Source organism: Mesorhizobium sp. YC-39 (assembly GCF_025753795.1).
In the GTDB taxonomy this organism is placed as follows: domain Bacteria; phylum Pseudomonadota; class Alphaproteobacteria; order Rhizobiales; family Rhizobiaceae; genus Mesorhizobium.
The window spans coordinates 1-57,671 of sequence record NZ_JAOWPS010000010.1 but is presented as its reverse complement, the minus strand read 5'-3'; the positions used below and the strand labels follow the sequence as shown (position 1 = coordinate 57,671).

Below are 57,671 nucleotides of genomic sequence, written 5' to 3'. Positions count from 1 at the left end.
GGCATCGTTTTGCGTCTCGGCGCATGGTCCTCGGCGAGGGCGAAACGCGAGATCAAGGCGCCGAAGCTTCACTTCATGGACACTGGACTGGCCACCGCGCTTCGAGGAGGGTCTGACAGTTTCGGCATCGAACTAGAAAAGTCATTGCCGTTCCAGTCCAATCGTTGTCGCTATGGCATTGGCGCTCCGGCATCCGCGAGATTGACATACTCGCTGAAGCCCCTGGACGGCTAATCGCCCTCTTCGAGATGAAGGCATCGTCGAAAATCGGCCGCGATGACTTCGGCACATTGATTGGTTTCTGTCGGATGGACCAGGCAAGGGTTACCGCGGGGTCGGCTTCGTCGTTTATCTCGGAGAGCACGTGTTATCTTTCGGATCCCGAAAGATAGCGCTGCCGACCTCAATGCTGTGGTCATTCCCGGGTAGAGCAGAATCCGGTACTTCGAACGGCCCCTAAGGCAGCAACTAAATTGGTCCTTCTTCAGGTTTACCTTTCGAACGGCGTTCCAGGGATCTAGTGGCGTTTGCTACCTAACCCGAAAAATTCAAGGTGGTTGGCGGGTGTGGCCTCCGAGAAATGGTTCGGATCGGCTTTAGCAACCAAATCTTACGTCATTTCAACGGCTTGCGCCACATCCGCCAACCACCCTGAATTTTTCGGGCTAGTAGGCTTTTCCAAGAGCGATTCCGCCAAACTCTACGAGGTGTTCCAGTCCTACGTCACTGCCCCGGAAAATACCGTGCGGTGGCGCTGGCAAGTAGGCGACGTCGCTATCTGGGACAACCGTGCTACCCAGCATCATGCGGTTAACGACTATGGCGACCAGCACCGGGTCGTGCGTCGCGCCACGGTTGACGGTGACGTTCCGGTCGGCGTCGAGGTCGCCGCAGTATAACCCATGTCAAGGCAGCCAAGCCGGCGGCGAAGGCAGCCTGACCGTCTGAACAGGGGAAAAGATCATGAAGCTTCGTGATCGCTGCGGCCATATCGCGCTGCTTATCCGCCCACAACGCCTTATGCTTTCCGAGAAGCAAGGCGAGTTGCTGACTTGAGGCTTGGTCCGAAATCGAGTTCCTGTAGCGTGGCGCATGGCTCGGGTCGCTGCTCATGGCCACGCTGCTGCGGTACAGGTCCCTCGCCGCCCCACCATGTCGCCCGCCTGCAACTCGGCGCCTGAAACATGGGAATATTTATGTATTTGAGCGACGCGAACGACCGTCTTGTGCCGCGCTGCCCATTTCCCCTGCGACAGCGATCATTTCACCTGTGGATCGCTAATGCAAAGGAGCCGAAGTATACAACTCCAGCTTTTCCAGCTTTCAACACCCCAGCTTTGGTCGGAGTAGTGCTTGCCAGCGTCTTGGGTGACGGCTGGAGCTGGAGCGGTCATTACAATGGCCAACGCCGTGGCAGCAAGTATCGTTCGTGGCCAGCGAGACCGCAATTTCTGGAGCCTCGAGCGCCCCACAGCGTCTTTTTCTGAGGTAGGCATGTTTCGTTTTCCTTTTGGATCATCACGGATTTGAAGAGGATCTGGTGTTATGTCCTGTTGGGACAGCCAGCGAAGCGGCCGATATTCATGTGGTCGAGTCATAAGTTCTCCTGAATGTTTGTTTTACGAGAATCCTTATGGCAGCCCTAGCTGACAACAGGCTGAAAGCGGTCTTCGGGATGGCAATCCTGTATGCCGATCGCAGCGAGATCCAACCGAGTTGGGGCGTCCCATGGGATGCGCAGCCTGTATTGCGTTCGGGCGAATGTCATGTGAACTCCTGGGCTAAAGACTGCGCGACGGGCCATGTCGGAACACGTATCATGGCTATGAATATGCAATTGGCGTGCCACCAAACGGGTTGTGAGCAGCGACCACAAATCGGAGGAGTCGCCCTCTGGCCGGCTTGATCCTAACCCCTAGGATGTCTGGATCTGAACACAGATTGTCGTCAATCGGACTCGGACAAAATGCTGTGACCAGCTTCGGCACCGGCTGACGCCAGAGTCCTCGGTTGAGAATTGCGCGTCTGAGGGCGGATTGGGCAACAGGCGATCGCCGGGGCCGATCGAGTTGCGCAGCCGTGTGTTGCGGTTAGCGTGGCGGCATAGGGCCGCACGTGCGAGCCCGCCTCGTAGCAGAGGTGGATCCGATCGAACTTGGCGGCGATCCGTTGGATAACGCGGCGCATGCTTGTGTCCGATGCATCGACCTCACCGAAGTAGCGAACCTCTCCTTCCCGGCCGGCTTCCGCAATCGCCACGGCATTCCTCTGCTTCGCAACATCGATTCCGACGAGTGCTTCGTAAGCGGTCAGCCGATTACGTCAGGCCTAAAGTTCCAAGGCATGAGCATTTCGATCTCGGATGCCGGCCAGCCTTGAGCGATGCGGGTCAAGAGCGGATCGACGCTGTTCATTTTGCAGGTTTGCAGCAAGGTGGCTACCGTCGCCCAGGTTCGTCCACCGCCTTGGCTGCCGGCGAATAGACTATTCTTTCGCGTGATTGTCTGGGGCCTGATTGCACGCTCGACGATATTGGAGTCGATTTCGATGCGACCCTCCATCGGAAAGCGTTCCAGCGCCTCCCGCCGGGTGAGCGCGTAGCGGATCGCCTCGGCGGTCTTGGATTTTCCGGAGACCTTGCCCAGTTCCGCTTCGCCTTGCGGCGCCAAGCATAGAGCTGCGAGGGGTCCAGTCCCTCGGAACGTGCAACCGCCGACACATTGCCCCCTGGAGAGAACGCTTCGGCGACAAGCCGTGCCTTCTCTTTGTCCGACCGATGGCGCGGCTTGCGTCGGGACGCACAGGCTCCGCCGTCAAAATCTCGAATGTTCGATGATGGCTCATACTGTCGCTCATAGGATTCTCCGCATGATTCATGCTGAAAATGAGCGATCAACCGCTTTCACGAAATGAGCGATCAACCGCCTTCACGCTACGTGGGGACGCGGGGCGGTGTCTTTGGGAAGGTGATGGTGCGCTTGTTGCTGACGGCGAGGTGCTCATACCATCACCATCCAGCCAAAACATTGCTGCGAAATACAGGTTTTGTGAAGACGGAACGGACTGACATAGCGCAAAGACACAGGCGAGCGCGGTGGTAGGGATGACAGTCATCAGCATAGGAACGGTACCTGTTGCAAACCTCACTGACAAAATATCGCGAGGCCCGCCTGCCTTGGTACACCATCTATCCGACTGTGTCGGAGTTCTCTGGGGCGGTTGGAGCCGAGGCTTATGAGGAATGGCTCAGGAACCTGCCGGCTGACGATCCGGTGTCACTCTATTTCCATGTTCCGTTCTGCCGATCAACGTGCTGGTATTGCGGCTTCCCCACCACCATCACCCGCCATAATGCGCCGATCCACAACTATCTGGCGGTGCTGCTTGACGAGATCCGTTTGGTCTCAGAACGAGCGCCGCAGGCGCTGCCTGTGAGCGACGTTCATTTCGGCGGCGGAACGCCGACTCTCATCGGGCCAGCTGATTTCCTCGCTCTGATGGGATTCCTGCGCCACCGCTTTGCGCTCACGAAAACAGCTACGGTCGCCGTCGAGATTGACCCACGCACGCTCACGGCCGAGATGGCCGATGCCTTAGGAGCAGCCGGCGTGAGCCGCGCGAGCCTCGGCGTGCAGTGCTTCGACCCCATTGTTCAAAAAGCGATCAACCGGGTCCAGAGTGAAGCACAAACGGTGGCCGCCGTCGAAATGCTGCGTCGCAACGGAATAAGCCGCATCAACTTCGACCTCATGTTCGGTCTCCCGCATCAAACGGTGCAGTCTTGCGTCGAGACCGCGAGGACGGCGGTCGCCATGCGCCCCAGCCGGCTCGCGGTGTTCGGTTACTCGCACATTCCGTCCTTCATAAAGAATCAGCGCCTCATCGAGGACGCATCTCTTCCGGGCAGCGCTGCCCGCGCCGAACAGGAGGCGGCCGTGGCCGTGACGCTGATTGCCGCCGGCTACCGAGAGATCGGGCTTGACCATTTCGCCTTGCCGGATGACGAGCTCGCGCTGGCCCAGAAAACCGGTCGCCTGCGGCGCAACTCGCTGGGCTACTCGGGCGACACCTGCAAAACCCTGATCGGTTTCGGCGCCTCGGCTATCGGCCGTGTCGGCGAGGGGTACGTCCAGAACGAGGTTACACGGGAGTCCTATATCGGACACGTCGCAGCTGGCCGTCTGGCGACGTCAAAGGGCTGCCGCCTTAGCGACGACGACCGCGTGCGAGCTGCAATCATCGAGCGACTAATGTGCGATCTTGAGGCCGATGTGCCTGCAATCTGTGCTGCCCACGGATCTGATACGATCCGTTTGCTCGATTCAGCTAAAGGCTTGGCTATGCTGGCCGAGGACGGGATAGTGGACATCGAAAAGGGTTTTATCCGCGTGCGGCCGGAGCATCGATTTGTGATTCGCTCTGTTGCTGCTGCATTCGATTCTTTTCTCGACCGGATTGTCCCGTAACGGCGCGCCCTATGGGCGGACAGGTCTCCGGGCCGTTCTGCAGGGCGACGATACCTCGGCGTTGGCCGTTGCAGAAGGTAAGACCAGGGCGACTTCAACTAAACGGGGCGTTCCGCCTCCCGCCGATCTCGCGCGCGCGAATCTGGAAATCGAGCCCATACAGCCGGGGGCAGACATTCAGTCGGACCGTGAGGGCGAGCGCACCCTGTGCGACCGCGATAGGCCGAGACCGCTGCTCCGCCCACGCCCCGAACAGTTCCATCTGCGCAGGGAATGGCAGCCGCTTCGGGACCGCGTGCTAGACCTCCTCCGTCCAACTACGGTGATTGCGCTTTAAGGGCGTACGCCTCGTGTGCGAGCTGCCACAGCTGCCGTCCCCATTCGGGAGCCTCAGCCGTCTTGGTGCAGTTGAGGAGAGTGTGAGCATGCGGCTTCTCACAACACTGTGGATTGTCCAACGGCAACTTGGTGCTGGCGGTGCTTTCTCAGTTGAACTTGAGGCTTGCCTGCACGAACACGCCATACCGCTCAGCCTCCCAATGCAGTTCCTTCGGCCTCCCCCCCGAGCGGCGTCTCCTCGAAATGCGCGGTGCCAGTAGATGCCGCGCATTAGCAGCGGCCGATCTTGAACAAATTGGTGACCTTGTAGTTCAACACCGCCTCGAGCTGGACGCCATGCCCGTCGCCGTCGTCGGGAAGCGGGTTGATCCGGGGCGCAGATGGTGGCGATCCTTGCCGTCAAGCCGCGTGAACCGAAACGCCACGTCGCCAGAGAGGCTGAGTCGTTCGGTGAGTTGCGTCTGCCCGGCCAGGCCGAGTCGCAGCGATGCCAATCGTTGTCCTGGCTGATGATACCGACGTTGGTTGGGATGGCTGGTACGCAAATCCGCTGCGCGCAACCGACGGCGTCGTAGCTCTTGCTCCAGAAGTTGTAGCCGACAAGAGCACCGATGCGGTAGCGCGGCGTGTTCCAGAAATTGTAGCCGAGCCGCGAGACCAGCACCGTGCCGGTAGTGTAGAAAAGTCCTTCGATGCTTCGCCGCTACCCCTCGACGTCCGGTCGGGCGAATGCCTGGTCATCACGGCGCCGGCGGCTCGGGCAAGACCATGCTGTCGCGCATTCTTGTCGGACTGGAGACCGCCGACAGCGGCCGTGGCGCCATCGACGGCAAACCGGTGCATGGGGTCTGCCGAACGCGCAGTGATCTTCCAGGAACCCCGCCTGCTGCTCTGGCTGACAGTGCTCCGCAACGTCGCCTTCGCCGCGGTCGAGGCGGCGCGGCACGGTTGATGCTCCATCGCGTCTTGGGGCCAAATTGCTGCCAGAGCGTGTCCGCTTTGCCTCCTAATTGCGACGTGGAACGCTCTCCGACACACGAAGGCGGACAGCACCAATTTGGCACCGCTGCGGCGAGCAATTCGAAGTGCCATTCAATCGAAACCAAAGAGGAGGAGGCAGTGGCGAAGGCGAAAGGTTCGATGAAGACGGCCAAGACGGAGGGAAGCAATTCGGTTTCCGTATGGGAGGACGATCCTGGAACGGGGGTACTGGTTAGCCGACCCATTCCAGACCTTTCCAGGAAGCCTCTTGCCTTTGGGTTTCCCAAGCCTGCTCCAAAGCCAAGCGTATATCCTCCCGGAGCGGCCGATTTCAGGTATTGGACTGCAGCCGAAGCGTTGCGACGGGGCGCAGACTTCTGGTCGGCGCGCGTTCCGCTGACGAAGTGGCAGGTCGGTGCGACGCTGAAGGTCATCCTCGACGAAGGAGTCGATCTCAACGCCTATTATGATCGCACGGCGCTTAACTTCTTCCACGGCCACTCTCCAACGGGCACCGTCTATTCGGGAGAGAGCCCCGATGTGGTTTGCCACGAGATGGGACACGCGGTGTTGGACTCCTTTAAGCCGGAGTTGTGGGACGTAGGCAGCCAGGAAGTCGCGGCATTCCATGAATCTTTCGCGGACATCAGCGCCATCTTGTCGGCCATCCAGCTACCGTCGCTCCGCACCAGCATACTGGAGGATACAGGCGGCCGCCTGTACAGGAACTCACGGCTTTCTCGCCTCGCTGAGCAGCTCGGAGCGGCCATCCGCGCGCGGCATCCGGACACTGTAGATGCGGACTGCCTGCGCAACGCAGTGAATTCCTTTGCGTACCAAGATCCGAGCACGCTCCCCAATTCCGCTCCGGCAGCACACCTTTCCTCCGAGCCGCACTCGTTCTCGCGAGTTTTTACAGGCGCGTTCTTCGAGTCGCTCGGTACGGCTCTTTCCGCCAAGGCGCAAAATCCGGCGATGCCGACGGAGGCTGAATTGCTATCAGTTGCAAGCGATCTGGCTGGCATTCTCATAACTGCGATCAAAGCTTCGCCGGTGGTGTCCAACTGGTACGCCCAAGTGGCCGCGAATATGGTGATCGCAGCTGGCTCGGTGGATGCCAGATACCCGCCGATCATCAAGGCAATCTACGTGCGTCGTTTGATCCTCTCTCTGCACTCCGCAGCGAGTATTGCCTATGTGCCGCCGGCGCGAGCTGCCGTGGCTGCCCCCACTGCCGCACAGGAAGACCTGGCCGAGACAGCGTTGCCCGCAGACGACTACGGCATCAGCGGGGTGCTCTTCGTCAAGACGCCATCTCAGAGTTGCCATTTCGTCGCATTAAGCGCGGCCGGCGACTTGTCTTCGGTACAGCCTCTGGGCGCAGCGACCGCGGCTCAGATGTTCGTCGACGATCTGTTTTGCCGAGGTCGCGTGGACTATGGCAAGGTGGTCTTGCCTGAGGCTCGGCTGGATCACGGACATAACCTAAAGTCACATCGGCTGGTGATGGCCCCCGGCGGCGCGCGCTTGGATAGGCTGCTTTTCGATTGCGGCTGTAGATGCCAATGATAAGTTGGGCAATATGATAGTGGAACTTGATTGAGAGAGCGAAGGTGCCATCTAAAAGGGAGGCCGATCTAGTCGTCCCGGACGACGCCGAGAAAGCCGCGTTCGTACGAGGTTTGATCGAACGGGGCGAAGCCGTAGAGGCCAATCCCGACGGCTCTTTGCCTCCTGGGGCCACGCATCTAATTGTCGGCAAGACAGAGAATGGGCTGCCGATCGTAATGCGTGCCAGGTTCAGCGCATTCTAGACCCACCCACCACATCGTCCTGGAAGACTATGTCAAAGATCGGCAAAGCTGACCTCAACGACCGACTGCTGCGCAGAGCAGCTATTAGGTGAGAGCCTCAGGAAGTTCACCTATGAATCAGAGGCCGACAATCGGCTGGTGGGCCGCTGGTACGGCGCGCGCTAAGTTGCCGAAACTTCCGTTTGTCGCTTGAAGCCAACCTTGGCGAATTAACAAATGGCGTGCCCTACGAAGCGGATGCGGCGACCTTGGAAGGCACACCGCGTCCGAACTCGACGTCCCAGCTTCGCTCCACGGGTGCGGCTTCGCCACTCAACCCGAGTTTGGGGAAAAGCAGTTCGGCGACGTTGAACGCCTCTTCCAGGTGCGGGTAGCCGGACGCGATGATCGTTTCGATGCCGATGTCCTGATACTCACGTATGCGCGCTGCAACATTGTCGGGATTGCCGACCAGCGCCGTTCCCGCGCCACCACGCACCAGCCCAGGTCCAGCCCACAGATTCGGACCGACAACCAGCCGGTCGCGCCGGCCCTGATGAAGTGCCGACATTCGCTTCTGCCCAACGGATTCCGAGATGTGGACAAATCCGTTCTGGGCTTCGGCGATCAGGTCGTCGGTGACGTGGCTGATCAGCCGGTCAGCGGCAGCCCAGGCCTCATCCTCCGTTTCGCGTACGATCAGATGAATGCGAAGGCCGAAACGGATCGTGCGGCCTTGTGCAGCCGTTGCTTTCCTCACGCGATCGATCTTCTCAGCAAGCTGGTCCACCGGTTCGCCCCAGCTCAGATAGGCGTCCACATGCTTGGCGGCGATCGCAATACCGGCGTCGGAAGAGCCTCCGAACCAGAGTGGCGGATGGGGTTGCTGAACCGGCGGGAAGGAAATGTCGGTGCCGTGGGCAGAAAGGTACTTGCCCTCGAAATCCGCTGGCTCACCCGAAAGGATGCGCCGCCAGATGGTCAGGAACTCGTCGGTTTGCGCATAGCGCTCGTCATGACCGAGCTTGTTGCCGTCGCCGGCGAGGTCGGCTGGATCCGCGCCGGTGACGACGTTGAGCAGGACACGGCCGCCGGAGATGCGGTCCAGGGTGGCGGCATGACGCGCAAACAGCGCCGGTGTTCCGCTGCCCGGCCGCAGCGCCACGAGGAATTTCAGCCGTTCGGTCAGCGGGATCAGCCCGGCCGCGACGATCCAGGCGTCCTCGCACCGCGTGCCGGTGGGCAGCAGCACACCCTTGAAGCCCAGCCGGTCGGCGGCCTGGGCGATCTCCTTGAGATAGCCGAAGGTTGCCGGGCGGTGGCGCTCGTCGGTGCCGAGATACGGTCCATCGCCATGCGTCGGCAGGTACCAGTAGAGGTCGAGCGGCTTGCTGGGCATCGGATTGTTCCTTCAGCGATGTGGAATGGGTGGGCAGGTAAGCCTCAGAGCTTGCCCTTCCAGGGGATGAGGCGGTGCTCCAGCCAGCGCATGCCGCTGGTGAAGGCAAAGGCAAGGATGGCGATGACGATGAGGCCGACGAAGACGACGTCGGTGGCGAGGAAATTGGCCGCCGACATGATCATGTAGCCAAGGCCCGACTGGGCCGCGATCAGCTCGGCCGCGACCAGCGTCGACAATCCGGCACCGATGGCAATCTTCAGGCCGGTCATGATTTCCGGCAATGCGGACGGCAGGATGATGCTGGTGAACAGTTGCAGCCGGCTGGCGCCGAGCGACAGCGCGGCATTGATGCGTTCAGCCGGCACTGACCGGACACCGGCCTGTGCGGCAAAGCAGATTGGGGCAAAGGTTGACAGCGACAGGAGCACGATCTTGGAAGTCTCGCCGATGCCCAGCCAGATGATCAGCAGCGGCAGGTAGGCCAGCGGCGGCAAGCCCCAGTAGAGATCGATCGGCACGCTGAAGATGCCTTTGACCCAGCGATTGAGGCCCATCAGCAGGCCGAGCGGAATGCCAAGGAAAATGCCGACGCCGAGCGCCGCAGCGATACGGCCCAGGCTTGCCAGTGTGTGGTCGAGCAGCGTGCCGTTGGCATAACCGTCGGCCCAGACGGCACTGAACTGGGTCAACACCTCGGCTGGCGACGGCAGGAACAGCGGCGACGCCCAGCCAAAGCGCGCGGCGATGAACCACAACGCGATCAGTGCAGCCAGCGTGACCAGGCTTATGCCGAGCGTGCTTGTCGACGCGGATCGGCGTGGCCGGAGGGAAGGCCTGCGCTGGGTCGTCGAAGGTGGGAACGAAGTCGGGGAATTGGCGGCAAGCGTCATTGCAAGGTTCCTGTGCGGGCGCCTTCCGGCTGGTGGATCAGCGAGCGGATTTCCTGACGCAGTTCAATGAAACGAGGGTGGGACTGGATCGGCCCGATGTCGCCGCTCCTGGCAAACTCGCGGACGAAATCGGCCTCGAACCGGGCAACGATACGGCCAGGTCGGGGCGACATCACAACGATGGTCGTGCCGAGCGTGAGGGCTTCCTCGATGGAATGGGTGATGAACAGGATCTGCTTGCCGGTCTTGGCCCAGACCGAGGCCAGAAGCTGCTGCATTGTCTCGCGCGTCAGGCTGTCGAGGGCGCCGAACGGCTCATCCATCAGCAGGATCTTCGGATCGGTGGCCAGGGCTCGCGCGATGCCGACGCGCTGGCGCATGCCGCCGGACAGTTCATAGGGCGGCTTTTCGGCAAAATCGGCGAGCCCGACCAGTTCCAGCAGACGCCTTGACCGCTCATGGCGTTCGCCGCGCGGCACGCCCCGGTATTTCAGGCCGAGAGCAACGTTGTCCAGCACATTGGCCCAGGGCAGCAACGTATCCTTCTGGAAAACCACGCCACGATCGCCGCCCGGCGCCACGATCTCCTTTCCGTCCAGCGTGATCGAACCTTCGCTGAGCGGCAGGAAGCCGGCGATCGCGTTGAGCAATGTCGACTTGCCGCATCCCGAAGCTCCGACGGCGACGACGATGGAATCAGGTGCAATGTCGAGCGAGACGTGATCGAGCGCGTGAACGTCCTGGCCGTCGGAAGCTGGAAAGGTGACGCTGGCGTCGCGAATTCGAAGCATGGTGGCCTCCAGGCAGTCTGGCTGGCGAGATTGCCGCCAGCCAGAACCGAATGTCGTTCATGGATGTCTAGTTGGAGGCCTTGGCAGCCTGCACATATTGCGGGTCGGCGGCTGCGGCGTAGCTGTCCTTGATGGCGGTGATCTTCTTCTGGTCCTTCAGGAAGCCCGCAGTGTCCTTGAGGATTTTCGCGACGGCGCTCTTGTCACCACCGCCCAGCCATCTATCGGAAACCTGCTCATCGAGTGGCGGAACAACCGTCGTCTTCAGCTGCTCCGAATTCTCGGCCGCCGTGCCGCCCTGCAATTTGGCGATCGCCTTGGCGCTCTCGGAGTCCGGTCCCCAGGAAGCTGGGTTGGTCAGGTATGACGTTGTGTAGCCATCGATCAGCCGGACATACTGGCCGAGGAAGTCGGGATTGGCCTTGGCGAATTCACCGGTCACGACAAGTGCGCTGAAGGTCGGAGCGCCACGATCGGCGACCTGGCCGGCAGTGAGCAGGACCTTTCCGTTCTTCTTGAGTTCGGAGAGTGCCGGATCCCAGACGAAGGCGCCATCGATGTCACCGCGCTTCCAGGCAGCGACGATTTCGGGCTGCGGAATGGCGATGACCTGGGTTTCCTTCTCCGTGATACCTTCCTGCTTGAGTACGGCGAGAAGCTGGTAATGGTCAGTCGAGACGGGTGCTGCGGCGAGCTTCTTGCCCCGCAAGTCGGCCGGCGACTTGATCTCGGGCCGCACCACCAGGGCTTCGCCGTCACGAGAGACTGACGAGATGTAGAACGCCTTCACGTCGATGCCCCTGCTGACGGCAGCGGCGAACGGGCTCGATCCGACATCGCCGATCTGGACGTCGCCGGATGCAATGGCGGCGAAAATGTCGGCGCCTGAATTGAAGCGGCGGAATTCGATGTTCCAGCCGGTCTTCTTGGCAAGATCGCCATTGGCAATGCCGAGATTGTACGGATTGGCACCCGTCTGGTAGGCGATGACGACTTTCTTGTCGGCTCCAAGCGCTGCAGCGGAGCTGGCCGCCAGGGCAAGCCCGACAAGGGCAGCGGAAATCAGTTTTCGCATGGGCGTAATCCTTTGAAGGAGGTCATGGCCTCGATTGCCAGCCCCATCGTGGGGACCACGGATTATAGTCCACTAATTTTATAGACTTAACAGAAATGAAATCCTGAAAACGCGTCTTGGGTTGAAAAATTGACCAACTTAAAGGCCACGAAGCCGTTCTAGAAATGATGCCCGCCCCAAAACGCGGCGTTCTCAATTCCTCGGGTTTATGGGCTCAGTCGCGTGCGCGCTGGTTGTTAAGACCAATAGCGTTCGCAGCATCATAGCAATTTATCGTCCGGGACTAACACGAGGCGACCTACTGCGTGGTTCTCGGTTATGTCCCGCTATAAGGAATTGACAAAGCTAACTTCTATCCGGTTTCGCCACCAGTCTCGAACGCTGGCTCGCCTCCTACAATGGTAATCGTGAGAAATTCGCTGCGTTGCGCCGGAGTTCAGGAGATTGTCGAGGTGGCCCGCCCAGGCGGCGCCCAATCGCCTGCCTGGAATGGTCGTGCCTAGGATCCCGGAAATTCTGCGATAACCCCCACCTGAACCCGTCAACTGGATCCGGTTTGCGCCCGCCACAGGCGAGCGTAAGCGCCTTCAGCTGTCAGCAGATCAGCATGCCTTCCCTCCGCAACAACCCGCCCCTTTTCCAAGACCACGATCTTGTCGGCCCCACGAATGGTGCTGAGTCGATGAGCGATGACCACGATGGTCTTACCAGCCCGACGCAGATCTTCAACGACCCCCAGGACAAACGCTTCGGCGATCGAGTCAAGAGAGGAGGTCGCCTCGTCGAGGATCAGGATCTCTGGATCCCGGTAGAGAGCCCGAGCCAATGCAAGGCGTTGCTTCTCGCCGCCGGAGAGGCGTAGGCCGTTCTCGCCAAGATAGGCCTGGAAGCCACCGGGCCAGCGCTCAGCTAACTCCCGTAGCCCTATTTGATCGCAGATTTGCAGGATCTTCTCCATGTCCGGCTCGAACTCGCCAAGGGCGATGTTCTCGATCACCGAGCCCGAGAACACGTCGATCGATTGCGGTACCGCTGCGACAACCTTGAGCAGCGATTCGGTCGAGAGGTCCTGGAGGGCATAGGGGCCGATCCGGATGCGTCCACCCTCAAGCGGGTAGACATTCTGCAGCAGCGCCGCAAGGGTACTCTTGCCGGAGCCACTTTCCCCTACCACGGCCGTCATCTCGCCCCGACGGAAGGTGACGCTGAGATCCTCGAAAAGATGCGGCTGCGCGCCATGGCGGAACGTCACGTTTTCCAAACAGACATTGCCAAGGTCGGACTTGGTGGCATCGATGCCCCCGCCGCTTGCCGACTCCAGGTCCAAGATCTCGAACAGGCGATCCGCCGCGATAAAGGCATCCTGAACGATCCGGTTGGTTTGGATCAGGCTGGCAACCGGTCGGGTGACATAGCCAAGCAACGTATAGCAGGACAGCAATTCGCCGGGCGTTACGGTCTGATCGAGGACAAGCCTCGTTCCGAACCACATCAGCACGATGGTGAATATGGTCGAGACGAAAGTCGAGGCATTATCTCCGAAGATCGAGATGAGGCCGGAGCTGTAGACGGAGTGCAGCATCTTGACGAAGCGGGTCTCCATCTTGAAGTTGGCGAAGCTCTCCATGCCGGAGGTCTTGATCGTGGAGACAGCTCCAAGTGATTCCACCAGTTGCGCCTCCAGATCGGCGGCATTCTCCATAATGGCGCGCTGGCGCTTCCTATTCAGCCGGTTGATGGTCCAATAGACGAAGAGGTACAACGGGATGGAGATCGCCACGACCAAGGCGATCTTCCACGAGTAGATGCACATCAGCCCGAACGAAAACAGTATCACCAGCACGTCGACGAACATGTTGATCGACACGTCGTTCAGGAAGCTCCTGATCTTCACCGCGTCGTTCATGCGGGAGACGATTTCGCCCATGCGCATGCTGTCGAAGAATTTCTGGGGCAGGCTTAGGATGTGATTGTAGTAGCCGAGGATCAAGTAGACATCGATCTTCTGCCCCGTTTGCAGGACGAGCCGGTTTCTGAGGAGATTGATCAGGATCTGCGCCACCAGGATCAGCACCATAGCGACGCTCATCAGGTTGAGGAGGTTGCGGTTGCCCGCTGTGATCACATGATCGACGACCTTCTGGACGTAGATAGCCGTCGAGAGGCCGAGGATTGTCGTCACCAGTGCCCCGACGAGAGCCTGCGCCATCACCGCCCTGTGTGGCGCAAGCACACTGGCGAGGCGGGCGAGGGGCGAGGTGGTCTCTTCGCCGCGCTTGAAGGTGTCTGCCGGAACCAAGAGCACCAGGACGCCAGTCCATTGCGTCTTGAATTCCTCGTGTGGCATCTTGCGGATTTCGCCATAGGCTGGGTCCATGACGGTGATCCACCTCGCGTCGATCGACTGGATGACGACGAAGTGGTGAAGGACCTCCTTGACGACGACGTGCGCGATAGCGGGTTTGGGGATTTTGTATAGGCTGTCGAAGCCGCCCTTCACCCCCTTGGCAACGAACCCCAGCTTCCGGGCCGCTTCCGTGAGGCCCAGCACGGTGGTCCCGGAGCGGTCGGTCGAGGCATACTGGCGGATGCGCGACAATGGCTGCTTGTGGCCATAGAAGGCCGCGACAGAGGCAAGGCTGGCGGCCCCGCAATCGGTGATGTCGCGCTGCTTGAACTTGATGACCTTGCTCGACATGGCGGCTCGCTGGCGTTTGGAAAAATGAAGGATCAGCGGCCCGCCAGAAGCGGATCGAGCCAATCGTCGATCTCATTGTAGAGGAGTTGCAGGAGGGTGCGGTCGGCCACGAGGAAGCGGGCCCGCACGGTCATGCCTTTCTTCAGGTGACCGGTGACGCCGTTCTTGAGAACGAGATAGTTGCGAGAGAGCGCGCAACGGACCTTGAAGACCGGGCTCCTGTCATGGAGGGTGAAGTCCTGCGCCACGTCGAGTACTGTCGCATCAATGACACCCCATTGATTGTAGTTGAAGGCATCCACTTGGAGCCGCACCGACTGGCCCGGCCGCACGAAGCCGATGTCGTTGGGGGAGACGTAGATTTCCGCCACCAGTCCGCCGTCCGGCGAGACCCAAGCGACGGTTTGCCCCGCCTGGATGTAGCTACCGGGGGTGAGGCCGGAGAATTCCTCAATAGCGCCTGACACGGGGGCTCGAATGCGGGTCAGATCCCGTTCGTTCTCGAGTTGATGCAAGGTGGCCGTGAGTTCCTTGAGGCGTAGGCAAATATCGAAGAGCTGCTGGTTCCATTCAGCGGATTTGCGCCGGGCGAGGATCTCGCCCTGAATCTCAATGCTCTGGAGGGCGAAAGCCTTCTCGTCAACCACCTTTGCGGGCGTTGCGGCAGCGGAGAGCAGTTGCTTAGCGCGGTCGAGTTCCGCTGCCGCATTACTGCGGGCATATTGGTTCTCCCGCAGCAGGTTGAGAAAATGTGCCCGCTCCGCCGTGGCGAACTCGGTCAGGAGGCGGATCGGGTCCTTGGCCTGTGTGCCGGAGGAGATCAGGGTTTCGAGGTCACGGGCAAGATCGCTTTTAGCGCGGATATCGCCTGTAAGCGCCAGGAGCTTTTCCTCAACCACCTCATCATCGAGGGTGAGGATCTCCTGCCCCTGAGCAACGGGATCGTTCTCAACGGCAAGGATACGGGAAATTCGTCCGGAGACAGGTGCGATCAGGGGCGTCTTCTCGATCGTGGGGCGAATGATACCGGCACTTTGGGCAGAGACCGTTACGGTGATGAGTGGTAGCGACCCCAATGTCGCAACCACAGAGAGCACAATCATCCAATAGATGATCAAAGATCGTCCTGATCGTCGGGAGAGAATGCTCTCTACAGTGTAGCTGGCAATTTCAGGAGGAAGGGGAACTGCCGATCTGTGTTCAGTATGAAGAAAAGCTAGCTTGCGCACTCATTTTCTAACCGCGGTTCCTCCCGCGTACTGCCCCTTCCGCTATAGTTGCAGCTGCAAAAGCGAGTAGCGCAGAAGCTGACCAAACTATCTGCCAGAATAGCCCTCCCGAAATTGCAGATGCTTCTTCAGGTGCCAGTTCGTTCACGCCATAAGCTGACATATCGGTTTTCATTGTGGTCTCCTTTCCAACAGATCAAATACGAGGAATAATCAGCGACGCCCACCGACCGCGTTTGCCGCTATACTTACAGCTGCAAGGCCCACGACCCCGAAAACCACGAAAGCGAGTGCCCAGAATACCCCTCCCGAAATTGCAGATGCTTCTTCAGGTGCCAGTTCGTTCACGCCATAGGCTGACATGTCCGTCTTCATTGTGGTCTCCTTTCCTAGAGATCAAATACGAGGATCAATCAGTGCTTCCGGTCGGCGCGTGTGCCGCCGCACAACGAGAACATCAAGAGTCGTGCCAACCGCGCAGGAAGCGCCTCAGGCAAACTGTTTCGCATTCTATTCAGCAGCTTAGCTGGGAGTGCGGCAGGGCACCGGATGAACACACCGTGTCGAGGATGCGACAAACCCGACAGCACTGTGCCAACGCAAGCGTATGCACGCGCCTGGTTGCGCCGCCAGGTGGCGAATGACGTTGCTGTCGTAGGCGCGATCTACGAGCAGGATCGCGGCGGGCTGAAGTATGTCGAGCATGGCGACTGCGCACTTGCAGGCATGGTGAGCCTTACACTGCTGCGCGGCTGGTGGGTGCAGCAGCTGGTGAGTAGAATGTCGCGAGCCAGCGCTGCTTGAGTTTGGCGAACGCGAGTCGAGTCGGAACACCCCGCGGCCACGACACGCCGACGGTCGTCTACAAGGGCGGCGAGTACACTTTCTCCAAGGCCGATATCGGCCCATGATCTGTCGTTATGGCCGCCCGGCATTCGTGAACCCTCCCGACCCGCCGGGGACGCCGCCTTGTTTTTCCCAGACTACAATTCGCAAGCGCGGGCACGATTATAGCTCAATTGGCTACACGGGCCTACAAGAGGCCTTTATAGGCTGCCTCAATGTCGCGCAGGCCAGACTGCACTTTTTCCATCGGCATATAGCTGAAGCAGAGTCTGACGTGCTGCCGGGAAGTAGGACCATGACGGTATCCTTCTACCAAATGCACGTCATACTTCTTCCTGACGGACTCCAACAAAGCTGCAGGGGCTACAGCGCCAGCTAGCCGTACCCAGAACGAAAATCCCCCCAGAGGCACCTCGTATGATGGTTCGCAGAACGTGCAGCTCTGCAGGAGGGCGTGCATGCTGTCTCGCTTGTGACGGTAATGTTGCCGAAGTCCAGCAATATGTGCCTTTAATTCCGGTGTCCCCAACAACGCAAGAGCGACATTGCTCGCTACGGGGCTGACGCCGCCGTCACATTTCAGGCGCGTCAACTGCGCTATCATCTGCGCTTCCGCCACAACCCAGCCCACCCGCAGCCCGGGTCCGGCGATCTTTGAGATACTGTATACATTGATCACATGCTCTCCCGATGCAATGATTGCAGGTGGTGGGTCGTCATATGGTAGATCTGCATAGACGAGATCCTGCACCATGAGCACGCCATACCTTGCCAGCAGGGCTGCTACTTGGCCCATACGGTGCACTGAAAAACGGCGTCCGGTCGGATTGTGGAAAACTGGCGCGGTGTAGAACAGCCTGACCCGCCCAGTCGTGCGCAAAGCCTCTTCCAGTTGACCGAGATCAACACCATCCTTATCCATACCTAATTGAACCATCGTGGCACCAGCAATCGAAAATATCCGTAGTGCGCCAAGATACGACGGGTCTTCGGTCAGCACTACATCGCCAGGGTCGAGCACTGCATCCGCGATCAGCTGTAGTGCCTGCGATGCGCCATTGGTGATAAGGACGTTGTCGCGCGCGACTGCATGCTGGTGGGCCAATTTCTCCCGCAATTGCGGGAGGCCGCTGCCATCGGTGTATTGCAGCAGATCGGAGAAGCTGACACCGGTGTGTGTCGAGATTGCCTCTGGCCACCGCAGTTTCTCGAACATTTTCGGATCGGGAAGCCCGTACGCAAAATTGATCGATTGCTTGGTCGATGAATAATCGAAAGCGCTATATGCAGTGGAAATCCGGCTGCGTATCGACATCTTTGCTCCAGGGAAGAGGCTAGGTGGTGGCAGGAGCCGCTCTGAAGCGCTGTTCATAAGCAGCAATGAACGCGTCAGGAATGGGTTCGCCGAACAGGGGGGCATCCATCACTGACAACGTGTCTGCACTTGGCCAGACTGCACAGTTATCGAGCCCAGGTCGCCATCCGGCGCCAAAAAAGAACGCGCCGTAACGCGCCGCGAGCACCGGCACCACGGGGTGTAGCATGCTCAGGAAGACCGAAATTTCCGTGGCGCTAGCCCCGGCCTCGCTCCTTGCAAGGCCCCCGCCTTCAAAGAAAGCATCTATAGCATCGAGTGCAGCCCACACGCGCGCCTCATGCATGGCTTGGCAATAGCGTTCAACATCAAGCACTCGCTCAGGCTTCAGGGTGTCCACCGTCAGCTTTGCGTTGGATCCAGCATGTTTGCGCAAAGCGGTCTCGAAGAGATGGATCCGAGCTGCCGCCCTCACCAGCCCTTCGATTTGAAAATCGTTGTCGTCGCTGCCAAATGCTTTGGCAATGCGCGCTAAATAGTAGCGCAGCACGCTCGGATCGATATCTCTCGCCACCTCGTCGGCCCATATGGCGTGGTCACGACCTGTGGAAAACTTTGCTCCTTCGAGCTTATAATAATCTTGAATCGCGTGATTGTGTGGAATTGCATATCCTCTTGCGAGCAAGCTGGCGGTAACACCGATTGTGTAATAAAAGCGGTTGTCCTGCCCCATGAAGAACAGGAGTTTCGTGTCAGGGCTGCGCATGGTGTCATCATAGTCGGCGCCATTCTGCTTGCAGATGCGTTCTATGCCCGTATCGAAGCACCATAATCCTTCAAACCAAGTCAGTAAGGTCTGGCCTGCCACTTCTGCCGGGGCGACCAGAGTCACTCCGCGGTCGAAATGGCGCGACATAGGCAAGGCCCGCAATTCCGTCCGAAGCCACTCGATTTCCTTGTGTTTGATGGTGTCTGGCCATCCACTGCCTTCGATAGCGCGATCCAGCGTCGGGGCAAGCCGCTCGAAGTTGAAATGCGCCTGGCGGATCGGACGTAGCGTTAGGGCATGGCCGCACGGTGTGTGGACCGGATCGCGGAGCAGACTGTGCTGGATTGCAAGGCCGCAGTTTTCACAAAGGTTGCTGTCGGCCGCGGCGCTGCAGGCCGGGCACTTGCCGACGGCAAGCGAGTCCGCTGCAAACTCATCACACGACTCGCAATAGAGTTGCTCGGCGTCCCGCAGCTCGATATAGCCTGCCGCATCGAGCTGCTTGTAGATCGCAAGGCTACGTCGTTTGTGCTCTTCACTTGAAGTCCGGACAAATACGTCCGGAGCAATATGCACTGCCCTCAGACATTGCAGGATTTCGTCGATGTGCATTTGTGCGACATCATCGACCGACCGGCCAAGCTTGCGAGCCTTCACCAGCGTGTAGGTGCCATGCTCGTCCGCGCCGGTTACATGATAGGCCACATGGCCGATCATGCGCTGGTAACGCACGAAAATGTCGGCAAGAAGGTACACGCCGCCAATATGGCCAAGATGTAATTTACCGTTTGGACACGGCGGGGCGGGGCATACGAAATAGGTTTGTCGATTCACGCTCACTTCAATCCCACCACATCGAAAGGAAGTTCAGGTTGATTTCGGGGTCGGTATTTCTGATGGCATGCATCTGATGCGGCGCTATGTAGAACAGCGTGGTCCCCGTGACTGGCGTGGTTTGTCCATCCGCTTCGAAGAGGCAGCTGCCCGAAATCAGTACCCACAGTTCATGCTCGTGGTGCGAATGAAGGTCTACCGCCCCGCCCGGCACTACCTCCACAATCGACGTCCCGAAGCCCGTCGCAACGGGCTTCGGAAGATGCTCCAGTAAGCGGCACACCAGAACGCCATATTCCGGGCGCATTACTGAGCGATCAATTTTTTTCACGTACAATGTCTCGCCTCCGCTCTGCGAGTTCACTCACGATAAAAAATGCCGTTTGGAAGCTTAAGGTTATCGAGGTCCGACACTTTGTTCTCGGGCGGATTATAGGCGCGCTTAAGTGCGTTATATTCGGCGCGCGTCGGTCCACCTGTTGATGCTCGCTGGAATACCAGGTAGATTACTCGCCGGGAACGGTCACTCTTGTTCGGTAGCGAGTAGTGCGGCGCGTAGTCGTCGAAGATGAAGACGTCACCAGCCTTCCACGACACTGGTTCCCATGAGAACGTTTCGGCCACTTCAGGGTCGATCACACCACCGGCATCCATGGGGAATACCCCTTTCTTGTGGTTGCCAGGGCTGAAGAAAAGGCCGCCATTGTCCGGGCCAGAATCGTCGATACCGATCGCAGCTATTGCATGAACCATCCGATCAGGCAGCTTGTGCGGGATGTGGTAAATGTCCTGATGGGGGCGATAGCCACCGCTGTCGGGATACTTGAAGATCAGCAACTCTTTGAGCCTGCGTGCATCTTCCTCCAACAGCGTCTCGACGACCGACTTGATACGCTGATCTGCAAGGAGCAAATCGCGTAGCTGATCGTTGAAATCGAGAAAGTTCTCGACCTTAGAAACAATCTTTCTATTGTCTTTCGTCTTCTCAAACCACATAAGCCATTTGTCGTCGCTGACATCCCAATGGGAGACATCTTCCACAAGACTAGCGATACGTTCCATAGCAATAGGATCAAAGAATCTCTCGATCGTGACATATCCATCTTCCTGCCACTTTGTTTTTTTTGCTTCACTTATCATACGAAGAACCTCCTATTTGAAAGAACCATATTCTTGAATAATCTAATTCCAGCGCCGGTCAGGTTATGGGCCCCCTGAAATGGCAACGCTGGCACGGGGAGCGACGCTGTCGGGCGCAGATGAATTCCGTTGCGGTGGAATTGTGCGATTCTGTTGCGCTTCCTCGTCAGAAAGATCGCCCAGGCTCTTAAGGAGATGTCGATCCGGTACGTATGTGTAGTATTCTTGGCCAAGGATACTGTTAATGATGCGACTGTTTCGAAAGGCAACCAGAGATAAATTTACACTCTGCAAACCGTTCTGGACGAGAGTCCTGTTCTGCAAGTAGACGCTGCCAGAGATATTATCCTTAAATTTAACGGCGTAGTCGTCTCTCACGACCGGCAGGCCATCTTCCATGCAGGCAGAGGCCAGCAGCGTGTCGATAAAAGGCAAATTGCGCGGCTGGAATCCGGTGGCGAGGATGATGCGATCAACCGCCACGGCGCGCCGCTGGCCTGTGTTGTGTGAAGCGAGCAGCGCATGCCAGCATTGCACATTGGGAGAGAGGTCTTCGGGAAAGAGGTCTTCCATAACGACAGCGGGCAGAAGTTGGATGATATCGTCGATATTGCCGCTTGCGCTGCGTTCATAGACCATCTTGTAGATGCAGTTGCTCAGCTCCGACGAGATGCCATCGCTGGTTAGCTTCTCGTTTTCGACGATGCTGCGGCGCTCCTTCAACGGCAACGCATGAAAGCGCAGGCTGTAGGACGGCATGTACGATTCGTTTACGAAGGCGCTATCATCCATCGTGAACAGATTCGCACGCGACGTTACCCACGTGATCTTGCCGATGGCTGGATTGCCGAGCAGATGTTCGATGATCTCCGCCCCGCTCTGACCGCCACCGACGACCATGACGCGTTCACCGATACCGATAGGTAACCGGTGCAGATAGTTCGCCACATGGTAGACATCCTTGCCGAGCCAGGGCCTGGCGCATTCTGGGATTTTTGGAACTATCCCGACGCCAATCGCAACTGCGCGTGCAAGATAGCGGTCCTTGGTCGTCGTCACGCGGTAACCTTTCTCGATCTTGGCGATGTCAGTGACCTCTTCGCCAAACCTGAGATTGGGTAACTGCCGTGCCACCCACTGATAATACTGCGTGAACTCGCTGCGCGACGTAGTCGTTTGCCGCCGGTTTATAAAGCTGTAAAGCCGTCCGTGCACCGAAAGATAATTGAGAAACGAATATGGGCTGGTGGGATCTGCAAGCGTTACGCAGTCTTTCAGAGGAGATACCTGCAGACGGCTATTGGGAAGCAACAACCCGGGGTGCCACGTGAAGCCAGCTTCCTTCTCGAAGAACATAGTGCGTAGTGGCGTGGGCTGCGCCAGTGCGGCCAGACTGAGATTGAACGGACCGACACCGATACCGATGAGATCGAGCATTTCCATGTATTACGCCTTTCAACGATCGAGTTTCTTCATCGCTCTTTAGTATCGTGCGTTTGTGCACTGCCGGGATGGCTGGAAAATCTCAGGGGACTCGCGAAATGGTCTCGGTTTCCATCCTTGGCCTCCACGGTATCCGGCTAGCAATTGCGATGTTGGTAACCACCAGCCCCGCCATCACCATCAGTGCGGCGTCGAAGCTATAGGCAGCGATCAAACTCCCCGCGAAGAACGGGAAGCCGAACGCGCCGACGAAGTATCCGAGCGTGAACACCTGGGAGGCCACCGGAATCGATAGGCCCCGCTCGCCCGCCAAGTTCACGACCATCGCATTTAAGGTCGAATAGGTGAGACCATAGCCTGTCGCAAAGACAACGGTCGCAAGGACATACAAGACCGGGCTTCCCGCGTTCACCACCAGAAACCCAATGCCGATAAGCGTCGTGATAAACAAGGCAAGCGCGAGACGCCCGAGCGGGAATTTCCCAATCATCGACGCGACCGAAAAACGCAAAGCCACCGTCGTTACGGTGAACGTCAGGAAGAAGATATCCGGGGTTAGTCCGCGCGATCCGGCATAAAGGCTCTGAAACGTGGATAGGCCGGCGAATGTGCAGGCGGCGAGGCTCATCATAATGACTGGCAAGACCGTTTTCGCGCGCAGAATGGACAGGGTCGCCCGAACGGATAACGCCACGGCTACCATCGGAAGTTGCGGCTGGTCCCTCAAGCGCCTCTGTATGAGAATGGCGAAGGCTGCAGCCATCGCGCAGAAGACGGCATAAAATGCATAAGCAGTGCTGGGGCCGCCAAGATGGTCGGCGATCAAGTGGCCAAGCGGCGCTGATCCGCCGACGCCGACCATCTGCGATCCCGACAAGAGGGTCAGTGCTTCCAGACGTGCGGAAGGCTTGAGACAGTGGATGAGTTGGATCGGTGCCAGCATGTAGAAGATCGCCCAGCCGAGGCCGAGCAAGAGGCCGCCAGCATAGGCGAGCAGCAGGCCGCCTGTTCCGATCAGAGCGAAGCATCCCATGGCGGCCGCCATGACCAGGGCGGAGACGGCGACCAACGGCAATATGCCCGTACGTTCGGCCAACCGTCCCGCGAACAGGGAACCGATCAGGGTTGCTACGGTGCCTGTGCTGACTACGGCCCCAGCCGTCGATGCTTGAAACCCAGCCGAGCGCAGGCTATCCGCCAGCAGAAAGCTTGAGCCGTAGGCCATGGCAAGTGCGACGGCAGTGACGAGATAGGGGGCAAAGACGCTGGCCGGCAATCTGTCGAGCAGGCTTTGGGTCGTGTCGGCTGTGACGGGCTTTAATGTCGAAAGCGTTTCCGTCTTTTCACGAGTAGTGTTATCCATACATCTCATGAAAACAGATAACAGACTCCTTGCCGTTGTTCAATCCCTACGTGATGCGGTGGCCTTGGCTCGCCCGGGTACGCGCCTGCCTTCCGTGCGAACGCTGATCAAGGAGCACCATGTCAGCCCGGCGACGGTCGAGCGGGCCTTCGCCCAACTCGTCGGTGAAGGCCTCATCGAGCCCCGCCCGGGCCAGGGAACCTTTGTTCGCGAAGCGCCGGAAAGTGCGTCCGAAGGGTCCGATTTTTCGTGGCAGTCGGCAGCGCTTGGGGCCGCACGCGGAGATAGCGGCTTCCTGGGCAAGTTGTTGAGAGTGCCCCCGGCTGACAGCCTCATCCTCAGCATGGGCTATCTGCCGCCCGACCTTCAGGCGTCAGGGCTCCTGGCGACTGCGCTCCGCCAAGCTGCCGGACGGTCCGAGCTTTGGGACCGCTTGCCGATCGAGGGCTTGGAACCTTTGCGAACGTGGTTCGCGCGCGAGATCGGAAATGGTGCAGTGTTCTCGCCCCACGATGTCATCATATATGGCGGTGGGCAGGCCGCCATTGCCTCCATTTTTCGGGCGCTGGTGCCTCCCGGACGTCCGATTCTTGTCGAGACGCCGACCTACACGGGTGCCATTTCGGCTGCCCGTGCGGCGGGCCTTTTACTGGTCCCCGTGGCAATGGACGAACACGGGGTTCGGCCGGAATTGCTGGCGGACGCCTTCCGGCAAACGGGAGCGCGTGTTTTCTATAGTCAGCCGACCTTCTCCAATCCGTCTGGTATCGTCATGTCCACTGAGCGGCGCGCCGTTGTCCTCGACATTGCGGCAAAGGCGAGGGCCTTTATCGTAGAGGATGACTGGGCGCGCGATCTCCACCTCACAGGGATCGCGCCAGCGCCGCTGGCGGCGGGCGACCGGAATGGTCATGTTGTCTATGTCCGCTCTCTCGCCAAATCGGCTGCGCCTGGGTTGAGGGTCGCGGCCGTCATGGCGCGCGGGGCGGCGCTGGCGCGGTTGAGATCCGCTCGCGGCAGCGACGACTTTTTCGTTTCTGGTCCGTTGCAGGCAGCAGCTTTGGCCGTTGTCTCCGCGCCAGGCTGGAAACGTCATCTTAGTGCAGTTCGCGCTGCTCTGATCGAGCGGCGTGACGCGCTTGTCGGCGCTTTGCACGTGGAACTGGGAAATTGCGTTGCGTTCCAGATACCCACTGGAGGCATGCATTTATGGCTGCGGCTGCCTGATCACATCTCGGATATTGAGCTCGCGACGGAAATGGCTCGGCAGGGCGTCGTCGTCAGCGCCGGTCAGGCATGGTTTCCTGCCGACCCTGAAGGTTCGTTCCTACGGCTGACATACGCAAGTGTCCCCGCCTCCCTTCGTGAGGGGATAAGACGGATAGGGCAGGTTATTAAGCCGCAAATCTAGTATGCCGACGATAGGGGGAATCGAGGGCTTCGCCCTTCTCGCACCAAACAGCCTTTCGCCCAGCTTCTCCACCGGCCGGAGTGCCGGCGCGCCGATCAGCCCGGCCTATCCCGGAAGGCACGGCGACCAATGCCGCCAAGCTACCCCGCAACCTGGGAGTACGTCAGGCAAAGAGCTGATATTGCTTCTGGGTGGAAGTCCCAGCCGGCCAAAGCGGTGAGGGCGTCGCGGCAACACGCGGTCTGAAGTGTAGACAGGAGCCATGCCGCGTGCGGGAATGAGCCTCGAAAGGTGGATGTTCGCGGAGGCCACCGTTGTGTTCCTTGGTCACGAAGGCATCGTCGGTTCGCGAGACGATGCCGCTCCGCCAGGTCGATAGCCGGAATGCCAGAGCTGCGTCCGAGCTGAGGTCGGGAGTCGGACTGGTTCATCGCACCCGTGGAGGCGTCGAAGGAAACGAGGGAGCGGAGGGAAGGGACCTGCCTGAGCGGAGCCTGCGCGAGATCGCGTATAATCCTGTCTGGGGCTGAGCAGATGTTTGCGGCGCTGCAGGCGCTCGGCGGATTGAGGACACCGCCGTGCGTAACACCCAACGCTTGCTCTGCTTCGTCCGTCGAAAACACAACACGCCCGGCAGAGAGTAGGTTAGCCTTGATCGTGACCTATGTAATGATCCGTTCGGCGTGGATAAGTCGTGTCAAAAAATCCGCGCCCAGCGCGGAAAATTCAGCGCGCGGGCAGAAGTCTCCCCCAAGCACCATGAGCGCAACGCGATGGGGTTGATTGTCGCTGAGAAGTGACGGAGTCCAAGTTCGAACCCCGTCAGCGCAGGCCGTTACTTCTTAGGTTTCATCTGCGGACGATCTGCTTCTGCAGCCTCGCTCTCAGCCTTGAGATCAACAATCAGTGCTTCGAGCTCAGAAATATGCTCGGTGAATTCGTTGGGAAGCGGAACGGCTACCGTGTCGGCCGCTGGATTGTCATGGCTGTGAGTGTTTGCGCGGGTCATGCCCTCGTGGAATCGGATTGCCAATGCGTCAGGAAAGCGAACGTAGCGCAACAACTGGGTCTGGATGACATCAGTTCCACGTCGCACGATATCCCGGAAGATCACTTCCTCCACCACGCGCTCATAAGTGTCGCGCAGTCGGCCATAGAGGTTCTTCACCTGATATTCATATTCCGCCGGGCTCGCAGCATGCAGCTTGGGCAGTGGTGCGGCGTCATTTTTCAATCGGCTGATGCGCTTGGCGACGTTTTGCCCCTTCCACGGCATCCCTGCCGTGTCCACTTTGCCAGCGGCAGACTTGTCGCTGAACAGTGCCACCGTCACAGGCTCGATGCCCACTTCGTCAGCGGCGCGGGACAGCTCGTTAAAGAAGACAATATCGTGGGTAAACACGACTACCTGTCGCCGAGATGCCTCCTCCGCGATCCGCTCGGCCACCTTGGCGCTTCTGTCGCGATCGAGGGACGATACGGGATCGTCTATCACAATCGGTCCTGAACCGTCGGTCAAGGCGACTTCGGTGAGGAACCCAGCAAGAGCCAATGCACGCTGCTCACCCTCGCTCAGGATTTCCGACGTCACCTTGGTCAGCTTGGTCCTGGGATCAACCTCGAATTCCGCCTTGGTCTGACCGCTCTTGCGTGCCAAACCGACGTTGAGATGCATGATATCGAAGCGTGCGCGTTCGGCATCAAAGCGTGTGACAACCGCAGTGGTCAGATGAGCGTCCACAAGCTCATTCGCGCGCTGCGTAATCCCCCGGGTCTGAACGTTGGCGAGAGCCTTCGTGTAGCCATCATCAACGACGAGCAAGTTCCGCCGGGTGGTGAGCAGCAACTTATTGGCCGCCAAGAGTTTCCGATCCTCGAGCTCTGCTTTCTCGGCTACGAGCTTGGCCCGCTCTTCGCTATTGCCAGCCTGCGCCAGCCCATCCTTTTCGGCTTTCAGTCTGAGCGCGAAAACCTTCAGATCGTCGATCGGCACGACGAGGGGAGGAACCATCCCGTTTTCTTCGCCCCCCTGTTTCGCGAGCGCTTCTTCCCGCCGTATAACCGCTGATGTCTGGAGGTTCGCGAGCGCATCAGCCAGCGCCTCATCGCGCTTTCGGACCTGTTCGATGCGGTCGGCAAAGTCAGAGGCGCGAAGACATATCAGCTCGTGAACACCTCTCAGTGCATCTTCGACCGCTTGCTCCGCCTTCCTGGCCGCGGCATCAAGGATGTCGTCCATGTACTTCTGAAATCGCTGCATGCGAGCAGCACCTTCCGGCAAAAGCGACTGCTGGCACAACACGCATGCCGCGGCCCCACCATCTGCCATCAGAACCGGGAACGTCTTCTCTTTGTAGGCTTCCGTCACCGAGTAGTCGCGCGCCGCAGCCCAAAGCGACCGCCAGGCATCACCACCGACACCTAACAGGGGCTCGTCGGTGAACAACGCGCCGGCGGCCACCGTGGCCGCCTGGCGTGCCGCAGCTGCTGTTGAGCGGAGTTTTCGAAGTTTTTCCAACGCGCCATCCGTAAATGCCGATCCAACGGCCTCGGATTCGAGCAGGAGGGCGTCTGTCCATTTCGAAAGCGCATTGACGTCAGCGGCGGCGGCAGCACCTGCGGAAAGGGCAGCGGTGAGTTCTTCGATACGCTGCTCATCGGCATTGCTGAACGACGTTGCTGACTCAATCTGGGCGTCGGTTGTCAACTTGTTCAGCTGCTTGTCAAAGAGCTGAGCCTTACAATTGCGCTGAGCGGCGAAAACGATCGAGGTCAGGCCTACCTTGTTGCCGACTGCTACCGCCCGTTCTGCCTCCAGTTTCTCCTTCAGGGTGATGCAGATGGCGTTCAGCCGATGCGGAAGGGCCAGTCCGAAGGGTAGAAAGCGGATTTGATTTCCGCCATCGACGTAAAGTTGTGCGGATGCCGTATCGAAGACCGCAACCTGCATGAGCTGCGGCGATGCCGCCTTACCGGGCGACCAAGGAATTACCACCTCACCATCGCCGGCATTGACCACGATTTCGGCCGTCTGCGGACCGGGCGTGCCGCCATAGACGTCAGCAAGAACCTTGAGCTTGACCGGATTCTCAACGCGCGTACGACAAGCTGTGCGCAGGATCCTTACGAAACCGCTCTTGCCGCTTCCGTTTCGGCCATAGACGATCGTCAGAGCCTTGGGGCAGAAGGCGAGAGATGCCTTGGGCACCAGCCGATTCACGTTCTCGACATTGGCGATGCGCGTCAAGACGATCGGCTGATGCTCCCCGTTTCCAAAATGAGCTTTCGTGAACGGCATGGCAGGTTGCGGCTCAGCCGCGAGTTTGAAGCCGGCCGCGGACTTGACCATAGCCAGCAGAGCGTCAATGTCAGCATCTACAAGCTCATTGCTGATCGCCAGTCGGCGAAGGGCATCCTGCTTCCAAGATGAGAGCGTCTGCGACCATTCCATAACGTCATCAATCGGCGCCCCCGCCATCATACTTCCCCCGATAACATCGTTTGCTCATTCCTATTCGCTCTGAACGATATGCTGCTTGGCCCTGGCGATTGCCTCGTCCAAGCGTGCACGTGAGATCGCCGCAAGACGTTCTACCCCAAGCAGACGAGCTAGATCGCGTGCGGGATCGTGCATGTCCAGAAGATCGGGGTTGCCAATCACCATCGAGGCAAGTTCAGCCAGCGGTATATCGGCAATCGAACGTCGCGCTTCCTCATCGACCGGTTGACGATATGGCAGGAGGTCCAAGACCTTGCCCTTTTTCCAGATGAACTCGCCGCTCGACTCTTGTGTCCTGTCCAGATCCCGCAAATGAAGGTCGATCCTCTCGCGGATGCGTCCACCGGTGCGGAGCCAACCATGGACCCGAGCAATCCGTTGGGCGAGGACATCTGTTCGCAATGGACTTTCAGTTTCGATGACGGTTTCTATCATGCCATGCAGCGTGGCTCGGTAGCCAAATTCGAAGAACTGTTCGGGGTCTGCGCGGAAACCGGTGAGATCGGCCACTGCGTAACGCCCTTCCGCGGCGCCGATGGCATGCTGGCCGGTCGTCGTTGATGGTGGGGTTCCCTCAGAGTGGCTGGAAGCCGCGGGAATGTTCACCGATACGAGTTCTGTTTCGGCAACCGTCCACGGCAGTGGAGGCTCTTCGATCGGCCTCGCGTGGTCTTGCGCACTCTCGTCGATCGGGTTGACCTGGCGCCCCATGTCCCAGTGAGACTCAGTCTTCGGTTCTTCGGTCGCGCGTTTCGCCCGGCCCTCCTCCAGCAGGGTTTCCAGGCTGGTGTGCAACCGTTCGGCGCATCCGTTGGCGTCGAACCACCAATCCGTTGACCAGACGCGCAGGATGTTCCAGCCCAGCCCCTTCAGCACTTGTTCGCGAATCTTGTCGCGATCTCTTGCCGTTGACGACCGGTGATAGGTCGCACCATCGCATTCCACCCCAGCCAGGTAGGCGCCAGCCAAATCCGGGTTCTGGATCGCGAGATCGATGCGGAAGCCGGAAATCCCGACTTGCGGGACGACAACCCATCCTCTTCGTTCCAACTGCGTGGCCACGGCTTCCTCGAAGGGAGAATCGAAACCTCCGACAGAGCCAATGTCCTGGGCCGGCAGCGCGATAGCGCCTCTCTCGGCATAATCAAGGTACGTCTTGAGATGCTGAACGCCGAGCGCCTTGCTTCTGGCCGGGTCGATCTGGTCTGCCGAAAAACCGGAGAAGACGATGAGTTCCTGACGCGCGCGCGTCACGGCGACGTTGAGGCGACGCTCACCCCCATCGCGGTTCAGTGCCCCGAAATCCATTGGTGGGGGCTTTCCGGAGGCATCTTTCCAGAATGTGATCGAGAACAGGATGATATCCCTCTCGTCGCCTTGCACGTTCTCGAGATTCTTGACGATCGTTGGCTCGACGCGATCTTCGGCGAAGAACCATTCGAGCTCCGGGTGATCACGACGCGCTGCGTCAAGCAGATCCAGGATCAAGGACTGTTGCTGGGCATTGAAGGTAATCACGCCAAGCGTCGGCCGGCCGATTTCGGGGAGTTTTAGCCAGCTCTTCAGCCGCGCGACCGCTTCAGCCGTCACAGCTTCCGCCTCGATCCGGTTCGTACGGCTCTTGCCACGGTCATAGATGCCATTCGGCACCTTTCGCAGGCGCACCGCGCGATCCTCGACCGCTGGCGACGGAAATGTCACCAGCCGGTTCTGATAGTAGTGATGGTTCGAGAAAGCGATCAGGGATTCGCTTCGGCTGCGGTAATGCCACCTCAGGTCGCGCACCGGAATGCCGGACGCCCTTGCCTCGTCCAGGATGCTTTCCAGGTCCTTCTCGTGGTCGGCGACCTCCTGCTCATCCTCGTTGCGTCCGAAGAAATTGGTCGGTGGCAGCTGCTTGGGATCGCCCACGATGATTGTCTGACGCGCCCTGGCAATGGCGCCGACCGCGTCCCAAGTGGTAATCTGCGAAGCCTCGTCGAAGATCACCACGTCAAACAGAGCCTGGTTCGAAGGAAGATACTGGGCAATGGAGAGCGGCGACATCAACATGCAGGGGGCAAGCTTGGAAAAGCACTCCGGCATCTTGCCGATCATGTCTCGGATCGACTGGCTCGGCCGCTGAAGCTCCATCTGGTGGCGCAGCAGGCCCAGTTCCGAGTTGCGAGAGACACCCTGGACTGCCGGCAGGCCATGCGCGATCGAACTGATGACACGCTGCGTGGCGTGCGACCGCACCAGATCGTCGATCTCACGGAACTCCTTGATGGCGTTCTCGTGTTGAAACCTGCGGAAGTTTCGCAAGACAAGGTCTTCATCAAGGACCTTCGGGAGCCACCATCGCGCATAGCCTACGCGAAACGCCGAACGCGCATGCTCGGGGCGGATTGCTCCCGTCTCGATCTGCTCGACCAGAGGGGCAAGGTTGTGGCGGATTGCCCTGCTCCGGGCCCCACACCATGCCGACCAGTCGCGAAACAGATTTCGAGCGCCTATCAGAGCACCGAGCTTCGTCTTGAGTGCAGCAAGACTGGCGCCGTCACCGCTGTCGGGAGTGTCGCGCCCGGCAATCTCACCGAACACCCGACGTGCGACCTCGAGGCTTTTCGTGGCAGCGAGAAGCCGGTCTCCTGCTTGGCGTACCCTGTCATTTTCCAGCGTGCCGCGAAGGCTCGGCGCAACAGAACGCAACACGGATCGTATTTCCTCTTGTGAGCACCCGGGAATACGCAGGGCACCGCGAAGGCGTTGGGCGAGTTCCAGGATGTCCGTCACTGCCTTGACATCCGTGGCCAGGCCCTCGAGCCGTAGCGGCTTCCCAGCCAACAGGTTTTGGTCGATGGCGAAGAGAGCCTGCTTCATGCGCTGCAGCGGCGACAGGTCGCGGCCGGGGTCTGCGGTGCCAAGGTCGGCATAACCCTGCAGAAGCTTCTGGACCTTGCGCCTGCCAAGCATGGAGTTCGGCCAGAACGATGCCTTCGCTTCGCGCCATTGGCGGTCCAGACTGTCGGGATCCAGCTCGCGAACCCGATCAACGCCATAGGTAGCGGCAAGGCCGCGCTCAGCGTCGCGATAGGTTTCGATCGAACGTCCCAGATCCACGAGGGCGGTCCTGCACTGAGCGAAGTCCCGGTCGAAGGCAATTGAGATGTCGCGACCTCGGCTTTGGCTCAGGACCTCCGCCAGGCTTGCAAGGCAATTGAGTACTGCGTGCGACACCGGCTCTTTGGCGCCGAGGCCCAGACTGGCGAGGTAGTCCCTGATCGAGCTCATCAAAAGTTCGATTGCAGTCTGAAGCGATTTCGCCGCGGAAAGCAGGTTTTCTTGCCAACCGATGCTCCACTCGCCAACATCGATCAGGTCGAGTGCCGGCTCGCGGTCGACCGAAGCAAAGACAAGGCCGACTTCTGCGGCAAGCTCTTCCAGATCAAAAAGTGTTTGCGCGTCGTGCGTATCGCGCGCCTGCCATGTGAGCACAGGCGCAGGCTCATCTGCCGATCTAAGGGCGATCCCCAATGCCAGATAGGGTGTCCAGCCATTTGCGTAGCGTTGGTGAAGCGCCTCGACATAGGCATTCAATTCGTCGCGCCTCACCCGCAGCCGCTCATTGATGGCGACCCATTCGGACGCGTCCGCCCGCCCACCATGCTCCCAGGACGATTTCAACTGCGCGAGAAAATGCCTGCGGTCGGCCTTGTTCGAATGCAGCTCGATACAGTGATTTCCCAGGCCATGTTCCCGCAGCCGGCGATAGACGACGTCGAGAGCGGCCGTCTTCTCGGCCACGAAAAGGACGGTCTTGCCCACACCCAGGCAGTTGGCGATCATGTTTGCGATGGTCTGGCTCTTGCCCGTTCCCGGGGGGCCCACGATGACGAAGTCATGGCCCTCGGCAGCCGCGAGACTTGCGGCCGTCTGCGATGAATCCAACGGCAGAAGGCTTATGATGCTTGAGGGCGCATAGGCGCGATCCAAGTCACTTTCTTCTCGAAACGGCGACTGTCCATCTGCTGCCTGAAAGGCCTGCTCCGGTGTGTCGATGAGGTGGCGCACGACCCTGTTTTGGCGCAGCGCCTCGGTACGCTCGACCAGATCCTTCCACATGAGGAATTTTGCGAAGGAAAAGGTTGATAGCGCGGTTTCGTCGATCACCTCCATCCCGGGAACGTCACGCACCGCCTGGCGCATCATGGTGAGGACACGCGGCACATCAATGCCATTGTCGTCCAGCGGCAGATCGCCGCCAAACTGCGGAAGGCGCAGATCAAAGTCCCGCTCCAGAAATTGAAGAAGCGTTGCGTTGAAACGGGGCTCGTCCTCATGGAAGCGGATCGTGAAGCGCGAAGTCGCACTGCGGCGCTCAAGCCGTGCCGGCACAAGAAGCAGTGGTGCCCGATAGCTGCGTTCATCGTCCGGCTTCTTTTTCCAGCGCAGGAAGCCCACGGCGAGGAATAAGGTATTTGCCCCTCCCTCGGCGAAATCGTTACGGACCTGTCGATGCAGGTCGATCAGCCTGGCGTCCAACTGACGGGCGTCCAGCGTCGAGGGCAGCTCGTCCCTGAGCAGAGCCTCCGCCGCGAAACCGCGCTGAAGGTCGCGTCCGTGAACGTCGCGGTAAAGCACCTCGTCGCGCTCACCCAACGGATTCTGTTCGGGCAGGGATATGAGACGGATAGCGACACCGTTTGCCAGCCGATCCTCCAGATAGGCCACATCGGTGCACAGAAACGGGATCGTCTTCTTCGAATCCGGGAGATTGAGGAGCCGGTTTCGCAGCGTCAGGTCGAGCAGCTTTTTCTGCCAGCGCTCGATACGGCCAGCGGCACTGGTCGGCTTTACCTCGATAGTCTCGGCTGGCAGTTCGCCAATGGCCGGGGCAGGGGGAAGTGGTAGAACGGCGGCGACCTCGGCCTCATCCTCGACGACATTGCGACGGATCGGCTCGTGTGAAGCGAGCGGCGTTATGCCGCCGCTGCGAGAGCGGCGTATGTCTATAGCCGCCACGAAGACGTGTGCCTGGTCCTCCGCCAGACGGTTGCTCAACGCACTTTGCGCGCCGTCGAGCGTGAGCGCAGGTCGATGGGTGACGCCAGTTGTCTCGAAAGCGATGAATTCGCGGGACGCCAATGCCTTGCGGACCTCCATCTGATCCGTCTCGATGGCATTGCCGAAGGTTCTCTTGGCCAGCCAGACGCCGACCGCTGCATGCCCATCGAACATCAAGACGACCGGGTGCAAGCCGGCGGCCTCCAGGGCAGCGGCAAACAGGAGGGTGGTGTCGAGGCAAGTCGCGAGGCACTCCTGCGCGATCGTCGTCGGACGCCTGATCTTCTGGCCGCGACTCTCAAAGCTGGCCGGCGGCTCCGCATAGTGCAATCCCATGCCGGCGATCGCCGAATAGATGGCCGCCGTCAGCATGTATGTCCGCTGGGGACTTTGGGACTGATATCCGTCCAAGCTACTCGGGTGACCATGTGCGGCAAGACGTTCCGCTGCGGCCCGCAGAATCTGCGCCACGCCCGGATCATTCGGCATGGCGAATGCCGGCAGCAGTTGAGCCATGTCCGCGACGCCACCCCACTCGTCGCGAGCGAGCAGTCTGACTGTCAGACGTCTTTCATCGAGAATCTTTCCCCCCGAGCTGAGGCGAAGCGTGATCTCACCGCGTTCGGCCTCGTTCAAGCCGGCGAGATAACCGGCATCGAGCTCAACCTTGCGGTCGCTTAACTGAAGGCTGTCACCAGGGATGAGCCGATCGACCGTCCATGTCTTCGGCCGCAGGAACGACGGTGACGATGTCAACTCAACGCGGCAGTTTTCAAAATGAAAGGTCGAGTTGTTCTCAATTCGTATCGAGCGGATGACCGGTATCGCATTCTGATAGGACCCATACGTAAAGCTGGGAGCGACATCGGCAACGATGCAGGGCGCAGCAGAAATATCGGATGCGGCACTGTCAATTGTTGCGTACTGAGAACTATCGTGTGATTCCATTGATGCAGCACCCCCCTTGAGAGAATAGCGGCTTTTTGTCCTTTGAAGAAGGCTCTTGTCGTGTTTTTGGATGTCTTATCAGAACAAGAAGCTCTCAGTCCGATAGTTTAGAGTACAGATAATTTTTGGAGTGAGCTGACCGCAGCATTTCCCGGCGAAACTCATCAAGGCCCGATCACGCCGTTCCAGGGCCATAAAGAGAGTTGCCGAATGCCGTTGAGCTTTGCTAACCGGGTATGAGGGGTAGCGAAGCCGGGCCAGCAACGCCTGAATGAAGAGTCGCCTGAACTCAGCCCGCTGAGACCGGGTGCCGAAGAATTCTCGTCGAACCACATCCCTTGTTCGGGACCGGAGATCGCCCAGTGGCATTTCGCTTCATCCATACGGCCGATATCCATCTCGACTCGCCGCTGCGCTCGCTGGCGATGCGAAACCCCGATCTTGCCGAACTGGTGGGAGACGCCAGTCGTCAGGCGTTTGTCTCCATCGTCGACCTTTGCCTTGCCGAGCGTGTCGATGCCCTCGTCATTGCCGGCGATCTTTACGACGGCGATCAGACGTCGATGAAAACGGCACGCTTTCTGGCGTTGCAGATTACCCGGCTCCACCAGGCCGGTGTAAGGGTCTTCATGATCCGAGGAAATCACGACGCCATGTCGCGGATTACGAAACAGCTCGTGTTTCCCGATACCGTGACGATCTTCGGTGGCCGTGCCCAACCGGTGCTGCAATCAGCCGGAGGTCTGGACGTCATGGTCCATGGCTTGAGCTTCGCAAACCCAAAGGCGCCAGAGTGCCTGCTGCCCAAATATACGGCTCCCCGCGAAGGGGCGGTCAATGTCGGGATCATGCACACCAGTCTGGCAGGATCCCCCGGTCATGACGTCTACGCCCCCTGCAGCGTTGCCGACTTGCACGGCCACGGTTTCGACTATTGGGCGCTGGGGCACATTCATGTTCGGAAAGTCCATCCCGGCGCGAGCACGGTGGTGATGCCGGGAATGCCACAAGGCAGGGACATCAATGAGGCTGGAGAGAAATCCGTCAGCCTGGTAACGATAAGCGATGACCGGACCGTCACGATTGAAGAGAGGCTGACCAGTGTCGCGCAATTCGAGCGGATGAATGTTGATCTAACCGGGACGCTGGAATGGCCCGAGGCCGTCGGACGGATCCGGTCCGCGCTGGAGCAAACCCGGGCCGCCGTTCGATCCCGCCATGCTGTGGTCCGCCTCGGCCTGACCGGTACGTCGCCGCTGTCCTGGAAAATAATCCGCGACAGGGATCTGCTGCTCGGGGAGGCTGAACAGGCTGCCGACCAGGTGGGTGATGCGTGGATCGAGAAGCTCGAGCTGGACCTGTCAACGCCTAACAGTGAGGCATCCGACGGCGTCGCCGATCCGGTTCTGGAGCTCGCGCAATCCATGCACACCGTTGCCAGGTCGGAAGCTTTCCGAGCGGAAGCCAAAGCCCTGGTTTTGAAAACCATCGCGGATCTTCCGCCGGACGCGCGCGACTTTGCCGGAAAGGACGAAGCCGCGCTGGACGTGTTCCTCGACGGGGCTCTCGCCCGTGGTGCCGGTCTGGTCACGGCCCGCCTCAAGGCAGGCGGGCAGCAATGAGACTACGGCGCCTCGACCTCATTCGCTACGGGAAGTTTACCGACAGGGCGCTCGACTTCGGGCCAAAGCCGGAGTCCGGACCCGATCTGCACATTGTGTTCGGCTTGAACGAGGCTGGAAAATCGACGGCACTTTCCGGTTATCTGGACCTGCTGTTTGGCATTGAGGAACGCAGCCGCTACAATTTCCTGCATGAGTATAGCGCCATGCGCGTCGGCGGCGTGCTCGAACTCGCCGGCGAAGAACGGACCTTCTCGCGTACGAAACAACGCAGCAACTCGCTGCACGATGCGGCCGGCCAGCCGGCAAGTGAAGTGGCGATATCGGCACATCTGGCAGGCCTGTCGCGCGAGGCCTACAGCACCATGTTCTCACTGGACGACGAGACGCTGGAAGCAGGCGGAAAATCGATCCTGGAATCGCGCGGAGACCTCGGCAAGCTGCTTTTTGCGGCCAGCGCCGGACTGGGGCACGCAAGTGACATCCTGAGCGCGCTCGAGGCGGAAGCAGACAGCCTCTATCGCAAGCAGGCACACGGAACCGAACTTGCGCTGCTCAAAAAGCGGTTTGCCGAACTGAAATCCCGCAAGGATGAAATCGACACGTTGGCCTCCACTTTCGAAACCTTGGAGGCGGAACGTGTCGAGGCCGCGGAAAAATACGATCGAAGCGTAGCCGAACGATCGGTGCTGTTGGCTCGACTGGAGACAATCGCGAAGTATCTGCGCGCGGCTCCCCTCGCGGCCGATACGCAGCGGAGGGCCGCTCGGCTTGCCGAATTGCCTGACCTGGCTTCGCCGCCCCGGACCTGGACGGGGAGTGTCGCCGAAATGATCGATCAGGACGCCAGCCTGCGAACGCGCCAATTGGCAAACGACGACGAAATGGAGAGACTAAGGGCGAGGATCGCGGCGATCGCCGTGGATGAGGCGATCCTCGCAATCTCCGAACAGGTTCGCGCACTGGCCGATCGCAAGGCACGATATGTGTCTGCTGGCCTGGACCTGCCTACCCGCAGGATGGAGCTTCAAATCCTCGACAACGCCGTGGCGAATTGCCTTGCCGCTCTGGGGAAATCCACGGAACAGGAGCCGGCCTCGCTTCTCCTGCCCGCTGCCATTGTCGGGTCTGTTCGCAATATGCTCGAACAGCGATCAGGAATAACCACCAGCGTCCGCGTCGCCCGCGATGAATCCGCGGCAGCCCTGGATGCGCTTCACACGGCAAGGCAACGGGTCGGTGAAGAACGGGCTGTGCCTGAGCCTGCCCGGGCAAGGCTGACGTCGGCGCTGTCCAAGGCGAGAGGAAGCGGGCATCTGAGCGAGATTAAGGCGGCTTGTGAGGCGGAAGACGCAAGTCAAAATCGTTGGCAGGCGGCGATCCGGCGACTGAAGCCGTGGGAGGGGAACGCCGAGACGCTCTGTGCGATGTCAGTTCCGAGCGCCAGCAAGATCGCGGCCTGGAAGACACTTTCGGCAGAGCACCAGAGGAACAAAGCCATCCTTTCCCAACGTCTGGCGGAGCAGGAACAAACGCATGCTTCGCTGCTGGCACGATTGGAAACCATCCGGTCCTCGGTCGATGTGGCGGATGATGAAGCGGCAATGGCTGTCCGACGCAAGAGGGACGAGGCTTGGAAAGGACATCGAGAAAAGCTGCTCGCCGAGACGGCAGACATTTTCGAGGCGGCGTTGGCTCGTGACGACGGTGTTGCAGCGATACGTCTGGTCCATGCGCGCGAACTCGCTGAAATCCGAACAACACAACGTAGCCTTGCTGAGAGCGCCGCTGTCATCACGCGCACGGCTGATCAACTAGGGCAGTTCGCCTCCAGTGGGGAAGCGGCAGTCTCGGAAATCATCGCCGCAGCGACAGACTTGCTTGGCGCATGCCAGGAACCCTCGCTTGAGCTTTTGATCGGGCTGATCGAGGAGCGTAGTTCCGCCCGCGCCGATGCACTCTCGGCCTGGGACGAGATCCTGGTCGCGCGCAAGAAGCTTGAGCGGGCAACTGACGACGGGAATCTCATACGCCTTGAGGTGAGCGCGGCCCTCGAAAGCGTCGGGATACAGCCGAACGAGAGGCTGGAAGTCATGGTGGCCGTCGCGGAACGGTTTCTCGACAGGCAAGCCAAGGTGGACGCCGAACGCGCGGAGGCGGTGAGGACCGTAAGCGCGAGGGAGGAAGAACTGGCAGTCAGGCGACGCGCCCTGGAGGTGGCGGAAAGGCGCGAGGAGGAATGGGTGGCCGACGTCACCGAAGCACTCAAGGGAACCTGGCTGGAAAGAGGGATTTCCGTGCCTGGCGTCGGCGGCGTACTCGATCAGTTGGCTGAGCTGTCAAAGGCTATTCAGGACCGGGACGCCATGCGGCTGCGTATTGCGAAGATGGAGGCAGACAGAAGCATTTTCATCGAGGAGATTACCGCTGCCGCGGCACTAATGGCTGAACCGGCGAACGACGAGGACCCGGAACAGTTGGCCATCAGGCTTGCCGAGCGCCTGGAGCGCGCCGATCGCGCCCGTGAGGCAAAGCTGAGTCTCCTCAATGACCTGCAGCGCCTGCAAGATGTTCGTGACGCTCTCGATCTGGAAGTCGCGGTTCATGAACGACGCAAGCGAGATGTTTTGGGCGCCTTCGGAGTGGCCACCTTGGCGCAAGTCGTTGAGCGCGACGAGCTGCTCAAGGAAAGGGACCGCTTGCGTGCCACCGTCACCGATCTCGAGGAACAGCTGTTGGCTGAACTCACGGTGGACACGATCGAGCAGGCCCATTCGATCCTGGATGGCCTCGATTCGCATATCCTTGCGATCGAGAAGGCCGACAGCGAGCGGCGGCTTGGCGATCTTGACGAACTGATACAGCACCAGCTCATCCGGCGGACCCGCGCGGCCGACAAGCTGGATGCCATTGGCGGCGACAGCGCGGTTGCCCGAATAGACGCGGAGCGTCGCACCGTGCTTCTGGAAATCGAGGAGAAGGCGGTTCGGTATATCGAGTTGAAATTGGGAGCAATGTCGGCCTCAAACGCCCTGAGGGTCTATCGTGAGCAACATCGTTCCGGGATGATGGTGCGGGCATCGGATGCCTTCGCGCTCATCACACGCTGTCAATACACGGGCTTGGCGACCCAACCGGCAAAAGGTGGTGAAGTCCTCATCGCCATGCAACGCGACGGGCAGTCCAAGGTCGCAGACGCCCTGTCGAAGGGCGCTCGGTTTCAGCTCTACCTCGCCCTGAGGCTCGCAGGCTACTACGAGTTTGCGCGGCTTAGACCTTCTGTGCCCTTTATCGCCGATGATATCATGGAGACCTTCGACCACGTCCGATCCGAGGAGGTTTTCAAGCTGTTTGGTCAGATGGCATGTGCGGGCCAGGTGATCTACCTCACGCATCACCAACACCTGTGCGAGATCGCCAAGGCCCTTATTCCCAGCGTGACGATCCATGAGCTCGGATAGGTGTGCACGCTTTGCGTTGGTGCAAACGATCGCCTTGGACTCGATCCAAGCGTCCACGCCCATGTCATGGGCAATTTGAATCAGACACCTGCGGGGAATGTTCCTCAACTCGCTCGGAAAACTCAGGCGGGAAACAGAAACGCCGCCGCCGGGTCGAAAAACACCTGCCGGCTGCAGGGCGACACATCCTGCGACGGCATGGCGGCCGAGGTCGGCCTGATGTCGACCCCCTCGCCGGCGGCGGTGCGCGCGACGATGCGCCGCCGTTCGCCATAGAAGGCGACATCGACAATCTCGACGTTGAGCTCTGCGCTCGCCGGGCTCCGTTCCATGCCAAACGCCTCCGGCCGGATCATCAGCCTGGTTTTCTGGCCGTTGCCAAACGTGCCGTTGGCTCTGACGCCGGAGATGACAGAGCCGTCGGCCAGCCGGATCGTTGCCGTGCCGTCGGTGGTGTCGAGATGTTCGGCGGCAAGAAAATTCGAATTGCCGATGAAGCCGGCGACGAAATCGGTCGCCGGCCTCAGATAAAGGTCTTCGCCGCTGCCGGTCTGCTCAATGCGACCGTCCCGGAACAGGGCGATCCGGTCCGACAGATGCAGCGCTTCCTCCTGGTCGTGGGTGACGTAGAGGATGGTGACGCCGGTCTCGCGATGGATGCGGCGGATCTCGCCCTGGATTTCCTCGCGCAACTTCTTGTCGAGCGCCGACAGTGGTTCGTCCATCAAAAGGATCGGCGGATCGTAGGCCAGCGCCCTGGCCAGTGCGACGCGCTGCTGCTGGCCGCCCGACAGCGCGCCCGGCAAGCGCGTGGCGAAGCTTTCGAGCCGCACCAGCGCCAGCATGTCGGCGACCTTCTTCTTCACCTCGGCTTCCGGCCGGCGGCGAACCCGAAGCGGAAAGGCGACGTTCTCGGCCACCGTCAGATGCGGAAAGAGCGTGTAGCGCTGGAAGACCATGCCGATGTTGCGCTTGTGCGAGGGCACGGCAAGCAGTGACTTTCCTTCCAGCTGCACATCGCCGGAACTCGGATCCTGGAAGCCGGCGATCGCGTAGAGCGTCGTCGATTTTCCCGAACCCGAAGGCCCGAGGAAGGTCAGGAACTCGCCCCTGGGGATCTCGAGGGTGACGTCATGCACGGCGACGATCGCCCCGAACGTCTTGCGCAGATTGCGGATGGAGAGGAAGGGCTGGGTCATGTGCGGACCTTTCGCTGCAGCAGCGCCGTCACCACCATCAGGGCAAGCGTCAGCCCGACGAGCAGGCTGGAGGCGGCGGCGATCACCGGGCTCAAATCCGACCGCAAACTGCCCCAGATCTTGACGGGCAAGGTCTGCAAGCTGGGGCTGGCCATGAAGATCGCCACCACGACTTCGTCCCACGAGGCGAGGAAGGAAAAGATCGCGGCGGAGAAGATGCCGATCCGGATCGACGGCAAGGTGATCCTGAGCCTGGCCTCGAGCGGGCTCGCGCCGCAGACGATTGCCGCGTCCTCGATCGACCTGTCGAAGCCTTCAAGTGCTGTGGCGATCGGGATGATGGCGAAGGGCAGCGCCAAAACGGTGTGGGCGATGACGAAGCCGATGGTGGTGCCGCCGAGACCAAGGCGAAGGAAGAAGGCATAGATGGCAATGGCGAAGACGACGACGGGCAGCACCATCGGCGTCAGCAGCAGGCCGCGCAGAATCTCGCGCCCGGCAAACTGTCCGCGGACCAGGGCAAAGGAGGCGAGCAGGCCGATCGCTACTGCCAGGATCGCCGTCATGGTGGCAATCCGGGCGCTGGTCAGCGCCGCATCGAGCCAGGCCGGATCGGCAAAAAGCTCCTGGTACCATTTGAGCGTCCAGCCGGGCGGCGGGAAGGCCAGCCAGCGCGACGAGCCGAACGAGAGCAGGACGATGAAGACGACCGGCAACAGGAGAAAGCCGGCGACCAGCGCGGTGAAGCCGAGCAGGGCAATCTTCAGCCATCCCATGCGGTCATAGTCGAGCAGCATCTCAGATGCCTCCGCTCATGCGCCTGGCGCCGACGAGGCGCAGCTGCAGCGCGTAGAGCGCCATGGTGACGACAAGCAGGATGAAGGCCGCGGCGCTGCCGAGCCCCCAGTTGAGCAGCGACTGGATCATCTGCGCGATCATTTCGGCGAGCATCATGTTCGACGTACCGCCGAGCAGTGCCGGGGTGACGAAGTAGCCGAGCGACATGACGAAGACCATCAGGCCGCCGGCCGCCACGCCAGGCAGCGACAGCGGCAAAAGGATGCGGCGGAATGCCTGGAAGGGGCTGGCGCCGCACAGTGCCGCCGCGCGCAGCGTCATCGGATCGATCGCCCGCAGCGTGCCGACCAGCGGCAGGATCATGAAGGGCAGCATGATGTAGACCATGCCGATGGTGACGCCGGTGAGATTGTTGATGAGCGGCAGCGGCTGGTCGATGATCCCGGCGGCCATCAGCGTCCGGTTGATGACGCCGGTGCGCTGCAGCAGCACCATCCAGGCATAGGTGCGGGTCAAGAGATTGGTCCACATCGACAGGATGATGACGCCGAAGACGATCGAGGCCAGCGCCGAGGGCATGATCGCCAGCATCCAGGCAACCGGAAAGGCGACGAGGACGGTGACAATCGTGACCACCGACGCGACCAGGAAGGTGTTGAAGAAGACCCGCGCATAGGTGCCGTCGCCAAGCAGGGCCGCGTAGTTCTGCAGGCCGGGCTCGGGCTCCGTGACGCTGCGCAAAAGCAGGGCCAGGACCGGGACGACGAAGAACAGCACGATCAGGATCAGCGCCGGCAGCAGGCCGTTGAAGCCTGCCGGCATGCGGAATGTTGGTGGGCTCTGGCGTGTTTCGACCGACATGGCAGCGACCTGGGCTACGGGACGAGACGACGCAGACCGTCCCGTCCCTTGCTGTTCAAGGGGCAGGCTTATTTCGCCTGCCAGGCATACCAGCGCGTGGCGATCTCGTCGCGGTGCTCGGCCCAGTAGTTCATGTCGAGGTTGATCTGTCCGTCGACATGGGCGTCCGGCAGCGCCTTCACCGCATCGGCCGGCATCTCGGCCTTGGCCTTGGTGTTGATGGGCGCATAGCCACTGGCTTCGGCGAACTTCGCCTGGCCGGCCGGGCTGCTTGCCGCGGCGAGGAACTTCATCGCGGCGTCCTTGTTCTTGGCGCCCTTCGGCACCACCAGGACGTCGGCGGCGGTCAGGTTCTGGTTCCAGGAGACGCCGACATCGGCGCCATCCTTCTCCAGCGCGAAGACACGACCGTTCCACAGCTGGCCGAGGGTTGCTTCGCCGGACGCGATCAATTGCTGCGACTCCGCGCCGCCGCCCCACCAGACGATGTCCGACTTGATGGTGTCGAGTTTCTTGAAGGCGCGATCGAGATCGAGCGGATAGAGCTTGTCGGCGGGAACGCCATCGGCCAGCAAGGCGATCTCGATGACACCGGGCGCCGACCATTTGTAGAAGGTCCGCTTGCCCGGGAATTTCTTCAGGTCGAACATGTCGGCCCAGCCGGCCGGTTCGCCCGAAACGGCGCCCTTGTTCCAGGCGAGCACGAAGGAATAATAGAAACTGCCGACGGCATGATCGGTGGTGAAGCGCGGATCGAGGTCGGCCTTCGGCACAGCAGTGAAGTCGATCGGCTCGAGCAGGCCGTCCTTGGCCGCCTTGATGGCGAAATCCATCTCGACGTCGACGACATCCCAGTTGACGCTGCCGCTGTCGACCATCGCCTTCAGCTTGCCGTAGTCGGTCGGGCCGTCCTGCATGACCTTGATGCCGGAGGCGGCGGTGAACGGTTCGGCCCAGGACTTGGTCTGCGCTTCCTGGGTCGTCCCGCCCCAGCTGGTGAACACCATGTCCTCGGCCTTTGCGGCCGTCGCTGCCAGAAGTGTTGTTGCGAGCAGTGTCGTTGCAAGAAGGCGGGCAAGGGCGCCGGTGATGATCAGTTTCATGTCGTTCTCCTCTGTTTGTTTTCGTTGTTGGCTGTTCGCGACCGGCGTTTTCGCCTTGATCGCGAATCCCCGTCCGCGGCGGCTACCGCATGACAAAAGGATCGGGAATCGGGTCGTCCGAGATGCGTATCCACACCGACTTCGAACGCGTGTAGTCGCGGATCGCATCGAGGCCGCCTTCGCGGCCGAGGCCCGACTGGCCATAGCCGCCGAACGGAACCAGCGGCGAGACGGCGCGATAGGTGTTGATCCAGACCACGCCGGCATGGATGCCGCGCGCCATGCGATGGGCTTTCGCGAGATTGGTGGTGAACACGCCGGACGCCAGGCCGAACGGCGTGTCGTTGGCCAGCGCCAGGGCTTCGGCTTCCGCGTCGAAGGCGATCACGGAGAGCACGGGACCGAACAGCTCCTCGCGCACGCAGGGCAAGCCGGTGTTGTCGTTGGCATCGATGATCGTCGGCGCGTAGTAGAGGCCGCCGGCGTGACCGGCGGGCCTTTCGCCGCCGGTGACCAGCCGTCCACCTGCGGCAAGGCTTGCCGCCACGATCTTCTCGATCCATTCGCGCTGCCGCGACGTGGCCAGCGGCCCCATTTCGGTTGCCGGATCCTGCGGATCGCCGATCCGGATCGCCTCGGCCTTGTGCTTGAGCCGGGCGAGGAATTCGTCCTTCACCGAACGCTCGACCAGCAGGCGCGAGCCGGCGACGCAGCTCTGGCCGGTGGCGGCGAAGATGCCGGCGACGACCGCGTTGGCGGCGCTGTCGAGATCGGCATCGGCAAACACCACGACCGGGCTCTTGCCGCCGAGTTCGAGCGTCGTGTAGGCAAGGTTTTCCGCGGTGTTCCTGACGATCTGCCGGGCGGTTGCCGGACCACCGGTGAAGGCGACACGGGCGACGAGCGGATGGCTGGTCAGGCGGTGACCGCAATCATGGCCGAAGCCGGTCAGGATGTTCACGCTGCCGGCGGGAAAGCCCGCCTCATGGACGAGCTCGGCGAAGGCCAGCAACGGGGCAGGGCCGTCCTCGGACGCCTTGAGGACGACGGTGCAGCCGGCCGCCAGCGCCGGCCCGAGCTTGACGGCGGACAGGAAGAGTTGCGAATTCCACGGCACGACCGCGGCGACGACGCCGATCGGCTCGGGCCGGATCGTCACTTCCATGTCCGCCTTGTCGATGGGGACAAACGAGCCTTCGTGCTTGTCGGCCAGCCCGCCATAGTAGCGGTAGTAGTCGCCGACATAGGCGATCTGGGCGCGGGTTTCTCGGATGATCTTGCCGGTGTCGCGCGTCTCGAGTTCCGCCAGCCGGTCGGCATTGGCGACCACCAGGTCGCCGAGCCGCACCAGCAGCTTGCCGCGCGCCGTTGCCGTCATCGCCGCCCATGGGCCGGAGCGCAGCGCCCGGTGAGCGGCCTCGACGGCGCGGTCGACATCGGCCGATGATGCAGCGGGCATCCTGGCCCATGCCGTGCCGGTCGACGGGTCGATGCTGTCGAAAGTCGCGGGCGCGTCCTCGAAGCTGCCGTCGACATAGTTCCTGAATTGAGCGGTGCTCATCGCGTATGCGGTCCCTGGAAGGCCGGCATCACCCTATCGATGAAGAGCTGCAGCGATTTCTTCTTGCGCTGGTGGGAGAGGCCGCTGTCGATCCAGATCGAATACTGGTCGTAGCCGAGCGCCTCATAGGCCTTCAGCCTGGCGATCACCTCGTCGGCTTCGCCGATGACGAGGTTCTGCCTGATCTTGTCCGGCGCATATTGCGGCATTGCCGCGATCTCGGCATCGGTCAGCGTTTCCAATATGCCCTGGCGCACCGGCTTCTTGTTCTGGAACCAGGCCCCGAACTGGCAGTAGAACTGCGACAGGTCCTGCGCCAGGCGATCAGCATCGGCTGCGTCCTCGGCAACGAATGTGTGCATCAGCAGCATGATTTCCGGCCGCGCTATGTCGGGGTGAGCAGCGCAGGCGGTGTTGAAGCGCTCCATCAGGCTGGTCACCTCGCCATCGCCGGAGGCCAGCGGCGTCACCTGCACATTGCATTTGCTGGCGACGGCAAAGTCATGCGAGTTCGGATCACGCGCCGCCACCCAGATCGGCGGATAAGGCTTTTGCAGCGGCTTGGGTGACGAGGTGGTCGACGGGAACGACCAGAACTCGCCAGTGAGTTCGAAATCGCCATCCCACAGGCCGCGGATCGCCGGCACCATCTCGCGCATGCGCTGGCCGGCGCCCCAGGCTTCAAGCCCAGGAAAAAGCCGCTGGTATTCGTAGGCGTAGGCGCCGCGCGCAATGCCGATGTCGAGGCGGCCGCCGGAGATGACGTCGGCCATTGCCGCTTCGCCGGCAAGCTTGATCGGGTGCCAGAACGGCGCGACGATGGTTCCGGTGCCGAGCCTTATGCGCCTGGTCTTGGCGGCGAGCCAGGCGATGTTGATGAACGGGTTCGGCGAGATGGTGAATTCCATACCGTGATGCTCGCCGATCCAGGCGGTCTCGAAACCTGCCTCTTCGGCCTGCACGACCAGCTCTTCCAATTCACCGACAAGCTCGGAATGCGGCTTGGCCAGATCCGAGCGCTCCATGTGGACGAACAGCGAGAATTTCATCAGCGTCACCCGCGACCGGAAAGAAGAACTGGCGAAGGCTTGGCGAGCGGCCGGACTTCGCCTTCGACCTCGTTGCCGACATAGACGCCGAACGCATCTTCCATGCGCTCGCGTGCATAGCGGGCAAGCATCGACCGCACCGCAGGGTCGGCAATCCTCAGATCGGCGATCTTCTCGATGTCGACAAGCCGCACATGGCGATCGTCGGAATGAGGGCCGTCGACCGTGCCGCGATAGTAGACATGCGTGCGCGAGGGGTCGGCGGCATCGTCCCAGACGGCGAACAGGAAGCCGAGCTGGGCGTCGATGGTCCTGGCGGCAAGGCTCCCCTTGAGGCTGCGCGCATCTTTCGGTGTGCCCAGTCCGCGCCCAGCCGGCAATTCATGGAAGCCGTCAGATGTCTCGAAGAACAGCACCCGGCCATCGTTCTCGAGAATGGCGCCGACTTCCGTATCGGGCGGTGCAGCCGCCAGCGCCTCCTGGCTGAGGCCGGGCGTCACATAGGTGCCCCGGCAATAGCCGAGCGGCTGTGCTCCGTTGTGGCTGAAATCGCGGACGCGGCCGATGAGGATCGAATGATCGCCGGCATCGACCAGCTGCTGCATGGCGCAATCGAACACCGCGACGGAACCGTCGATCAGCGGATTACCGGTCTGGCCCGGTTGCCAGGCCACGCTCGCGAACTTGTCGGCGGCCTTGGAGGCAAAGATGCCGGAGTGGGCTTTCTGGCTCTCCGACAGGATGTTGATGGCGAAGCCCTTCGATGTCGAGAAGGCGCTGTGTCCCAGCGCCTTCTTGGCGATGCAGACAAGCACCAGCGGCGGTTCGAGCGAGACCGAGGTGAAGGAGTTGGCGGTGAAGCCGCGCGGCTCGCCTTCCGCACTGATCGTGGTGACGATGGTGACGCCGGTCAGGAAGGAGCCGAGCGCGCGCCGGAATTCGCCGCTGTCGAAGGCGAGATCGGCCTGCGGCGTCGCGGCTTCGGCGTCGACAAAGGCGCTGATGTGGTGAGTCACTTTTTCGGGCGAAGCCATTGCCATCATGTGCCTTTCTCCGCCGAGCACAAGGCATTGCCCGTGCGGCGCGAGCCTCGCCATCGCCGCCGACATGGCCGGGGTCGAATTGCTGTCGTCGGACCCGGTCATGAACAAGGCTGGCGCCGCCAGCCCGGCCAGGGCATAGGCATGCTCGGCATCGGCATGGGCAAAAAGGCGATAGGTGCGCGCGTAGCCTTCCGGGTCGACGCCTTCAAGAGCCGCGCGTGCGGTGGCGGCCGCACCCGCTAGGCTCTCCGGCAGCGGGTCGCCGAACCAGCGGGCAAGCGTTGCCGCGATGGCGGAAGGATCGCCATGCGTGCCGAGTGCCGCCGCTCGTTCGCGCACGGCCTGCGCCAGGGCTTCGGGGCGGCGGAAGACCGCGTTGAGGCAGACGATGGAGCGGACGCGCGACGGCGCGCGAAGGGCGATTTCCAAGGCGACCAGCGCGCCCATCGAATGGCCGACGATCGATACCGAGGCGAGACCGAGATGATCGAGCAGACGCAGCGCCTGCTCGGCGAAATCCGACAGGGCGGCATTTTCCGGCGGCAGGGGCGAGGTGCCGTGGCCGAGCATATCGACGGCGATCAGGTCGTGGCGATCTTTCATCGAGGCGATCTGATCCTGCCAGATCGTTGCGTTCATGCCGACGCCGTGGATGAGCAGAACCGGCGTGCCGGAACCGGCACGGATGAAGCCGGTGCCGTCGGGAGCTATGCCCCGGACCCATGCGGAGGCGGCGACGTCAGCCATGCAGATCCCCGACCTCTTTCAGATCCTGATAGCGGTCGCCTATGCGATGGTGCGGGCGGCCGCCGATCGAAGCGCCAAGCGCCACCACCAGCTCGTCGGGCCCGGGCGCGTCGCCGATCTGGAAATGCACGGTGAGATAGTGGGAGCGACGGCCGTCGTCGTTTTTGTCCATCAGCGGGATCATGATCGGCGTGTTCGGTCCGCCGCGCAGATTGGTGAAGGCCAGATAGGTTTTGGCGCCGACAGCACGGCGATAGTGATTGCCGAAATGCAGTGTGTGGATCAGCGCCGAGGCGTGCTCGATCTCGCCTGAGGTGCCGCAGATGGCCGCCTTGCCGTAGCCTTCAATCGCCTCGCCCGAACCGGCGACGGCGATGATCTCGCGGGTCAGCATCTCGCCGAGAACGGGGGCAAGGGCGCGGATTTCCGGCGACAGGTCGTCAGTGAAACCACGGCCGGCCCAGGGGTTGGTCAGCACCGCGGCAACGCCGATCAGGCGCAAGGGCTTAGGCGCCGCCTTGCCGCCCTCGATAAGCGTGTTCTCGATGTAGGTGACGGTCTTCCGAATGGCAGGTCTCATGAAGGTCCTCGGTCGCGACGGCGTTGCCCAACGCCGCAATCTTTGATATCATCTTATGGTATACCATACTATGGAGCGCCGAGAGCCTTGTCAATCGCCCTTGGAATCTGTTTTGTGGCAGCACGAGGACGCGGAGAAAAAATGTCAGACGATACGCTGCGGATCGACCGCTCTGCCAAGACGTTGAGGACGCTGGCGCTGGAGCGCATGCGCGAGGCGATCATGGGCTTCCATTTCCAGCCTGGTGAAAGGCTGGTCGAGCGGCCGCTTTGCGATCAGCTCGGGGTCAGCCGGTCGGTCGTGCGCGAGGTCCTGCGGCAACTGGAGGCGGAAGGCCTGGTGCAGATGATACCGGGCCATGGGCCCGCCGTCGCCAAGCCGGATCTCGGCCGCACCGACGAAATCTACGAATTGCGGGCCCTTCTGGAGGGCATCGCGGCGCGGGCTTGCGCCTTAGCGGCCACCGACGCGCAGATCGCGGCGCTCGATGCCGCCTTGACGAACCTGCTTGACGCGTGGGCGTCAGGCGCGCCGGTCGAGGTGATGCGGGCCACGACCAAGTTCTACGAAGCGCTGTTCGAAGCGGCCGACAAGCGCATTGCCTGGGAAATCGTGACGGGTCTGAATGTCCGCATCAACCAGCTCCGCTCGATGACCATCGCGTCGGAGAACCGGCGCGAGCCGGCGATCGCCGAAATGACCGAAATCATGGATGCCATCCGCTCGCGCAAGCCGGACGAGGCGGCGGCGGCAGCCCGGCGGCATGTCGAATCCGCCTGGCAGATCGCACGTAACACGCTGCGCCTTGGTCCCCCTTAGCGACAGCCGCAGTCTTTACAGCGCTCCACCCCGTAACTGGCCAGCGCGGCATCCTATCGTCCATCCTGGCCTTGCGATAGGGCTCGGTATCGTGTCGGGCGTGTAGATCAGGCGGCCTTGTGCTGGGGTTTGAAGTGCCGCATCTACACGGTCCGTGGCGTGCGAACCCTGTGCTCTTGAAAGCCCAGGGGTGATCGCGGCTTTCCATCGACCAACAGCTCATCATGACGTCACCTCGGAGGACGAGAAAAGACTGTTAAGGCACGGGTGCGAGCTGCCTCCGTCGTTCGCTCGATCGAAAGCACCGTGCGTGGAGGAAGTTCGCCATCATGCAGCGCGAGAAGATGTTCGTCTGCTTCCTTATCCGCCGCCGTAAGCCGGTGATTTAGACGAAGAAAGTCCATCCAGGTGGGCGTGCGGAATGTCTCTGTCCAAAGTGAAGGCGTTTGAAGATTTCGCTGGAGCGTCCAGTTTCGTGCACCGGCGCGGCTAAGAGCGTGCCGCTTTGTCCGCATGCAGCCGAGAAAGGCGTCGATATTCTTCTCTGATATGGAATAGTCGACCTTGGCAACGATCGGGCCACTTCTGGGCTTCAGATCGAGTGCCAGCTCCGGTGCGCGAAAATCCGAACTTTCTTGATCCGTTTCTTCCCATGGACGGACCGGCAGCACTATTCCCGCTGCTGCAACCAGCAACAGAGCCCCCGCAGCGCCTTCCAAAGCCCAGGGCAAGGAGTAGTTCTGCGCGACAGAACCCCAAATCCAGCTGCCTGCTGCCATGCCCCCGGCGCTCAGGGCGTAGTAGATCGAGAGCGTCCGGCCGACTACCCACCTTGGGCTTGCCAGCTGCACCGACACGTCAATGCCCGTCCAGGTGACAAGCCAACCGGCGCCACCGAATGCCAGCGAAATGGCGGCCACAGCGACCGACGATGTAAGCGCAAGGGAGAGGCAACATGCTGCACAAGCGACAGAGGCGCACGCCACCAGTCTGTTTTGAGACGTGATCCGCCTCAAGAAGCCGTTGCTCATGCCCGCAATGAACGCCCCCATTCCGAATCCGGCCAACAAGATGCCGTACACGATTGGCCCGCTCCTCAATTGATCCCGCACGACAAGAGGCAGAAGCGCGAGGATGGAGATGCTTGCCAAGCCGAAAAGGGTTGCACGGGCGATTGCAACTCTGATCTCCGACGATAACGCCGTAAAGCGCACTCCATCATGAATCGCCATCGTCATTCTCTCACGAGGGAGAGGCGAAGAGCGGACTTGCCATTTGGTGCGCCATATTGCGCCCAGCGGCGCCAGATCACTCAGCGCGGCCAAGGCGAAAGCGGCAAGCGGCCCAAAGAACGCCAGAATGACGCCTCCCAAAGCCGGACCAACGCTGCGCACAATGTTGTATCCGACAGACATAAGCGTCACCGCAGCCGGAATTTCGCGCTTGTGAAGAATATCGCCCACGGACGCATGCCAGGCCGGATCGGTTAGCGCGAAGCCGCAGCCAGCCAGGAAACCCAATCCGAGTATGAGCCAGGGACTAACAAATCCAAGGCCGACAGAAATCATCAGCGTTGTTGATGCCGATGCTATCAGGCAGTGCCCCGCAAACATGACCCATCGGCGACTGAAGTTGTCGGCGATGGCTCCGGCGAGAACTGAGAGGAAGAACACCGGCAATGTGGATGCGGCCTGCACGAGTGCAACCATCAGGTCTGAGGCAGAAATAGTGACCATGAGCCAACTGATGGCTACTGTTTGCACGAGCCATCCCAGGCTGGATATCTGTGTAGATACCCAGATCGAACGAAAAACCTGGTTCCGAAGCGGGGCAAGCGTCGTTGGAACGGACGGATGAGGATTTTCGTGCGGCATGCGTTTCTTACCTTCGACGAGCCGATTGTTTAATTCACGGCTGCCACTTCCTTTTTGCCTCTATGATGTTGAGCAATGGGTCAGTGCTTCCAAGGCGTAACCAAGCACCTGCTTCCGCATGCTTTTGCGTTCATCCTAGGAACCGGCATACCGGTTTGGGATCCCCCGCTCAATCCGGAGGTCTTAGCAGAGAGTCGGAAGTGTAGCATTGAGCCACATAGCGGAATGCGCGGGGCAAGTATCCGTTTTGGTGAGCGCGAATTTCCTGCCCATTGCCGCACGCCTCGGCTGCGGCGTGTCCGGCGATTGTGCGTTCCATGGTCAGAGCTCGCTCGAATGCAGCCAGCGTGGGATGACACGATCGAAGGTAACGATAGAGTAGATGTTATTCTTGATAACGTGGAAACAATACCATTTCGGCAATGCGGCAACGACTCGCGTGCCCGGCCGCGAGACCCGCGAACCTTCCGAGCTCTTGTTCGTCGCAGGCAAGTTCGCCGAATACCAACGCTTGGGCGATACCGCGATCGCGATTCTTGGCGACGAGATCCGCCCAATAGTCGATAGGTCGGTAATCGCAACCATCTCAATCTTTTGTCCCAGACTGAGAAACCGGTATTTTGCCTCTGGCTTGGAAAACCGCAGCCCCGCGAATATGCAGCAGATTGACGCCGCAGCCATCAGTGCAGCGATCGCCCGGAGCTCAGGGCAGACCAGATCCCGCCCCGTAAGCTGGTCCCATGTGCCATCGGCAAGGTATTCTTGGTGCCTGTGAGCATGAAGGTGATGGCAATCTGGTCGAGCGCACTGCCAACGATGGCAGTCGTCAGGTTCGTTAGCACGACGCGAAAAAGGTCTCGCTGGTTCCAGCGCCTAAGTCCTGGCTTGCTTCCTCTAGGCGCGGATCCAGTCGCCGCAAGCGGTCGTTGGCACGCCATCCTCACCGTCCCAGCGCCAGTATGAGCTGGATCAGGTTCAACGGGTCTCTGCGTCAAGCGTATTCGGCCCGCGGCGACGACAGGCGCTCGATTATTGCGGTGCAAAAGCTCGCACACGTGTCGGATACAAGTCACGCGCCGGAGAGCAGGGCAGGGGTGGCCAAAGCCTCCCCCGCCTCGTCAAGGATGGAGAAACAGTAACGGCCATGGGCGTCGAGATCGACGGAGTAGCTCAGGCGGTCGAGTATGTGGTTGTCCTGGTCGAACGTGACGACCCGCGGCTTCAGCGAGGTGATATGCGCTTCATCCAGGTAGATGGAGCTGCAGACAATGATCTGGTCGTCTGGCTGGCAGGTGCGGGCGGCCGCTCCGTTGAGGATACAGCAGCGTGACCCGCGTTCGCCGAGAATGACGTAGGTCGAAATCCGCGCGCCGGAGTTCTTGTTCCATATCTCGACAAACTCCATCGGCAGGATCCCGGCTTCTTCGCAGTGGTCAGGGTCGAGCGTTATCGAACCGTGGTAGTTGAGGTTTGCTTCGGTGACGTGGATGCCGTGCAGCTTGCCGGCGACTAGTTTTCGCATAGTCTGTTTCCTATCCATCATGAATGACCAGTCCGTTGGGCGGCCGGTTGCTCGGCTAAGTTCCGACGACGAGGGCGCCGCCGCTGAGACCCGCACCCGCTGCAGCGAGAAGGATTTTCTCCCCCGGCCGAAACGGTTCCATCTGATGGGCTAGCGAAAGCGATAGCGGGATCGTCGCGGCGGAAGAGTTGCCGTAGTCGGCGATTGTCTTGACGATTGCGTGATCTGCAATGCCGAGGCTCCTCCCGACCGCATCGAAAATGCGGGCATTGGCCTGGTGCGGCACGAACCGATCGATGTCCTGCGGCTGCGTTCGGGCTGCGGCGAGCGCGTCCTTTGAACATGCAGTCATCATGTCCACGGCCCTTGCGAACACTTCGCGGCCGTCGGTCATCGTCATGCGGGTTTGCCCGAGATCCAGGCCACTTTGGAACGGGACGTTGCTTCCGCCCGCCGGGATCTGGATCAGCCCGTAGCGCGAGCCGTCGGAATCCACCGAGGCACCGAGAACGCCCCGATCAGGGTCCTCGCACGGACCGATCACGAGGGCGCCGGCGGCATCGGCGAAAAGGACCGAACTGGCGCGCTCGGCCGGGTTGATGCGGCGGCTGAGGATGTTGGCGGCGATGATCAGCGCTGGTTTGCCGTGCAGGCGGGTGAATCCATCCGCGAACATCAGCGCATAGATGAAGCCGGCGCAGGCACCGGTCAGATCGACCGCGCCTGCGCGGCCAAGGCCGAGCTTGTGCGCGACCAAAGGCGCGCTTGGCGGCAGGAGATGGTCGGGCGTCGAAGTGGCGAGCAACAGCAGACCAATGTCGCTACGGTCGATACCGGCGTTCGCCAGCGCCATATCGCCGGCCTGCGCGGCAAGGCCAGACAGCGTGTCTTCGTCCGTTGCCCAGAAGCGCGAACGGATTCCCGTGCGCTTTTCGATCCAGCCAGGCTCGAGGCCAAGATTGCTCTCGATCTCGGCATTCGCCACTTTGCGCCCAGGCGCATGATGACCAAACCCGAGAATGCGCGACGATCGGCTCATGGTTTTGAGCCGAAGCGTTCGCCGGCCTCCGCGATGGCGTCGTAGAGCCCGTCGAGCTCGTCGCCGGTGATGCAATAGGGCGGCAGAAGATAGAGCACATTGCCGAGCGGACGCACCAGCAGTCCGCGCTCGAGGAAAAAAGCGCGCAGTTTTGGCCCGATCTCGGCCAGATAGCCGGCTGAGCCGGCGTGCAGATCGAGGGCCGCGATCGTGCCGGTCACCCGACTGTCGGTGAAGTTGGCATTGTCGCGAAAGCGCTGAAGCCCGGCGGCCTGCATCCCGCTCAAGGCCGCGATCCGCTCGGCCACTGGTTCGTCGCGCCAGATCTCGACATTGGCGAGCGCTGCCGCGCAGGCAATCGGATTGGCGGTGTATGAGCTCGAATGAAAGAAGGTTTTCTTACGGTCTTCGGAATAATGGGCCTGGAAGATGGCATCGGTGGCGAGCGTGGCGGCTAGCGGGATCACGCCGCCGGTCAAGCCCTTCGAGGTGCACAGGATATCCGGAGAGATCGCGGCCTGATCGCAGGCGAACATGGTTCCAGTGCGGCCCCAGCCGGTCATCACTTCGTCGGCGATCAGCAGCGTGCCGGAGGCTTCGGCAATCTTCTTCAGTTCGGCCAGAACCCAGGCCGGGTACATCAGCATGCCGCCCGCACCGAGCACCAGCGGCTCGACGATCAGCGCGGCGGCGTGCCGGTCGCGGCTGACGGCCTCGAACCGATCCAGCGTCTCCTGCTCTCGCCCGGCGGCCGGGAAGGGGATGGTATCGACCTCGAACAGCAACGGCTCGTAGGCAGCGTTGAACACACCGCGGGCGCCGACGCTCATCGTGCCGATCGTGTCGCCATGATAGCTGTGCTCCATGACGACGATGCGCGAGCGCGGTGCGCCGATGTTGCGGAAATAGCCGAGCGCCATCTTCAGCGCGACCTCGACAGAGGTCGAGCCGCTGTCGGAGTAGAACACCCAGTCAAGGCCGGCCGGAGCGACGCCGACAAGCGCCTTGGCGAGGCGCTCGGCCGGCTCGTGGGTGAAGCCGGCGAAGATGATCTGGTCGAGGCTCGCCGCGATCGTTTCGATGGCCTTCATGATGTGGGGATGGCGGTGGCCGTGGGTGACGACCCACCAGGAGGAAATGGCATCCAGGATGCGTGTGCCGTCGGCCTTGTGAAGGTAGGCGCCGTCCGTCCGGACAATTTCAGGGATCGCCGGTTCGAGCGCGTGCTGGGTGAACGGATGCCAGACTCGAGACTGCGACATCATTCGCCTCCGGCAATCGAGGCGAAGCCGAAGCCCGCAATCATTGCGTCTCTCAGCGTCTTGTCCGTTAGCGGATCGAGGTGCGGCAGCCTGCCGAGCTGCGGCACGCCGCCGAACTCCACGATTGTCTGTTGCGTGTCGGCCATCTCATCGCCGATGAAGGCGATACCGGCCAGCGGGATGGAGCGCGCCCGCAGGGCCTCGATCGACAGCAGGGTGTGGTTGATTGTGCCGAGCGCGGTGCGGGCGCACAGAATGACCGGCAGTCGCCACTGTGCGAATATGTCGATGAAGCTTGTGCGGCGGTTGAGCGGCACCATCAGCCCGCCCGCACCCTCGATGATGAGCGGCGCCGGCACGCAGGGAACCGAGAGGTCCGCCGCCTCGATCGAGACGCCGTCGATCTCGGCCGAGCGATGCGGCGAGAGCGGCTTCCTCAAACGGTAGACCTCCGGCAGCACGCGTCCCATGGGCAGGCCGGCAAGCCGCCCGACAATCTCGCTGTCGGTTTCGCCGTCAAGGCCCGATTGCACCGGCTTCCAGTAGAAGCCGTCAAGCAGGCCGGCGAGTCCAGCCGAGAAGACCGTCTTGCCAATTCCGGTATCTGTTCCGGTGATGACGAGGCGCAGGGTCATGCCGAGCCCAACCCCTCGGCGAGCACTTCGACCATGGCCGAGGTATCGGATTCGTCGACGTTGAGCGTCAGTGAAATGCGCAGACGCGACGTGCCCTCCGGCACCGTCGGCGGGCGGATGCCGCGTATGTCGAAGCCGCGCGCCTGTAGTGCCGCCGCCACCGCCATGGTGCGCCTGACGTCGCCAATGACAAATGGCTGGATCTGGGAGCCGCTGGGCTTCACGCCACAGCGCTCCGCCAATTTGCGACCGGCGAAGGCAACGCGCTCCTGCAACTGGAGACGGCGCAAAGGCTCATCGACGAGCATTGCGAGTGCTTCGCGCACTGCCACTGCCATCAGCGGCGATGGCGCTGTGGCGTAGATGAATGGCCGGCACCGGTTGACGAGGTAGTCGCACAACGTTCGTGGAGCGGTGACAAGCGCGCCCGACGCGCCGATCGCCTTGCCGCATGTGTGAAGCGCGACGATGTTGTCGCGGCCCTCGAATGCGGCGGCCAGCCCGCGACCGTCCGGTCCCCAGACGCCGGTGGCGTGTGCTTCGTCGACGACGATGAATGCCTCGTGCCGATCGGCAAGCGCGACGAGGCTCGCAAGAGGCGCGCGGTCGCCATCCATGCTGTAGAGGCTTTCGACTGCGATCCAGACACGGCCCAGGGCTCCGCCGGCGCGCCAGTGCGTGATCGCATCCTCGACAGCGTTGACGTCGTTGTGCGTGGCCAGCACGAACTGGGCGCGCCCGGCCTGCGCTCCCTCATGCATGCTGGCGTGAGCAAGCTCGTCGAGGACCAAAAGGTCGCCCTTTTGCGGCAGCGCGGTCAGCAGTGCGAAGTTGGCTATGTAGCCGCTGCCGAAGAACAGCGCGCGTTCGGCGCCGAAGAATGCCGCCGCGTCCGCCTCCAGTTCCTCATGCTCCGGTGCGTTGCCGCGTAACAGCCGCGACCCGGTGGCACCAACCGGCGTGCCCCGCGCAATCGCCGCCGCAACCGCCTCGCCAAGTCTCCTGGAGGCGGCAAGTCCGAGATAATCGTTCGACGAGAAGTCAAGCCCGGCGCGCGGCGACAGCGTCCGCAGCCGGTCCCTACGCTCCAGCCCCTGCAAGGTCGCCTCGTGCCGGCCCAGCGGTGCCCCGTTCATTGCGCCTCGAGTTCCATCGGCTCTATGCCGAGACGGCGGAACAGCAGAGTATCCTTGTCTTCGCCCGGATTGTCCGCCGTCAGCAGCGTGTCGCCGACGAAGATCGAGTTGGCGCCGGCAAAGAAGCACAGCGCCTGCATTTCGTCGGTCATCGCGGTGCGGCCGGCGGAAAGGCGCACATGCGATTTCGGCATCATGATGCGCGCCAGTGCGATCACGCGCACGAATTCGATCGGCTCGATGGGCTTGGCTTCAGCCAGCGGCGTTCCGGCGATCGGGATAAGCATGTTGATCGGAACGCTTTGCGGATGCTCCGGCAGATTGGCCAGCGTCACCAGCATATCGATCCGGTCCACCGGCTCTTCGCCCATGCCGACAATGCCGCCGCAGCAGACCTTGATGCCGGATTGACGGACATGATCGAGCGTATCGAGCCGATCGGCAAAGCTGCGCGTGCTGATGACCTCGCTATAATAGCGTTCTGACGTATCGATGTTGTGGTTGTAGTAGTCGAGACCAGCCTGTTTCAGACTAGCGGCCTGCTCAGGATCGAGCATGCCGAGCGTCATGCACGTCTCCATGCCGAGCGCCTTGACGCCTTCGACCATCGCCACGACCGCATCCATATCGCGCGCCTTGGGATTGCGCCAGGCGGCGCCCATGCAGTAGCGGGTGGCGCCGGCGTCACGCGCCTTGGTTGCCTCGGCGATGACGCGCCGGACCTCCATCAGCTTCGACGCCTTCAACCCGCTTTCGTGATGCGCCGACTGGCTGCAATAGCCGCAATCCTCCGGGCATCCGCCTGTCTTGATGCTGAGAAGCCGGCTGAGCTGGACCTTGTTGGGATCGAAATTCTGGCGGTGAATCGTTTGCGCCAGGAAGAGGAGATTGTTGAAAGGCGCATCGTGAAGTGCCCGAGCTTTCTCCGACGTCCACGTCCCATCGTCATCGGCTTGCTGTATCGTCGTCGTCGGACTCGTTGCGTGCAGGTCCATGCGGTTTCTCCGGTTCTGGCTTTTCGGGGTCTTCACTTTCTGATTGACGAAGAGGGAGGTCATCGACCGCTCCCGTCCGTTCGCCGC

The 57,671-nt window shown here is 60.9% G+C and carries 40 protein-coding genes and 5 pseudogenes (1 of these 45 running past the window's edge); 10 read left to right on the top strand and 35 right to left on the bottom strand.

Annotated features, from left to right (window positions below; all coding sequences use genetic code 11):
- Together OHD62_RS32555 and OHD62_RS32550 are read left to right on the top strand one after the other, a co-directional pair.
- Positions 1–234: the 3' portion of a DUF4143 domain-containing protein gene (locus OHD62_RS32555; protein ID WP_263791465.1), read on the top strand. The gene continues 33 nt to the left of window position 1, outside the view; the window shows 234 of its 267 coding nt (coding positions 34–267); its start codon lies off the left edge, out of view; it ends in the stop codon at positions 232–234.
- Between the two features lie 431 nt (positions 235–665).
- Positions 666–940: pseudogene (locus tag OHD62_RS32550) on the top strand (TauD/TfdA dioxygenase family protein); the annotation flags it as partial.
- Between the two features lie 1,181 nt (positions 941–2,121).
- On the opposite strand, the pseudogene OHD62_RS32545 reads toward OHD62_RS32550, so the two are convergent.
- The 3 pseudogenes from OHD62_RS32545 to OHD62_RS32535 form a co-directional block, all read right to left on the bottom strand.
- Positions 2,122–2,313 (bottom strand): annotated as a pseudogene (locus OHD62_RS32545) (IS110 family transposase); the annotation flags it as partial.
- Positions 2,310–2,645: pseudogene (locus OHD62_RS32540) on the bottom strand (IS66 family transposase); the annotation flags it as partial. The pseudogenes OHD62_RS32540 and OHD62_RS32545, both read right to left, overlap by 4 nt.
- A gap of 38 nt (positions 2,646–2,683) precedes the next feature.
- Positions 2,684–2,896, bottom strand: a pseudogene (locus tag OHD62_RS32535) (hypothetical protein); the annotation flags it as partial.
- A gap of 238 nt (positions 2,897–3,134) precedes the next feature.
- On the opposite strand from OHD62_RS32535, the gene hemN reads away from it, so the two are divergent.
- The 3 genes and pseudogenes from hemN to OHD62_RS32520 all read left to right on the top strand — a co-directional run bounded on the left by hemN (position 3,135) and on the right by OHD62_RS32520 (position 7,355).
- Complete coding sequence (gene hemN / locus OHD62_RS32530; protein WP_263791463.1) at positions 3,135–4,466, top strand: oxygen-independent coproporphyrinogen III oxidase; 1,332 nt, start codon at positions 3,135–3,137, stop codon at positions 4,464–4,466.
- A gap of 1,042 nt (positions 4,467–5,508) precedes the next feature.
- Positions 5,509–5,727 (top strand): annotated as a pseudogene (locus tag OHD62_RS32525) (ATP-binding cassette domain-containing protein); the annotation flags it as partial.
- A 197-nt stretch (positions 5,728–5,924) separates the two neighbouring features.
- Positions 5,925–7,355, top strand: coding sequence for a hypothetical protein (locus OHD62_RS32520; RefSeq protein WP_263791461.1), 1,431 nt, complete (start codon positions 5,925–5,927; stop codon positions 7,353–7,355).
- Between the two features lie 471 nt (positions 7,356–7,826).
- Here the strand turns inward: OHD62_RS32520 and ssuD are convergent, their stop codons facing one another.
- The 8 genes from ssuD to OHD62_RS32480 form a co-directional block, all read right to left on the bottom strand.
- Complete coding sequence (gene ssuD, locus OHD62_RS32515; RefSeq protein ID WP_263791459.1) at positions 7,827–8,978, bottom strand: FMNH2-dependent alkanesulfonate monooxygenase; 1,152 nt, start codon at positions 8,976–8,978, stop codon at positions 7,827–7,829.
- Positions 8,979–9,022: 44 nt separating this feature from the next.
- Entirely contained in the window at positions 9,023–9,871 is an 849-nt protein-coding gene (locus OHD62_RS32510; RefSeq protein WP_263791458.1) for an ABC transporter permease subunit, read from the bottom strand.
- Positions 9,868–10,662, bottom strand: coding sequence for a taurine ABC transporter ATP-binding protein (locus OHD62_RS32505; protein WP_263791456.1), 795 nt, complete (start codon positions 10,660–10,662; stop codon positions 9,868–9,870). Before OHD62_RS32505 ends, OHD62_RS32510 begins: the two co-directional genes overlap by 4 nt.
- 67 nt (positions 10,663–10,729) lie before the next feature.
- Positions 10,730–11,737, bottom strand: a complete 1,008-nt coding sequence (gene tauA, locus OHD62_RS32500) for a taurine ABC transporter substrate-binding protein (RefSeq protein ID WP_263791454.1) — start codon at positions 11,735–11,737, stop codon at positions 10,730–10,732.
- Between the two features lie 541 nt (positions 11,738–12,278).
- Positions 12,279–14,435, bottom strand: coding sequence for a peptidase domain-containing ABC transporter (locus OHD62_RS32495; RefSeq protein ID WP_263791453.1), 2,157 nt, complete (start codon positions 14,433–14,435; stop codon positions 12,279–12,281).
- 32 nt (positions 14,436–14,467) lie between these two features.
- Positions 14,468–15,553 (bottom strand): HlyD family secretion protein, encoded by a 1,086-nt coding sequence (locus OHD62_RS32490; RefSeq protein ID WP_263791451.1) that lies wholly within the window; start codon positions 15,551–15,553, stop codon positions 14,468–14,470.
- A 118-nt stretch (positions 15,554–15,671) separates the two neighbouring features.
- Positions 15,672–15,839 carry a hypothetical protein gene (locus tag OHD62_RS32485; RefSeq protein ID WP_156788636.1) on the bottom strand — a complete coding sequence of 56 codons (168 nt, stop codon included), beginning with the start codon at positions 15,837–15,839 and terminating at the stop codon, positions 15,672–15,674.
- 38 nt (positions 15,840–15,877) lie between these two features.
- Positions 15,878–16,039, bottom strand: coding sequence for a hypothetical protein (locus OHD62_RS32480; RefSeq protein WP_156788635.1), 162 nt, complete (start codon positions 16,037–16,039; stop codon positions 15,878–15,880).
- A gap of 216 nt (positions 16,040–16,255) precedes the next feature.
- On the opposite strand from OHD62_RS32480, the gene OHD62_RS32475 reads away from it, so the two are divergent.
- Positions 16,256–16,468 (top strand): hypothetical protein, encoded by a 213-nt coding sequence (locus OHD62_RS32475; RefSeq protein WP_263791445.1) that lies wholly within the window; start codon positions 16,256–16,258, stop codon positions 16,466–16,468.
- A 229-nt stretch (positions 16,469–16,697) separates the two neighbouring features.
- Here the strand turns inward: OHD62_RS32475 and OHD62_RS32470 are convergent, their stop codons facing one another.
- The 6 genes from OHD62_RS32470 to OHD62_RS32445 all read right to left on the bottom strand — a co-directional run bounded on the left by OHD62_RS32470 (position 16,698) and on the right by OHD62_RS32445 (position 23,374).
- Positions 16,698–17,825 (bottom strand): PLP-dependent aminotransferase family protein, encoded by a 1,128-nt coding sequence (locus OHD62_RS32470; protein WP_263791444.1) that lies wholly within the window; start codon positions 17,823–17,825, stop codon positions 16,698–16,700.
- Between the two features lie 19 nt (positions 17,826–17,844).
- Positions 17,845–19,434 (bottom strand): class I tRNA ligase family protein, encoded by a 1,590-nt coding sequence (locus OHD62_RS32465; protein ID WP_263791441.1) that lies wholly within the window; start codon positions 19,432–19,434, stop codon positions 17,845–17,847.
- 1 nt (position 19,435) lies between these two features.
- Positions 19,436–19,759, bottom strand: coding sequence for a cupin domain-containing protein (locus OHD62_RS32460; RefSeq protein ID WP_263791485.1), 324 nt, complete (start codon positions 19,757–19,759; stop codon positions 19,436–19,438).
- A gap of 29 nt (positions 19,760–19,788) precedes the next feature.
- Positions 19,789–20,568, bottom strand: coding sequence for a phytanoyl-CoA dioxygenase family protein (locus tag OHD62_RS32455; RefSeq protein WP_263791440.1), 780 nt, complete (start codon positions 20,566–20,568; stop codon positions 19,789–19,791).
- A gap of 63 nt (positions 20,569–20,631) precedes the next feature.
- Positions 20,632–22,011 carry a lysine N(6)-hydroxylase/L-ornithine N(5)-oxygenase family protein gene (locus OHD62_RS32450; RefSeq protein WP_263791438.1) on the bottom strand — a complete coding sequence of 460 codons (1,380 nt, stop codon included), beginning with the start codon at positions 22,009–22,011 and terminating at the stop codon, positions 20,632–20,634.
- Between the two features lie 82 nt (positions 22,012–22,093).
- Positions 22,094–23,374, bottom strand: a complete 1,281-nt coding sequence (locus tag OHD62_RS32445; RefSeq protein WP_263791436.1) for an MFS transporter — start codon at positions 23,372–23,374, stop codon at positions 22,094–22,096.
- Positions 23,375–23,381: 7 nt separating this feature from the next.
- Between OHD62_RS32445 and OHD62_RS32440 the strand changes: the two genes are divergently transcribed.
- Entirely contained in the window at positions 23,382–24,785 is a 1,404-nt protein-coding gene (locus OHD62_RS32440; RefSeq protein ID WP_263791435.1) for a PLP-dependent aminotransferase family protein, read from the top strand.
- Between the two features lie 835 nt (positions 24,786–25,620).
- Here OHD62_RS32440 and OHD62_RS32435 read toward each other — a convergent pair.
- Together OHD62_RS32435 and OHD62_RS32430 are read right to left on the bottom strand one after the other, a co-directional pair.
- Positions 25,621–28,263 (bottom strand): AAA family ATPase, encoded by a 2,643-nt coding sequence (locus OHD62_RS32435; RefSeq protein ID WP_263791432.1) that lies wholly within the window; start codon positions 28,261–28,263, stop codon positions 25,621–25,623.
- A gap of 33 nt (positions 28,264–28,296) precedes the next feature.
- Positions 28,297–34,278, bottom strand: a complete 5,982-nt coding sequence (locus OHD62_RS32430; RefSeq protein ID WP_263791430.1) for a DUF3320 domain-containing protein — start codon at positions 34,276–34,278, stop codon at positions 28,297–28,299.
- A gap of 362 nt (positions 34,279–34,640) precedes the next feature.
- Here OHD62_RS32430 and OHD62_RS32425 point away from each other — a divergent pair, with 362 nt between their 5' ends.
- Positions 34,641–35,900, top strand: a complete 1,260-nt coding sequence (locus tag OHD62_RS32425; RefSeq protein ID WP_006205502.1) for a metallophosphoesterase family protein — start codon at positions 34,641–34,643, stop codon at positions 35,898–35,900.
- Complete coding sequence (locus OHD62_RS32420; protein ID WP_263791427.1) at positions 35,897–39,361, top strand: AAA family ATPase; 3,465 nt, start codon at positions 35,897–35,899, stop codon at positions 39,359–39,361. Before OHD62_RS32425 ends, OHD62_RS32420 begins: the two co-directional genes overlap by 4 nt.
- Before the next feature lie 122 nt (positions 39,362–39,483).
- On the opposite strand, the gene OHD62_RS32415 is transcribed toward OHD62_RS32420, so the two are convergent.
- The 8 genes from OHD62_RS32415 to OHD62_RS32380 all read right to left on the bottom strand — a co-directional run bounded on the left by OHD62_RS32415 (position 39,484) and on the right by OHD62_RS32380 (position 48,302).
- Positions 39,484–40,560, bottom strand: a complete 1,077-nt coding sequence (locus OHD62_RS32415) for an ABC transporter ATP-binding protein (RefSeq protein ID WP_263791425.1) — start codon at positions 40,558–40,560, stop codon at positions 39,484–39,486.
- Entirely contained in the window at positions 40,557–41,357 is an 801-nt protein-coding gene (locus OHD62_RS32410; protein WP_263791423.1) for an ABC transporter permease, read from the bottom strand. Before OHD62_RS32410 ends, OHD62_RS32415 begins: the two co-directional genes overlap by 4 nt.
- 1 nt (position 41,358) lies before the next feature.
- Complete coding sequence (locus OHD62_RS32405) at positions 41,359–42,219, bottom strand: ABC transporter permease (protein WP_263791420.1); 861 nt, start codon at positions 42,217–42,219, stop codon at positions 41,359–41,361.
- Positions 42,220–42,287: 68 nt separating this feature from the next.
- Positions 42,288–43,322, bottom strand: a complete 1,035-nt coding sequence (locus OHD62_RS32400; RefSeq protein ID WP_263791419.1) for an ABC transporter substrate-binding protein — start codon at positions 43,320–43,322, stop codon at positions 42,288–42,290.
- Between the two features lie 82 nt (positions 43,323–43,404).
- Positions 43,405–44,883: an aldehyde dehydrogenase gene (locus OHD62_RS32395; protein ID WP_263791417.1), complete on the bottom strand. Its 1,479-nt coding sequence runs from the start codon at positions 44,881–44,883 to the stop codon at positions 43,405–43,407.
- Positions 44,880–45,932 (bottom strand): LLM class flavin-dependent oxidoreductase, encoded by a 1,053-nt coding sequence (locus OHD62_RS32390; RefSeq protein ID WP_263791415.1) that lies wholly within the window; start codon positions 45,930–45,932, stop codon positions 44,880–44,882. The genes OHD62_RS32395 and OHD62_RS32390 overlap by 4 nt, the downstream gene beginning before the upstream one ends.
- A gap of 5 nt (positions 45,933–45,937) precedes the next feature.
- Positions 45,938–47,722 carry an alpha/beta fold hydrolase gene (locus OHD62_RS32385; RefSeq protein WP_263791414.1) on the bottom strand — a complete coding sequence of 595 codons (1,785 nt, stop codon included), beginning with the start codon at positions 47,720–47,722 and terminating at the stop codon, positions 45,938–45,940.
- Positions 47,715–48,302: an amino acid synthesis family protein gene (locus tag OHD62_RS32380; RefSeq protein ID WP_263791413.1), complete on the bottom strand. Its 588-nt coding sequence runs from the start codon at positions 48,300–48,302 to the stop codon at positions 47,715–47,717. The genes OHD62_RS32385 and OHD62_RS32380 overlap by 8 nt, the downstream gene beginning before the upstream one ends.
- A gap of 141 nt (positions 48,303–48,443) precedes the next feature.
- On the opposite strand from OHD62_RS32380, the gene OHD62_RS32375 reads away from it, so the two are divergent.
- Positions 48,444–49,121, top strand: a complete 678-nt coding sequence (locus tag OHD62_RS32375; RefSeq protein ID WP_263791411.1) for a GntR family transcriptional regulator — start codon at positions 48,444–48,446, stop codon at positions 49,119–49,121.
- Between the two features lie 230 nt (positions 49,122–49,351).
- Here the strand turns inward: OHD62_RS32375 and OHD62_RS32370 are convergent, their stop codons facing one another.
- The 8 genes from OHD62_RS32370 to bioB form a co-directional block, all read right to left on the bottom strand.
- The gene (locus OHD62_RS32370) at positions 49,352–50,995 is read right to left on the bottom strand and encodes an MFS transporter (protein WP_040583800.1); all 1,644 of its coding nucleotides are present in this window, start codon (positions 50,993–50,995) and stop codon (positions 49,352–49,354) included.
- 321 nt (positions 50,996–51,316) lie between these two features.
- On the bottom strand, positions 51,317–51,676 hold the full coding sequence (locus OHD62_RS32365) for a hypothetical protein (RefSeq protein ID WP_040583803.1): 360 nt from the start codon (positions 51,674–51,676) through the stop codon (positions 51,317–51,319).
- Between the two features lie 388 nt (positions 51,677–52,064).
- Positions 52,065–52,517, bottom strand: coding sequence for an aspartate 1-decarboxylase (panD, locus tag OHD62_RS32360; RefSeq protein WP_006205530.1), 453 nt, complete (start codon positions 52,515–52,517; stop codon positions 52,065–52,067).
- Between the two features lie 55 nt (positions 52,518–52,572).
- Positions 52,573–53,556, bottom strand: a complete 984-nt coding sequence (locus OHD62_RS32355) for a beta-ketoacyl-ACP synthase III (protein ID WP_006205531.1) — start codon at positions 53,554–53,556, stop codon at positions 52,573–52,575.
- Positions 53,553–54,818 (bottom strand): adenosylmethionine--8-amino-7-oxononanoate transaminase, encoded by a 1,266-nt coding sequence (locus tag OHD62_RS32350; protein WP_263791409.1) that lies wholly within the window; start codon positions 54,816–54,818, stop codon positions 53,553–53,555. The genes OHD62_RS32355 and OHD62_RS32350 overlap by 4 nt, the downstream gene beginning before the upstream one ends.
- Positions 54,818–55,453 carry a dethiobiotin synthase gene (gene bioD / locus OHD62_RS32345; protein WP_006205533.1) on the bottom strand — a complete coding sequence of 212 codons (636 nt, stop codon included), beginning with the start codon at positions 55,451–55,453 and terminating at the stop codon, positions 54,818–54,820. The genes OHD62_RS32350 and bioD overlap by 1 nt, the downstream gene beginning before the upstream one ends.
- Positions 55,450–56,589 carry an 8-amino-7-oxononanoate synthase gene (locus OHD62_RS32340; RefSeq protein WP_263791405.1) on the bottom strand — a complete coding sequence of 380 codons (1,140 nt, stop codon included), beginning with the start codon at positions 56,587–56,589 and terminating at the stop codon, positions 55,450–55,452. Before OHD62_RS32340 ends, bioD begins: the two co-directional genes overlap by 4 nt.
- Positions 56,586–57,584, bottom strand: a complete 999-nt coding sequence (bioB, locus tag OHD62_RS32335) for a biotin synthase BioB (RefSeq protein WP_263791483.1) — start codon at positions 57,582–57,584, stop codon at positions 56,586–56,588. Before bioB ends, OHD62_RS32340 begins: the two co-directional genes overlap by 4 nt.
- Between the last annotated feature and the right edge of the window lie 87 nt (positions 57,585–57,671).

Excerpts from the sequence above, each read along its gene's own strand:
- OHD62_RS32415 (WP_263791425.1), bottom strand. The coding sequence starts at position 40,560 with ATGACCCAGCCCTTCCTCTCCATCCGCAATCTGCGCAAGACGTTCGGG.
- OHD62_RS32410 (WP_263791423.1), bottom strand. The coding sequence starts at position 41,357 with ATGCTGCTCGACTATGACCGCATGGGATGGCTGAAGATTGCCCTGCTC.
- OHD62_RS32400 (WP_263791419.1), bottom strand. The coding sequence starts at position 43,322 with ATGAAACTGATCATCACCGGCGCCCTTGCCCGCCTTCTTGCAACGACA.
- OHD62_RS32505 (WP_263791456.1), bottom strand. The coding sequence starts at position 10,662 with ATGCTTCGAATTCGCGACGCCAGCGTCACCTTTCCAGCTTCCGACGGC.
- OHD62_RS32350 (WP_263791409.1), bottom strand. The coding sequence starts at position 54,818 with ATGTCGCAGTCTCGAGTCTGGCATCCGTTCACCCAGCACGCGCTCGAA.
- OHD62_RS32450 (WP_263791438.1), bottom strand. The coding sequence starts at position 22,011 with ATGGAAATGCTCGATCTCATCGGTATCGGTGTCGGTCCGTTCAATCTC.
- OHD62_RS32390 (WP_263791415.1), bottom strand. The coding sequence starts at position 45,932 with ATGAAATTCTCGCTGTTCGTCCACATGGAGCGCTCGGATCTGGCCAAG.
- OHD62_RS32405 (WP_263791420.1), bottom strand. The coding sequence starts at position 42,219 with ATGTCGGTCGAAACACGCCAGAGCCCACCAACATTCCGCATGCCGGCA.
- OHD62_RS32445 (WP_263791436.1), bottom strand. The coding sequence starts at position 23,374 with ATGGATAACACTACTCGTGAAAAGACGGAAACGCTTTCGACATTAAAG.
- OHD62_RS32480 (WP_156788635.1), bottom strand. The coding sequence starts at position 16,039 with ATGAAGACGGACATGTCAGCCTATGGCGTGAACGAACTGGCACCTGAA.
- OHD62_RS32435 (WP_263791432.1), bottom strand. The coding sequence starts at position 28,263 with ATGGCGGGGGCGCCGATTGATGACGTTATGGAATGGTCGCAGACGCTC.
- OHD62_RS32355 (WP_006205531.1), bottom strand. The coding sequence starts at position 53,556 with ATGAGCCGATCGTCGCGCATTCTCGGGTTTGGTCATCATGCGCCTGGG.
- OHD62_RS32370 (WP_040583800.1), bottom strand. The coding sequence starts at position 50,995 with ATGCCGCACGAAAATCCTCATCCGTCCGTTCCAACGACGCTTGCCCCG.
- OHD62_RS32485 (WP_156788636.1), bottom strand. The coding sequence starts at position 15,839 with ATGAAAACCGATATGTCAGCTTATGGCGTGAACGAACTGGCACCTGAA.
- OHD62_RS32470 (WP_263791444.1), bottom strand. The coding sequence starts at position 17,825 with ATGTCGATACGCAGCCGGATTTCCACTGCATATAGCGCTTTCGATTAT.
- OHD62_RS32375 (WP_263791411.1), top strand. The coding sequence starts at position 48,444 with ATGTCAGACGATACGCTGCGGATCGACCGCTCTGCCAAGACGTTGAGG.
- bioD (WP_006205533.1), bottom strand. The coding sequence starts at position 55,453 with ATGACCCTGCGCCTCGTCATCACCGGAACAGATACCGGAATTGGCAAG.
- OHD62_RS32395 (WP_263791417.1), bottom strand. The coding sequence starts at position 44,883 with ATGAGCACCGCTCAATTCAGGAACTATGTCGACGGCAGCTTCGAGGAC.
- panD (WP_006205530.1), bottom strand. The coding sequence starts at position 52,517 with ATGCGAAAACTAGTCGCCGGCAAGCTGCACGGCATCCACGTCACCGAA.
- OHD62_RS32385 (WP_263791414.1), bottom strand. The coding sequence starts at position 47,722 with ATGGCTGACGTCGCCGCCTCCGCATGGGTCCGGGGCATAGCTCCCGAC.
- OHD62_RS32365 (WP_040583803.1), bottom strand. The coding sequence starts at position 51,676 with ATGGCTGCGGCGTCAATCTGCTGCATATTCGCGGGGCTGCGGTTTTCC.
- OHD62_RS32340 (WP_263791405.1), bottom strand. The coding sequence starts at position 56,589 with ATGAACGGGGCACCGCTGGGCCGGCACGAGGCGACCTTGCAGGGGCTG.
- OHD62_RS32455 (WP_263791440.1), bottom strand. The coding sequence starts at position 20,568 with ATGATAAGTGAAGCAAAAAAAACAAAGTGGCAGGAAGATGGATATGTC.
- tauA (WP_263791454.1), bottom strand. The coding sequence starts at position 11,737 with ATGCGAAAACTGATTTCCGCTGCCCTTGTCGGGCTTGCCCTGGCGGCC.
- OHD62_RS32495 (WP_263791453.1), bottom strand. The coding sequence starts at position 14,435 with ATGTCGAGCAAGGTCATCAAGTTCAAGCAGCGCGACATCACCGATTGC.
- OHD62_RS32420 (WP_263791427.1), top strand. The coding sequence starts at position 35,897 with ATGAGACTACGGCGCCTCGACCTCATTCGCTACGGGAAGTTTACCGAC.
- OHD62_RS32440 (WP_263791435.1), top strand. The coding sequence starts at position 23,382 with ATGAAAACAGATAACAGACTCCTTGCCGTTGTTCAATCCCTACGTGAT.
- ssuD (WP_263791459.1), bottom strand. The coding sequence starts at position 8,978 with ATGCCCAGCAAGCCGCTCGACCTCTACTGGTACCTGCCGACGCATGGC.
- bioB (WP_263791483.1), bottom strand. The coding sequence starts at position 57,584 with ATGGACCTGCACGCAACGAGTCCGACGACGACGATACAGCAAGCCGAT.
- OHD62_RS32510 (WP_263791458.1), bottom strand. The coding sequence starts at position 9,871 with ATGACGCTTGCCGCCAATTCCCCGACTTCGTTCCCACCTTCGACGACC.
- OHD62_RS32430 (WP_263791430.1), bottom strand. The coding sequence starts at position 34,278 with ATGGAATCACACGATAGTTCTCAGTACGCAACAATTGACAGTGCCGCA.
- OHD62_RS32380 (WP_263791413.1), bottom strand. The coding sequence starts at position 48,302 with ATGAGACCTGCCATTCGGAAGACCGTCACCTACATCGAGAACACGCTT.